General features: G+C 39.4%; 47 protein-coding genes and 2 pseudogenes (2 of these 49 running past the window's edge). 15 read left to right on the top strand and 34 right to left on the bottom strand.

The window, feature by feature from the left end:
- Positions 1 to 423: the 5' portion of a xanthine phosphoribosyltransferase gene (gene gpt / locus ELZ61_RS01725; RefSeq protein ID WP_115248727.1), read on the bottom strand. Its footprint begins 42 nt before the window's first position; only the first 423 of its 465 coding nucleotides appear in the window; its start codon is at positions 421 to 423; its stop codon lies beyond the left edge, outside the window.
- A gap of 122 nt (positions 424 to 545) precedes the next feature.
- On the opposite strand from gpt, the gene ELZ61_RS01730 reads away from it, so the two are divergent.
- Positions 546 to 2,000, top strand: a complete 1,455-nt coding sequence (locus ELZ61_RS01730; RefSeq protein WP_126371010.1) for an aminoacyl-histidine dipeptidase — start codon at positions 546 to 548, stop codon at positions 1,998 to 2,000.
- 63 nt (positions 2,001 to 2,063) lie between these two features.
- Here the strand turns inward: ELZ61_RS01730 and ELZ61_RS01735 are convergent, their stop codons facing one another.
- The 15 genes from ELZ61_RS01735 to ELZ61_RS01805 all read right to left on the bottom strand — a co-directional run bounded on the left by ELZ61_RS01735 (position 2,064) and on the right by ELZ61_RS01805 (position 15,175).
- The gene (locus ELZ61_RS01735; protein ID WP_126371012.1) at positions 2,064 to 3,413 is read right to left on the bottom strand and encodes an MFS transporter; all 1,350 of its coding nucleotides are present in this window, start codon (positions 3,411 to 3,413) and stop codon (positions 2,064 to 2,066) included.
- A 12-nt stretch (positions 3,414 to 3,425) separates the two neighbouring features.
- On the bottom strand, positions 3,426 to 4,220 hold the full coding sequence (locus ELZ61_RS01740) for an inositol monophosphatase family protein (RefSeq protein WP_126371014.1): 795 nt from the start codon (positions 4,218 to 4,220) through the stop codon (positions 3,426 to 3,428).
- 176 nt (positions 4,221 to 4,396) lie between these two features.
- Positions 4,397 to 4,825 (bottom strand): F0F1 ATP synthase subunit epsilon, encoded by a 429-nt coding sequence (locus tag ELZ61_RS01745; RefSeq protein ID WP_126371017.1) that lies wholly within the window; start codon positions 4,823 to 4,825, stop codon positions 4,397 to 4,399.
- A gap of 39 nt (positions 4,826 to 4,864) precedes the next feature.
- Entirely contained in the window at positions 4,865 to 6,238 is a 1,374-nt protein-coding gene (gene atpD, locus ELZ61_RS01750) for a F0F1 ATP synthase subunit beta (RefSeq protein WP_103855669.1), read from the bottom strand.
- A gap of 16 nt (positions 6,239 to 6,254) precedes the next feature.
- Complete coding sequence (gene atpG, locus ELZ61_RS01755; protein WP_035688897.1) at positions 6,255 to 7,124, bottom strand: F0F1 ATP synthase subunit gamma; 870 nt, start codon at positions 7,122 to 7,124, stop codon at positions 6,255 to 6,257.
- 22 nt (positions 7,125 to 7,146) lie between these two features.
- On the bottom strand, positions 7,147 to 8,688 hold the full coding sequence (gene atpA / locus ELZ61_RS01760) for a F0F1 ATP synthase subunit alpha (RefSeq protein WP_035688894.1): 1,542 nt from the start codon (positions 8,686 to 8,688) through the stop codon (positions 7,147 to 7,149).
- A 12-nt stretch (positions 8,689 to 8,700) separates the two neighbouring features.
- A complete protein-coding gene (gene atpH, locus ELZ61_RS01765) occupies positions 8,701 to 9,249 on the bottom strand; it encodes a F0F1 ATP synthase subunit delta (RefSeq protein ID WP_126371019.1) in 549 nt (182 codons plus the stop codon).
- Between the two features lie 13 nt (positions 9,250 to 9,262).
- Positions 9,263 to 9,733, bottom strand: coding sequence for a F0F1 ATP synthase subunit B (gene atpF, locus ELZ61_RS01770; protein ID WP_017806727.1), 471 nt, complete (start codon positions 9,731 to 9,733; stop codon positions 9,263 to 9,265).
- A gap of 73 nt (positions 9,734 to 9,806) precedes the next feature.
- Positions 9,807 to 10,061: a F0F1 ATP synthase subunit C gene (atpE, locus tag ELZ61_RS01775; RefSeq protein ID WP_005539567.1), complete on the bottom strand. Its 255-nt coding sequence runs from the start codon at positions 10,059 to 10,061 to the stop codon at positions 9,807 to 9,809.
- Between the two features lie 76 nt (positions 10,062 to 10,137).
- Positions 10,138 to 10,926: a F0F1 ATP synthase subunit A gene (gene atpB, locus ELZ61_RS01780; RefSeq protein ID WP_103855672.1), complete on the bottom strand. Its 789-nt coding sequence runs from the start codon at positions 10,924 to 10,926 to the stop codon at positions 10,138 to 10,140.
- A 22-nt stretch (positions 10,927 to 10,948) separates the two neighbouring features.
- Positions 10,949 to 11,332 (bottom strand): ATP synthase subunit I, encoded by a 384-nt coding sequence (locus ELZ61_RS01785; protein ID WP_126371021.1) that lies wholly within the window; start codon positions 11,330 to 11,332, stop codon positions 10,949 to 10,951.
- Between the two features lie 128 nt (positions 11,333 to 11,460).
- Positions 11,461 to 12,096, bottom strand: coding sequence for a 16S rRNA (guanine(527)-N(7))-methyltransferase RsmG (gene rsmG / locus ELZ61_RS01790; protein ID WP_126371023.1), 636 nt, complete (start codon positions 12,094 to 12,096; stop codon positions 11,461 to 11,463).
- Positions 12,096 to 13,985, bottom strand: coding sequence for a tRNA uridine-5-carboxymethylaminomethyl(34) synthesis enzyme MnmG (mnmG, locus tag ELZ61_RS01795; protein WP_126371025.1), 1,890 nt, complete (start codon positions 13,983 to 13,985; stop codon positions 12,096 to 12,098). The genes rsmG and mnmG overlap by 1 nt, the downstream gene beginning before the upstream one ends.
- Positions 13,986 to 14,452: 467 nt before the next feature.
- Positions 14,453 to 14,896 carry an FMN-binding protein MioC gene (gene mioC, locus ELZ61_RS01800; RefSeq protein ID WP_103855676.1) on the bottom strand — a complete coding sequence of 148 codons (444 nt, stop codon included), beginning with the start codon at positions 14,894 to 14,896 and terminating at the stop codon, positions 14,453 to 14,455.
- 60 nt (positions 14,897 to 14,956) lie between these two features.
- Positions 14,957 to 15,175: a cell division protein ZapB gene (locus ELZ61_RS01805; protein ID WP_103854316.1), complete on the bottom strand. Its 219-nt coding sequence runs from the start codon at positions 15,173 to 15,175 to the stop codon at positions 14,957 to 14,959.
- A 155-nt stretch (positions 15,176 to 15,330) separates the two neighbouring features.
- Between ELZ61_RS01805 and glpX the strand changes: the two genes are divergently transcribed.
- The 3 genes and pseudogenes from glpX to ELZ61_RS01820 all read left to right on the top strand — a co-directional run bounded on the left by glpX (position 15,331) and on the right by ELZ61_RS01820 (position 19,692).
- Complete coding sequence (glpX, locus tag ELZ61_RS01810) at positions 15,331 to 16,344, top strand: class II fructose-bisphosphatase (protein ID WP_103855677.1); 1,014 nt, start codon at positions 15,331 to 15,333, stop codon at positions 16,342 to 16,344.
- Between the two features lie 221 nt (positions 16,345 to 16,565).
- Positions 16,566 to 18,998, top strand: coding sequence for a DNA topoisomerase (ATP-hydrolyzing) subunit B (gyrB, locus tag ELZ61_RS01815; RefSeq protein ID WP_126371027.1), 2,433 nt, complete (start codon positions 16,566 to 16,568; stop codon positions 18,996 to 18,998).
- 42 nt (positions 18,999 to 19,040) lie between these two features.
- Positions 19,041 to 19,692 (top strand): annotated as a pseudogene (locus ELZ61_RS01820) (IS1595 family transposase).
- A 126-nt stretch (positions 19,693 to 19,818) separates the two neighbouring features.
- On the opposite strand, the gene ELZ61_RS01825 reads toward ELZ61_RS01820, so the two are convergent.
- From ELZ61_RS01825 to lsrA, 9 genes are all read right to left on the bottom strand, one after another.
- Complete coding sequence (locus tag ELZ61_RS01825) at positions 19,819 to 21,252, bottom strand: cytochrome-c peroxidase (protein ID WP_126371029.1); 1,434 nt, start codon at positions 21,250 to 21,252, stop codon at positions 19,819 to 19,821.
- 313 nt (positions 21,253 to 21,565) lie between these two features.
- The gene (locus tag ELZ61_RS01830) at positions 21,566 to 21,661 is read right to left on the bottom strand and encodes a methionine/alanine import family NSS transporter small subunit (protein WP_126371031.1); all 96 of its coding nucleotides are present in this window, start codon (positions 21,659 to 21,661) and stop codon (positions 21,566 to 21,568) included.
- Position 21,662: 1 nt separating this feature from the next.
- On the bottom strand, positions 21,663 to 23,183 hold the full coding sequence (locus ELZ61_RS01835; protein WP_126371033.1) for a sodium-dependent transporter: 1,521 nt from the start codon (positions 23,181 to 23,183) through the stop codon (positions 21,663 to 21,665).
- A 419-nt stretch (positions 23,184 to 23,602) separates the two neighbouring features.
- Complete coding sequence (gene lsrG, locus ELZ61_RS01840) at positions 23,603 to 23,902, bottom strand: (4S)-4-hydroxy-5-phosphonooxypentane-2,3-dione isomerase (RefSeq protein WP_039090075.1); 300 nt, start codon at positions 23,900 to 23,902, stop codon at positions 23,603 to 23,605.
- A 24-nt stretch (positions 23,903 to 23,926) separates the two neighbouring features.
- Positions 23,927 to 24,805 (bottom strand): 3-hydroxy-5-phosphonooxypentane-2,4-dione thiolase, encoded by an 879-nt coding sequence (gene lsrF / locus ELZ61_RS01845; protein ID WP_126371035.1) that lies wholly within the window; start codon positions 24,803 to 24,805, stop codon positions 23,927 to 23,929.
- A 19-nt stretch (positions 24,806 to 24,824) separates the two neighbouring features.
- A complete protein-coding gene (gene lsrB / locus ELZ61_RS01850) occupies positions 24,825 to 25,838 on the bottom strand; it encodes an autoinducer 2 ABC transporter substrate-binding protein LsrB (RefSeq protein WP_039090072.1) in 1,014 nt (337 codons plus the stop codon).
- Between the two features lie 93 nt (positions 25,839 to 25,931).
- Positions 25,932 to 26,921, bottom strand: a complete 990-nt coding sequence (gene lsrD, locus ELZ61_RS01855; RefSeq protein ID WP_126371037.1) for an autoinducer 2 ABC transporter permease LsrD — start codon at positions 26,919 to 26,921, stop codon at positions 25,932 to 25,934.
- Positions 26,922 to 26,935: 14 nt separating this feature from the next.
- Positions 26,936 to 27,916: an autoinducer 2 ABC transporter permease LsrC gene (gene lsrC / locus ELZ61_RS01860; protein WP_065230569.1), complete on the bottom strand. Its 981-nt coding sequence runs from the start codon at positions 27,914 to 27,916 to the stop codon at positions 26,936 to 26,938.
- A 22-nt stretch (positions 27,917 to 27,938) separates the two neighbouring features.
- The gene (lsrA, locus tag ELZ61_RS01865; protein ID WP_126371039.1) at positions 27,939 to 29,447 is read right to left on the bottom strand and encodes an autoinducer 2 ABC transporter ATP-binding protein LsrA; all 1,509 of its coding nucleotides are present in this window, start codon (positions 29,445 to 29,447) and stop codon (positions 27,939 to 27,941) included.
- Positions 29,448 to 29,676: 229 nt separating this feature from the next.
- Between lsrA and lsrR the strand changes: the two genes are divergently transcribed.
- Both lsrR and lsrK read left to right on the top strand, forming a co-directional pair.
- Positions 29,677 to 30,642 (top strand): transcriptional regulator LsrR, encoded by a 966-nt coding sequence (gene lsrR, locus ELZ61_RS01870; protein WP_039172847.1) that lies wholly within the window; start codon positions 29,677 to 29,679, stop codon positions 30,640 to 30,642.
- An 81-nt stretch (positions 30,643 to 30,723) separates the two neighbouring features.
- A complete protein-coding gene (gene lsrK / locus ELZ61_RS01875) occupies positions 30,724 to 32,277 on the top strand; it encodes an autoinducer-2 kinase (protein ID WP_422386264.1) in 1,554 nt (517 codons plus the stop codon).
- Positions 32,278 to 32,338: 61 nt separating this feature from the next.
- On the opposite strand, the gene aroE is transcribed toward lsrK, so the two are convergent.
- From aroE to ELZ61_RS01895, 4 genes are read right to left on the bottom strand one after another with little or no spacing between them, the layout of a single operon-like run.
- A complete protein-coding gene (gene aroE / locus ELZ61_RS01880) occupies positions 32,339 to 33,142 on the bottom strand; it encodes a shikimate dehydrogenase (RefSeq protein WP_126371043.1) in 804 nt (267 codons plus the stop codon).
- Between the two features lie 12 nt (positions 33,143 to 33,154).
- Entirely contained in the window at positions 33,155 to 33,718 is a 564-nt protein-coding gene (tsaC, locus tag ELZ61_RS01885) for an L-threonylcarbamoyladenylate synthase type 1 TsaC (RefSeq protein ID WP_126371045.1), read from the bottom strand.
- On the bottom strand, positions 33,711 to 34,274 hold the full coding sequence (locus tag ELZ61_RS01890; protein WP_103854324.1) for a DNA topoisomerase family protein: 564 nt from the start codon (positions 34,272 to 34,274) through the stop codon (positions 33,711 to 33,713). The genes tsaC and ELZ61_RS01890 overlap by 8 nt, the downstream gene beginning before the upstream one ends.
- The gene (locus tag ELZ61_RS01895) at positions 34,267 to 34,890 is read right to left on the bottom strand and encodes a Maf family protein (protein ID WP_126371047.1); all 624 of its coding nucleotides are present in this window, start codon (positions 34,888 to 34,890) and stop codon (positions 34,267 to 34,269) included. Before ELZ61_RS01895 ends, ELZ61_RS01890 begins: the two co-directional genes overlap by 8 nt.
- Positions 34,891 to 35,045: 155 nt before the next feature.
- On the opposite strand from ELZ61_RS01895, the gene ELZ61_RS01900 reads away from it, so the two are divergent.
- The gene (locus ELZ61_RS01900; protein WP_126371049.1) at positions 35,046 to 36,665 is read left to right on the top strand and encodes a DNA recombination protein RmuC; all 1,620 of its coding nucleotides are present in this window, start codon (positions 35,046 to 35,048) and stop codon (positions 36,663 to 36,665) included.
- Positions 36,666 to 36,744: 79 nt separating this feature from the next.
- On the top strand, positions 36,745 to 37,281 hold the full coding sequence (locus tag ELZ61_RS01905; protein WP_126371051.1) for a TIGR00645 family protein: 537 nt from the start codon (positions 36,745 to 36,747) through the stop codon (positions 37,279 to 37,281).
- Positions 37,282 to 37,315: 34 nt separating this feature from the next.
- Here ELZ61_RS01905 and mutS read toward each other — a convergent pair whose 3' ends face one another.
- The 5 genes and pseudogenes from mutS to ELZ61_RS01930 all read right to left on the bottom strand — a co-directional run bounded on the left by mutS (position 37,316) and on the right by ELZ61_RS01930 (position 48,407).
- On the bottom strand, positions 37,316 to 39,907 hold the full coding sequence (mutS, locus tag ELZ61_RS01910) for a DNA mismatch repair protein MutS (protein WP_126371053.1): 2,592 nt from the start codon (positions 39,905 to 39,907) through the stop codon (positions 37,316 to 37,318).
- Positions 39,908 to 39,993: 86 nt separating this feature from the next.
- Positions 39,994 to 40,648 (bottom strand): annotated as a pseudogene (locus ELZ61_RS01915) (IS1595 family transposase).
- A 205-nt stretch (positions 40,649 to 40,853) separates the two neighbouring features.
- Positions 40,854 to 43,937, bottom strand: a complete 3,084-nt coding sequence (locus ELZ61_RS01920) for a chondroitinase family polysaccharide lyase (protein WP_126371055.1) — start codon at positions 43,935 to 43,937, stop codon at positions 40,854 to 40,856.
- Between the two features lie 11 nt (positions 43,938 to 43,948).
- Positions 43,949 to 47,341 (bottom strand): autotransporter outer membrane beta-barrel domain-containing protein, encoded by a 3,393-nt coding sequence (locus ELZ61_RS01925; RefSeq protein ID WP_126371057.1) that lies wholly within the window; start codon positions 47,339 to 47,341, stop codon positions 43,949 to 43,951.
- Positions 47,342 to 47,363: 22 nt separating this feature from the next.
- Positions 47,364 to 48,407: an outer membrane beta-barrel protein gene (locus ELZ61_RS01930; RefSeq protein ID WP_126371059.1), complete on the bottom strand. Its 1,044-nt coding sequence runs from the start codon at positions 48,405 to 48,407 to the stop codon at positions 47,364 to 47,366.
- A gap of 374 nt (positions 48,408 to 48,781) precedes the next feature.
- Here ELZ61_RS01930 and recA point away from each other — a divergent pair, with 374 nt between their 5' ends.
- The 7 genes from recA to ELZ61_RS01965 all read left to right on the top strand — a co-directional run.
- A complete protein-coding gene (gene recA / locus ELZ61_RS01935) occupies positions 48,782 to 49,849 on the top strand; it encodes a recombinase RecA (RefSeq protein WP_126373540.1) in 1,068 nt (355 codons plus the stop codon).
- Between the two features lie 86 nt (positions 49,850 to 49,935).
- The gene (gene recX, locus ELZ61_RS01940) at positions 49,936 to 50,394 is read left to right on the top strand and encodes a recombination regulator RecX (RefSeq protein ID WP_126371061.1); all 459 of its coding nucleotides are present in this window, start codon (positions 49,936 to 49,938) and stop codon (positions 50,392 to 50,394) included.
- A gap of 141 nt (positions 50,395 to 50,535) precedes the next feature.
- Positions 50,536 to 52,251 carry a proline--tRNA ligase gene (gene proS / locus ELZ61_RS01945; protein ID WP_126371063.1) on the top strand — a complete coding sequence of 572 codons (1,716 nt, stop codon included), beginning with the start codon at positions 50,536 to 50,538 and terminating at the stop codon, positions 52,249 to 52,251.
- A 307-nt stretch (positions 52,252 to 52,558) separates the two neighbouring features.
- Positions 52,559 to 53,185, top strand: coding sequence for a carbonic anhydrase (locus ELZ61_RS01950; RefSeq protein ID WP_197717465.1), 627 nt, complete (start codon positions 52,559 to 52,561; stop codon positions 53,183 to 53,185).
- 167 nt (positions 53,186 to 53,352) lie between these two features.
- On the top strand, positions 53,353 to 54,105 hold the full coding sequence (trmB, locus tag ELZ61_RS01955; RefSeq protein WP_103855687.1) for a tRNA (guanosine(46)-N7)-methyltransferase TrmB: 753 nt from the start codon (positions 53,353 to 53,355) through the stop codon (positions 54,103 to 54,105).
- A gap of 30 nt (positions 54,106 to 54,135) precedes the next feature.
- Positions 54,136 to 54,474: a YggL family protein gene (locus tag ELZ61_RS01960; RefSeq protein ID WP_103855688.1), complete on the top strand. Its 339-nt coding sequence runs from the start codon at positions 54,136 to 54,138 to the stop codon at positions 54,472 to 54,474.
- Between the two features lie 542 nt (positions 54,475 to 55,016).
- On the top strand, positions 55,017 to 55,540 hold the 5' portion of the coding sequence (locus ELZ61_RS01965) for a TfoX/Sxy family DNA transformation protein (RefSeq protein WP_126371065.1). 127 nt of this gene lie beyond the right edge of the window; the window shows 524 of its 651 coding nt (coding positions 1-524); its start codon is at positions 55,017 to 55,019; its stop codon lies beyond the right edge, outside the window.

A 55,540-nucleotide genomic window follows, 5' to 3' on the forward strand; every position in this document is an offset into this window, starting at 1 on the left:
CCAAGGCTGTTCAATCCAAGTGTTTTGTGGAATATCGATCACATAATCGTCCACTAAATCCGCCCCAGCTGGTTTTGCGAAAACCGTTACAAAACGGGCATTTGGATAAAGTTCACGAATGGCTCGCGCCGTGTTGCCAGTATCTACTAAATCATCAACCACGATAAAGCCTTCGCCGCCGTTAGGCACTTGCGCAGCGTGTAAAACATTTAATTCGCCTTGCTGATTATGATCGTAGCTTGCGATACACACGGTTTCAACGTGGCGAATGCTCAATTCACGCGCCAATACCGCAGCAGGAAACAATCCCCCACGGCTCACTGCAATAATGCCTTTCCATTGTGATGCTGGCAATAAACGTTCAGATAATTTGCGTGCGTGCATATGGAACATATCCCAAGTCACAACATATTTTTCACTCATAACTCACCTTAACTTAAGAAAGAGAGCGGAAACCGCCCAATAAATAAAATTGTGTTAGGATAACTTGAAACCAATTTTTATGCTATTATTTTGATGAATTTTTTTCATTTGAGGAAAAAACGATGTCTGAAATCCAACAACTTCAACCTACCTTGTTGTGGAAATGGTTCGATCAAATCTGCGCCATTCCTCACCCTTCTTATCACGAAGAAGCACTGGCTAACTTCATCGTAAACTGGGCAAAAGAAAAACAATTTTTTGTCGAGCGCGATGAAGTCGGCAATATTTTAATTCGCAAGCCTGCAAGCGCAGGTATGGAAAATCGTCCTACCGTGGTGCTGCAAGCTCATCTTGATATGGTGCCACAAGCCAATGAAGACACCCAACACGATTTCCAAAAAGACCCTATTCAACCTTATATCGAAGGCGAATGGGTCACCGCCAAAGGCACAACCCTAGGGGCGGATAACGGGATTGGCCTTGCTTCTGCCCTTGCCGCATTAGAAGAGGAAACCCTTGCTCACCCAGAGTTAGAAGTCTTGCTCACAATGACCGAAGAGCAAGGAATGGAAGGGGCGATTGGTTTGTGTCCAAACTGGTTGAAAAGCCAAATTATGATCAACACGGATACCGAAGAAAACGGCGAAATTTATATTGGCTGTGCGGGTGGTGTGAATGCTGATCTCAGTGTTCCTGTGCAAAAAATTGCCAACCCTTATGCGCATAGTTACGAGCTAGTATTAAAAGGCTTGCGTGGCGGGCATTCTGGCGTAGATATTCACACAGGACGCGTCAATGCTGTGAAAGCGCTAGTTCGTTTTCTTGCTCATCTCAAACAAGATCACCCACAAATTGATTTCGCCATTAGCCAAATTAAGGGCGGCTCAGTACGCAATGCCATTCCGCGTGAAGCCTTTGTAACCCTATGCTTTGATGGCGATCTCGCTCCATTACAAAGTGCGGTGGAAAATTTTGAAGTTTTATTAAAAACCGAATTAGCCATTGCCGAACCCAATCTGAGCTTGTTCTTACAACCTGTTGAAAAACCAGCACATATTTTTGATAGCCATTCACAAAATAACATCATTAACCTATTTAATGTCTTACCAAACGGCGTAATTCGTTACAGTGATGCGGTAGAAAATGTAGTGGAAACCTCACTCAGTTTAGGTGTGCTAAAAACCTCAGACAATCAAGTGAACGCCACAATTTTAATTCGTTCACTGATTGAAAGCGGCAAATATTATGTGCAAGAAATGTTGAAATCTTTGACCGCACTTTGTGGCGCAAGCGTCAATTTCGCTGGCAATTACCCAGGTTGGGAACCGCACCCAGACAGCAAAATCTTAGCCTTAACCAGCCAAATTTACGCGGAGATTTTAGGCCATCAACCTGAAATAAAAGTGATTCACGCAGGGTTAGAATGTGGCTTGCTGAAAAAAATCTACCCTAATTTAGACGTAGTTTCTATCGGCCCAACTATTATCAATGCTCATTCCCCTGATGAAAAAGTGCATATCCCCGCCGTACAAACCTACTGGCAATTACTCACCAGAATTTTGGCTGAAGTGAAGTAATTCATTAAAATATAAGTGCGGTGGAAAATTTCGAGATTTTTTACCGCACTTTTTATTTAAAAGCTAAGCTACATCTTTTGATTTTCTAGTTTGATATACAACTAAAATTGAGAAAATAATTGCGGCAACAACGGAGAGTAAATCAGCACCTACCCAGAAATAAGCAAGGGAATCAAAATCATAAATTTTATTACCTGCAGTATCAATCACGGTGGTTTTATCAATCATAAAGCCAGTTAAGAATTCCCCCGCTGCTGCACCGGCATAACCAAATACGCCCATCATTCCTAATGCAATGCCTGAAGCAGATTTATGAGAAATATCGGTGGCTAATAAACCGCCCAAGAAACAAAGTTGAATACCTAAGGTGATACCGAATACAGAAAGTGCAATAATCGCAAACCAAGTATTCCCTGCTGGAGCAAATAAAAATGCGGCGAGAGAAAGGGCATTTAGTAGGCTTACCACAACCGTCATAATATTACGTTTTCCTTGTAAGAAACGATCTGACAACCAACCTGAAATAATTGTCCCTAAAATCCCAACAATACTGTTTACGCTAATGATAGAGGCAGCTTCCAGTGTAGTATAGCCTTTTCCATTTTCAAGGAAAAATACGCCCCAACTATTTACGCCATAACGTCCAATGTACATACAACAAGAAGCTACTGCAAGCACCCAAATAGCTGGGTTTTTAATCACATCCCATTGATGTTTTAAAACCTCTTTGTTGTCGAGTTCCTCTGTTTGTTTATTCATTGTAATAATCGGCTTAAATCCACAAGCGGCAGGGGAGTCCTTCATAAACATCATCGCAACAAGAACACCGAGTAATCCCATTATTCCCGCAAAGCTAAAACCAAATCGCCAGCCAAATGTGGTAATAATCGCTGCGGTAACAATAAAGGTTATCCCTTCACCTACATTATGAGCAACTGACCAAAATCCATAGTAAGAACCTCGTTCTTTATCATCATACCAACGTGAAAGTGCTACTACACAAGGACCTACACCCATTGATTGTACCCAACCGTTAAATCCCCAAATGATAGTAAGAAAAATAGCACTAGTCGTCATTCCCATGGCAAAATTACATAATGCGGAGAAAAATAATCCTACCGAAAGGTAACGTACAATATTTGAGTGATCTGCCACTGCACTATTAACAAATTTACCAACCGCATAGGTAATAAAAATAGCGGAGCCTATCACCCCAAGTTCTGTTGGCGTCAAAATATTATTATTGACTAAGGCAGGCTTAGCGACATTAAAAGATAAACGACAAACATAATAAATAGCGTAAGCAAAAGAGAATGCCCAAAAACTTTTCATTCTTGTGCTTTTAAACATTGCCTCGGTGTAATCTTTAAGTGGAATAGCTGGGCTTGCTTTGAAAAAATTTAAAATAGACATTGTATTTTCCTCCTATAAAGTTAAGGATCGAATAGCTTCAAGCTGATTAAATATGCCTTGACTGCTAGCAAGAATATAATTTCCTTTTAATAATCCATCATTTGCTAAAAAGTCATTGGTTTGTCCACCAGCCTCTTGAACTAATAAAATACCGGCAAGGCAATCCCACGCATTGATATGCGGTTCAAAATATCCAATTAATCTGCCTGCCGCGACATAAGCCAAGGTTAATGCCCCTGAACCATTACGGACAAACATTCCCCCTTCTTTTAATACTTGATCAATAACTGGCACAAATGTACTTGGTGGAACACGATGAGACATTCCCAATCCAACTAATCCCTCTTGCAAAGAAGTCGCTTTTGATGCAGATAAAGGAGCTTTATTAACAAACGCACCTTCACCTTTAATCGTATGAAAAAGCTCTTTATGCAATGGATCGTAAATCAGCCCAATAACAATTTCCTGTTTGTAAAGCACGGCAATAGAAATACACCAAGCCTGTAGGCCATATAAAAAAGGACTTGTGCCATCAATGGGATCAACCACCCAGCAAAAGTCCTTATCAAGCCCATCGGCACCTGATTCTTCACCTAAGAAGCCATCATCAGGAAAGTGGGCTTTTAATGCAGTTTTAATCTCTTTTTCAACATTTTGATCAGCGATGCTTACTAAATCTTGTGCTTCTCCCTTTTTATGCTGAATATTAAGTTTGTCTCTATTTAAGTAAAATGAGAGTGCTATTTCCCCCACATTCTTAATGAGATCTTTTGCAAAAACATAACGTTGCTGTATATGGCTATTCATACGTCCCCCTTTTGTTTCAAATCCAACAAAATTAGAACATATATTCCAATATATACAAACATCAAAATTTTTGTTTTGAGAGATGTTTCACAAAATATTTTTAGGTGAATTTTGACCAGGAAAAGAAAAACCACCCGAAGGGTGGTTTTTAAATGCAGTAAAAAAGTGCGGTAAAATTAGCGTTTGTTTTTGACTAATTTTTCTGTCAGTTCGTAAGCGCGTAGTTTAGCAAGCTCTTTAGAGAGTTTCGCGGCGAGCATTTCGTAGTTGGCGTCTTTGACGTTGGCTACGATATTTTGTTCTGCCTGGCGTTTCGCTTCTAAAATGCGATCACCATCAAGCTCTTTACCACGGATTGCGACATCCGCTAGGACGGTAACGACATTGGGTTGAACTTCTAAAAAGCCACCTGAAACGTAGATAACTTCTTCATTGCCATTTTCTAAGGTCAATTTGACGATACCCGGTTTGATTGCCGTTAATAAGGGGGTGTGGCCCGGTAAGATACCAAGCTCCCCTTCAATCCCTGTGGCTTGAATGCTTTTTACTTGACCAGTAAAAATGCTTTCTTCTGCACTTACAACCGTTAAATTTAATGTTGCCATTGTGATTCTCCTTCAAGTGTTTAATCAGGCTTGAAGTGATTACATATTTTTGGCTTTTTCTAGCACTTCATCAATAGAACCAACCATATAGAACGCTTGTTCTGGGATATGGTCATATTCACCTTCTAAAATACCTTTGAAACCGCGAATAGTTTCTTTTAATGAAACATATTTACCCGGTGAGCCAGTGAACACTTCTGCAACGAAGAACGGTTGTGATAAGAAACGTTCGATTTTACGCGCACGCGCTACCACAAGTTTATCTTCTTCAGAAAGCTCATCCATACCAAGAATCGCGATGATGTCTTTCAATTCTTTGTAGCGTTGTAAGATACCTTGTACGCCACGCGCTACATCATAATGCTCTTGGCCAACCACTAATGGGTCTAATTGGCGAGAAGTTGAATCAAGGGGATCTACCGCTGGATAAATACCTAATGATGCAATTTGACGGCTTAATACAACCGTTGAGTCTAAGTGCGCAAAGGTGGTTGCTGGCGATGGGTCAGTTAAGTCATCAGCTGGTACATAAACCGCTTGTACGGAGGTGATAGAACCTGTTTTGGTGGAGGTGATACGCTCTTGTAATGCCCCCATTTCTTCTGCAAGGGTTGGTTGGTAACCTACCGCAGATGGCATACGACCTAATAATGCAGATACTTCTGTCCCTGCTAGGGTGTAACGATAAATATTATCTACGAAGAATAATACATCACGGCCTTCATCACGGAATTTTTCTGCCATAGTTAAACCGGTTAATGCAACACGCAGACGGTTACCTGGTGGCTCGTTCATTTGTCCGTAAACGAGGGATACTTTATCTAATACGTTAGATTCGGTCATTTCGTGGTAGAAGTCGTTACCTTCACGGGTACGTTCACCTACCCCTGCAAATACGGAATAACCTGAGTGTTCGATCGCAATATTACGGATTAATTCCATCATATTTACGGTTTTACCTACACCCGCACCACCGAATAAACCAACTTTACCCCCTTTTGCAAATGGGCAGATTAAGTCGATAACTTTGATCCCTGTTTCAAGCAATTCTGTGCTGTTTGCTTGATCTTCATAGCTTGGTGCTGGTCGGTGAATTGACCAAGTTTCTTCTGCACCAATTGGGCCTTGTTCGTCAATTGGTTCACCCAGTACGTTCATAATACGTCCTAGGGTTTTTGTTCCCACTGGAACGGAAATTGGTTTGCCAGTGTTAGACACGGATAAACCACGTTTTAAACCATCTGATGAACCCATTGCGATACAACGTACGATTCCACCGCCTAATTGTTGTTGAACTTCTAGCACTAAGCCTGTTTCAACGTTTAAGGCATCATATACTTTTGGTACTGCATCTTGTGGAAATTCAACGTCAATAACCGCACCGATGATTTGTACAATTTTTCCAGTTGCCATTATCGATCCTCTTTACTTAAATTGCCGCTGCACCAGCAACAATTTCATTTAATTCATTTGTAATACTTGTTTGGCGAGCTTTGTTGTAAACTAATTGCAAGTCTTTAATTAAGTTTCCTGCATTATCAGTTGCCGCTTTCATCGCCACCATTCGTGCCGCTTGCTCAGAAGCCAAATTTTCAACTACCGCTTGATACACTTGAGATTCTAAATAACGAACCAATAAACTATCTAACAACACTTTTGGATCAGGTTCGTAGATATAGTCCCAAGATTGTGCGCTTTCACCTAAATCATCATTGTCTAATTCAGGTAAAGGAACAAGTTTTTCTAAAGTAGGTTTTTGCGACATTGTGTTGATGAACTTATTGTAAGCAATGTAGATCGCATCTAATTTGCCTTCTCTATAAGCATCAAACATTTCATTTGCCGTACCAATTAATTCTTCAACAGAAGGCGTATCGCCCATTCCTGAATTTTGTGTGGCAATATTCAAGCCAAGAGATTGGAAAAACCCGATACCTTTTGCACCGATTAAACCCAGTGAAACTTCCACTTGTTTTTCTTTCCAACCTTTGATTTCTTGAAGTGCGGTCTTAAATAAGTTGATATTTAAACCGCCACATAATCCACGATCTGTTGAAACAAGTAGGATACCTACTTTTTTCACTTCTCGTTCCACTAAAAACGGATGTTTATAACCAATACTGGCTTTTGACACGTGGCTAATCACGCGGCGTATGGCTTGAGCATACGGGCGTGAAGATGACATACGATCCTGCGTTTTACGCATTTTCGATGCTGCAACCATTTCCATTGCCTTAGTAATTTTTTGTGTACTTTGAACACTGGAAATTTTGGTTCTTATCTCTTTTGCACCTGCCATTGATGTTCTCCGTTAATGTGAATTACCAAGCACTGTTTGCTTTGAAATTGTCTAAAATCGCTTGCAATGTTGCTTTGATTTCATCATTGTAATCGCCAGTTTTGGTTAATCCGTCCATAAAATCAGCATAGTTATGTGCTGCATATTCTAAAAGGGCAGATTCAAAAGAAGCGATACGATCTAATTCAACATCTTCTAAATAACCAAACTCAACCGCAAATAATACTAAGGCTTGCTGTGCAACGCTTAACGGAGAATATTGTTTTTGTTTCAATAATTCTGTTACTTTCTGACCGTGAGAAAGTTGTTTGCGTGTTGCATCATCAAGATCTGAAGCAAATTGTGCGAATGCTGCTAATTCACGATATTGCGCAAGTGCGGTACGAATACCACCCGCTAATTTTTTGATGACTTTAGTTTGTGCTGCACCACCCACACGAGATACCGAAATACCTGGGTTTACCGCAGGACGAATACCTGAGTTAAATAGGTTAGATTCTAAGAAAATCTGACCATCGGTAATGGAAATTACGTTGGTTGGTACGAAAGCCGATACGTCACCTGCTTGGGTTTCAATAATTGGTAATGCAGTTAAAGAACCTGTTTTACCTGTTACTTTGCCTTGTGTGAAACGTTCAACATATTCTGCATTAACACGAGAAGCACGCTCAAGTAAGCGAGAGTGTAAATAGAATACATCACCAGGGAAAGCTTCACGACCTGGTGGACGGCGTAATAACAATGAAATTTGACGATAAGCAACCGCTTGTTTAGATAAATCATCATAAACGATGAGTGCATCTTCACCGCGATCACGGAAATATTCACCCATTGTACAACCTGCATAAGGCGCTAAATATTGTAACGCAGCAGATTCTGATGCAGATGCCACAACCACGATAGTATTTTGTAATGCGCCGTGTTCTTCTAATTTACGCACTACGTTAGCAATAGTTGATGCTTTTTGACCGATCGCTACATAGATACATTTAATGCCAGAATCTTTTTGGTTGATGATGGCATCGATAGCTAATGCGGTTTTACCTGTTTGACGGTCACCGATAATTAACTCACGTTGACCACGACCGATTGGCACCATTGAGTCCACCGCTTTATAACCAGTTTGAACAGGCTGATCAACAGATTTACGATCGATAACCCCTGGTGCGATAACTTCAACAGGCGCATAACCATCGTTTTCAATTTCGCCTTTACCATCAATTGGCTGACCAAGGGTATTCACCACACGACCTAATAAACCACGGCCTACTGGCACTTCAAGAATACGTCCTGTACATTGAACTTCCATACCTTCAGAAAGATCAGTATAAGGCCCCATTACAACCGCACCTACCGAATCACGCTCTAGGTTCAGTGCCATTGCATAACGATTGTCGGGTAATGCAATCATTTCCCCTTGCATTACATCACTTAAACCGTGGATACGAATAACCCCATCGCTCACAGAAACAATGGTTCCTGTGTTGCGTGGTTCGCTCACCACGTTAAATTCGGCAATGCGTTTTTTAATTAATTCACTAATTTCAGTCGAATTTAGTTGCATCTTTTATTCCTCTTATAATTGCAACTCATTTGCAAGACGAGCCAGTTGCCCACGGCTACTTCCGTCAATGACAAAATCATCTGTACGAATAATAACACCAGCAATCAGTGCATTATCTACGCTGCAATTTAATTTAACTTTACGAGCAAGTTTCTTTTCCATTGCGGCTGCAATTTTAGCTTGTTGCTCTGCACTTAATGGTTGAGCTGAGATGACTTCCACATCTGCAATCGCTTGGTGTTCACTCACATAATGTTGGAACAATGCAAATACCGCTGGAAGTACAGTTAAACGCTTATTTTCAGCCATTAACCGAATCAAATTTTGCCCATATTGATCAAGTTGGTCGCCACAAATTGAAATCACCGTATCAGCAACTTTGCTGGCAGATAAATCACCTGTTAGGAAACCTTGCATCTCTTTATTTTCAACAACTTGAGAAGCAAAATTTAGCATTTCTGCCCATTTTTCCACCGCACTTTTGTTTTGTGCTTGTTGCTCGATAGAAAAATCAAATGCTGCTTTTGCATAAGGGCGAGCTATGGTAGTTAATTCTGACATAAGCCCAACCTTCTTATAGTTCTGCAACTAATTTTTCAATAATGTCATTGTTTGCCGCTTCATCAACCGTGCGACCCACAATTTTCTCAGCACCTGCAACCGCTAAAGAGGCTACTTTCGCTCGTAATTCTTCTTGAACACGTTTACGCTCTGTTTCAATCTCAGCGTGGCCTTGTTCAATAATTCTTGCTTTTAATGCTTCCGCTTCAGCTTTCACTTCTTCTAGGATTTCGTTGCGACGTTTATTCGCTAAATCCACAATTTCTTGTGCTTGAAGTTTCGCTTGATTAATTTCTTGCTCCACCAATGTTTTGGTTTCTGCTTGCTCTTTTCGTGCGACTTCTGCTGCAGCTAAAGCATTAGCAATTGAGCTTTGACGCTCTTCAATTGCTTTAATAATTGGTGGCCAAACATATTTCATACAAAACCACACAAATAGTGCGAATGCAATAAGCTGACCAATTAATGTTGCATTTAAGTTCACAACGCCCTCCTCAATAATGTCATCAATGTTACCCGTTTAGGGTAAAGCTTGGTTGTACAAACAACGCTGACAATTATTGTAATAATCCGATGAATGGGTTTGCGAAAATGAAAAGTAACGAAATACCTACTGCAATCATTGCGATAGCATCTAAAAGACCAGCAACGATAAACATTTTAGTTTGCAAGCTACTTGCTAATTCAGGCTGACGCGCAGAAGATTCTAAGAATTTGCCGCCTAAAATCGCAAAGCCAATTGCTGTACCTAATGCTGCGAAAGCAAGTAGGATTGATGCACCAATAATCGTAGCTGTAATTACAGTTTCCATAGTTTTCTCCGTTAGATTTAAGAAAGTCAGCCTAATTGGCTGGGTTAGTTAATAAAAATCGTTAAATAATCTGTGTTTAATGTTCCGCTTTGTTGTAAGCGATACTTAAATAAACAATCGTTAGCATCATAAAGATAAACGCTTGCAAGGTGATAACCAAAATATGGAAAATCGCCCACGCAAGATGTAATGGAATGCCGAGTGAAGCAATCGCCATATTGGCACTATACATTACGGCAATCAAAATAAAGATAAGCTCACCTGCGTACATATTCCCGAACAAACGGAAACCTAATGAAATAGGTTTAGCAAGCAAGGTTACAGATTCAAGAATTAAGTTTACTGGAATGAAAGCCCAGTGATTGAAAGGGTGGAGCGTATATTCTTTAACAAAACCACTCAATCCTTTAGATTTGATGGTATAGAAAATAATGAGGAAGAATACACAAATAGCCATACCAAGGGTTGCGCTAATATCTGCCGTTGGAACCGCTCTTAAATAATGAACGCCGAATAGATTTGCCACTTGTGGTAAGAAATCCACAGGGATTAAATCGATGGCATTCATAATGAACACCCAGCAGAAAATGGTTAGCCCTAATGGTGCAATAACATTGCGTGGCCCGTGGAAATTTTCTTTTACCACACCATCAACCCATTCTACGATCATTTCTACAAAGCATTGCAATTTGCCTGGTACGCCAGAAGTGGCTTTTTTACCCACTTTATAGAACACGAAAAGGAAAATAATGGCAGATACCGCTGAAAAGAAAAGCGTATCTAAGTGAACGTGCCAGAAAGAATCCCCTGTTTTAAGAAATTCTAAATGGTGTTGAATATACCCTGCGGTTGTAAGGTCAGACATAGTTAATCCCTTGAAATTTAAACTAAATTCTAAACATTTTAGTTACCATTACAGGTAACAGGTTATTTAACAGCAATGCTAAAAAATAACCTATAAAAAAGACGACATAATTAATTGTGGGAAAAAATTTAAACGCTACCACAATAAGAATGATCGTACATATAAACTTTATCGCACCACCACGATAAAAGGTCGTTAGCTGATGTGTGTTTTTCGCTGTTTTAAAAAACATCAAAAAAACGAACACACAATAGGGAACAAAAATGGCGAATGTTCCAAGCAAAAACGACACCGCATTTGAAGGCTGTACAGCCAATAAAACCAAGAAAATAGCAATAAAAATGAGTAACTCGATACTCAATGCAAGCTGATATTTCTTTTTTGTTTTCTTAATAACTGCTGACATTTGCCACTTTTAAAATACTAACTCGAAAGAGTGAAATTTATTATACGCCAGTTTTGTCAGTATTCAACTTATAAAACCTGCTAGAAAGCATTCATTTTATTATATTTTTGTTAAATTCTCAAAAAATTTTAACCTTTATTTAACAAAACAAGGTTTCTTTCGCCAATTAATTCTGGAACTGTTAAGTTAATCACATTTTTTATCACAAAATCGGCTGATAATTGTTCCACTTCGTCTTGATGATATTGTCCTTTTAGGGCATAAAAGATGCCATTTTCATCAACCAAGTGCTGGCACCAGTCGGTCATATCTTTTAATGACGCAAAAGCGCGACTTAATACACCATCAAATAACACTTCAGGCTGATAATCTTCAACTCGACTTAATACTGGAATCACGTTGGTAATGCCAAGCTCACGCAAGGCATTACGGATAAAGCTAATGCGTTTACCTAAACTATCTAACAACACAAAGGTTTTATCTGGATTAATAATGGCTAAAGGCAAGCCAGGTAAGCCTGGCCCTGTTCCCACATCAATGAAACGATCACCTTGTAAGTAAGGGCTGACAACAAGGCTATCCATAATATGTTTCACTAGCATTTCTTGCGGATCACGCACAGAAGTGAGGTTGTAAGCCTTGTTCCATTTATCCAACAACACCACAAGCTTAACGAGCTGATCTTTTTGCTGATCGCTCACAGAAAGTGCGGTGCTTTTTAATAGAAAATTTAATTTTTCTTTGAGTTGTTCGATGTTAGCCATTATTCACCACGCTTTAACATACCTTGTTTTTTCAGATTCACCAATAAAATGGAAATGGCCGCAGGTGTTACGCCAGAAATACGGCTCGCTTGCCCAATTGAGGTTGGGCGATGTTGCATTAATTTCGACCGCACTTCATTAGATAACCCAGATACTGCATCATAATCAAAATTATCGGGAATTTCTGTATTCTCATAACGTTTTTGGCGTGCGATTTCTTCTTGTTGATGCTCAATATAACCTTGATATTTAATCGCAATTTCCACTTGTTCTGCTGCTTCTTTATCTTCAATTGCAGGCGCAAATGGGGTTAATTGAGTAAGAGATTGATAATTCACTTCTGGACGGCGTAATAAATCTTCGCCACTTGCCTCACGAGTTAATGGGCTATTTAGCAATTCATTAGCTTCAGCCAAATATTCAGAACGTGGATGCAACCAAATGCTACGCAAACGCTGGCGCTCTAATTCAATATTTTCCATTTTTTGATTAAAACGCGCCCAGCGTTTTTCATCAATTAAGCCAAGTTTATGTGCTGTTGGGGTTAAACGAATATCCGCATTATCTTCACGCAGCAATAAACGGTATTCCGCTCGAGAGGTAAACACACGATAAGGTTCTTTGGTGCCTAAGGTACAAAGATCGTCCACCAACACGCCAATATAAGCTTGATCACGATGCGGATACCAACTGTCTTTGTCTTGCACATAAAGCCCGGCATTAATTCCTGCCAATAATCCTTGCGCTGCGGCTTCTTCATAACCTGTCGTACCGTTAATTTGGCCTGCAAAGAATAAACCTTTAATCGCTTTGGTTTCTAAGGTAGGTTTTAAATCACGGGGATCAAAATAATCATACTCAATGGCATAACCTGGTTTGATAATGCGTGCATTTTCCAATCCTTTCATTGAATTAACAATGCCCATTTGCACATCAAATGGCAAACTCGTAGAAATACCGTTTGGATAAACTTCATTGGACGTTAAACCTTCAGGCTCAAGATAAATTTGGTGCGAATTACGTTCAGCAAAACGCATTACTTTATCTTCAATGGAAGGACAATAACGCGGCCCAATTCCTTCAATCACACCGGCATACATCGGGCTACGATCCAAATTATTACGGATCAATTCGTGGGTTTGCTCGTTGGTATGGGTGATATAGCAAGGAATTTGGCGTGGGTGTTGATCCACCGATCCCATAAAAGAAAAAACCGGTAATTTTGCATCGCCGTGTTGTTTTGCTAGCACATCAAAATTAATGGTTCTTGCATCAATACGCGGTGGGGTGCCTGTTTTTAAACGATCCACGCGCAAATTCAGATCGCGCAGACGATGAGCTAGACTCACTGAGGCAGGATCACCAGCACGCCCACCTGCATAATTTTCCATACCAATATGGATCTTACCCGATAAAAATGTCCCAGTGGTTAAGATCACCGATTTAGATCTAAACTTTAATCCCATTTTGGTTTCTACACCCGCAACGCGATCTTGTTCGATCAAAATATCTGTTACTTCTTGTTGGAAAATATCTAAATCCGGTTGATTTTCTAACGCGATCCTTACCGCTTGGCGGTATAACACGCGATCTGCTTGCGCACGCGTAGCGCGTACAGCAGGGCCTTTACTGCTATTTAAAGTACGAAACTGAATACCTGCTTGATCCGCTGCAGTAGCCATTAAACCACCCATAGCATCAATTTCTTTAACTAAATGCCCTTTACCAATGCCACCAATGGCTGGGTTGCAAGACATTTGCCCTAATGTATCCACATTGTGCGTTAATAATAATGTTTTTAATCCCATTCGTGCTGGCGCAAGAGCCGCTTCTGTGCCCGCGTGTCCACCACCAATCACAATCACATCATAACTTTCTGTATAAAACATAATAACCTTAATTGCGTGATAAATTTGATCTTCATAAAAGTAACAGCGTATTCTACATCAAATTGATCGTTGCTTAAATCGAAGATTGAAGATCCGGTGAATTTTGTTCGCTCGATCAAAGGATCAAAAAGAAGATCCTTGCCTTATTAATATAAGATCTCTTTTTATATATAAAGATCTTATTATGATAATTATTAGGATCGCTGATCCTTGTGTATAAGGCAAATTTTCGTTTAAAAATAAAGGAGTTAGATCCTTTTTTAGGTTGTTTAGATCACCCATTGATCTAGCTGTATATGTTGTGAGTAAAAGTGAAAGTTATCCACAATAAAGTTTTTTTTTATTTTTATTTACAGAATAAATACAATATTTAGACAGGTTTTGACTAAGTTATCCACAGGGTAGTTTGTAAGGGATCATAAAAAGCGAGAATGGCGATCTGATGAGATGATCATCAGATCTGAAGATTAAAGATGAGATAAAAAAGTTGGGATCCAATTTTCGGCATACTGTTCTTGATCGTCCACTGCAAGGACATCAATTTTTAAAGGATCGCAAATTTGCACCGCACTTTGTTGGGTTAAACATTCTTGTACAATGTTCACCGCATTGCAGAAGGTATCATAATCGGAATTTCCTAACCCGATCACCGCAAATCGCAAATGGGATAAATCTGGTTTTTGTGCGCTAATTTCATCAAACAACGGTTTAAGATTATCAGGTAATTCGCCAGCACCGTGGGTGGAAGTGACAATCAACCAAAGATTTTCATCAGCCACTTCAGCAAAATCAGGCCCGTGCAACAGTGCGGTGGAAATTTGCTGAGTTTCTAGCACTTGCTGTAAATGTTCAGCCACATATTCTGCACCGCCGAGAGTACTGCCAGTTATTAAACATACTTTTTTAGTCATTTTTACTCCTAAAAAATAAGGCTTAGATAATCACCTAAGCCTTTATTTTTATTCTGAAAATTAAACGTTATCAATACGACCTAACAAAGAGCGTAAACGTTCTTGCCAGTTTTGATGTTCGCTCTTAAGCTGTTCATTCTCATTGCGTAATGATTCATTTTGTTGTTGCGCTTGGCTATTTTTTTCTTTTAATTCTTCAACTTCTAATTGAAGTAATTCAATGGTTTCAACCGCTTGTTTAATTTTTGCTTCAAGTTGGTCTAAAATTTCTAACGACATAGTGGATTCCTTTTAAAAAATGGTTAATGAACATAGATGTGTGCTTATTCTACCTGAGTTTATTGATTTCGCAAAAAATTTTATCTTTTTATAACGCAATCGTTTGCGAAAGTGATAGAATACGCCGATTTTTAAACAACCAAAGGATCAAAAAAATGAATAGAGCATTAGCCATTGAATTTTCTCGAGTTACTGAAGCCGCGGCACTTGCTGGTTTTGCTTGGTTGGGGCGTGGAGATAAAAATGCTGCCGATGATGCGGCGGTGCAAGCGATGCGATTGATGTTAAATCAAATTGAAATGCGTGGCGAAGTGGTGATTGGTGAAGGCGAAATTGATGAAGCGCCAATGCTCTATATAGGTGAAAAAATTGGTACAGGGGCTGGCGAAGAAGTGTCTATTGCCGTTGATCCCATTGAAGGCACAAGAATGACCGCAATGGGGCAGCCGAATGCTCTTTCCGTGTTAGCTGCAGGGGGAAAAGACACCTTTTTACGCGCGCCTGATATGTATATGGAAAAATTGGTGGTTGGCCCTGAAGCCAAAGGAATGATTGACCTAAACTTACCCTTGGAACAAAACTTGCGCCGTGTGGCATCAAAAATGGGGAAATTGCTTTCTCAATTAACAGTGATCACCTTAGATAAACCACGCCACGCGGAAGTGATCAAAAAAATGCAGCAGCTAGGCGTGAAAGTCTTAGCCATTCCCGATGGCGATGTGGCCGCATCAATTTTATGTTGTTTGCCTGATGGCGGCGCAGATATGCTCTATGGCATTGGCGGTGCGCCTGAAGGAGTGGTGGCTGCCGCAGCGATTCGTGCTTTAGGAGGCGAAATGCAGGCGCGTTTAATTCCACGTCATCAAGTTAAAGGCAGCTCGCCAGAAAATCAATCTATTGCCGCTGATGAAATTCGCCGTTGCCAAGAAATGGGCATTGAAGTGAACCAAGTGCTGAAATTAGAAGATTTAGTGCGTGATGACAATCTTGTTTTCTCCGCCACAGGAATCACTAATGGCGATTTACTTAAAGGTATTCACCGCCGTGGCAATCTCGCTACCACAGAAACCTTGCTCATTCGCGGCCGTTCACGCACCATTCGCCGTATTCAATCGGTGCATTATTTAGACAGAAAAGACACCGCACTTTACCGTTTAATTGATGCCTAACGGAATTTTTAGTTGTTTTATGCCCATCTAGGCGGAAATTTCCGCCTAATGGGTTTTTAACGCCAATTACCGCAGATCAAAGTGCGGTGCTTTTTTTCATTATTTTTCAATTTGTTATTTCTCTTCCCATCGCCTATTTGAGATTTTTGCGAAATTAGCCAAAAGCGCAAAAATTTGCTATAATCCGCCCAATTTTTTATCAATAAAAACAGAGAATTGTTATGTCGAATAATGTCCCAGAAAATTATGGTGCAAGTAGTATCAAAGTATTAAAAGGCCTTGATGCAGTGCGTAAACGCCCCGGTATGTACATTGGTGATACCGATGACGGAACAGGGTTACATCATATGGTTTTTGAAGTGGTGGATAACGCCATTGACGAAGCGCTTGCAGGTTATTGCTCGGACATTAACGTGATTATTCATTCTGATAATTCCGTTTCAGTACAAGATGACGGACGCGGTATTCCTGTGGACATTCACCCTGAAGAAGGGGTTTCTGCGGCGGAAGTGATTATGACCGTATTGCACGCGGGTGGTAAATTTGATGATAACTCTTATAAAGTGTCTGGTGGTTTGCACGGCGTGGGTGTGTCGGTGGTGAATGCCTTATCCGATAAATTACAGCTCACCATTCGCCGTCAAGGCCACGTTCACGAACAATTTTATAATTTAGGTGATCCGCAAGCGCCATTAACCATTATTGGCGAAACCAGCCAAACGGGAACCACCGTGCGTTTTTGGCCAAGCCCAAGCATTTTCACCAATATTGAATTTGAATACGATATTTTAGCAAAACGTCTGCGTGAGCTTTCTTTCCTGAACTCTGGCGTATCCATTAATTTAATTGATGAACGCACAGACAAACGCGATCATTTCCATTATGAAGGCGGTATTCAAGCATTCGTGGAATATCTCAACAAAAACAAAAATCCAATTCACCAAAAACCGTTCTATTTTTCTACCGAACGTGATGGCATTGGTATTGAAGTGGCGTTGCAATGGAACGAAGGCTATCAATCTGAGAATATTCATTGCTTCACTAATAATATTCCACAACGTGATGGGGGAACGCACTTAGCGGGCTTCCGCGCTGCCTTAACGCGTACCTTAAATGCTTATATGGAAAAATCGGGGCTGAATAAAAAAGGCAAGAACGACAAAGTAGAAACTTCAGGTGATGATGCACGTGAAGGGTTGGTGGCGATTATTTCGGTGAAAGTGCCTGATCCAAAATTCTCATCACAAACTAAAGATAAATTGGTTTCTTCTGAAGTGAAAGGTGCGGTGGAGTCTGCAATGAATGAGCGTTTGCAAGAATATTTGGAAGAAAATCCAAATGACGCCAAAATGATTGCGAGCAAAATCATTGATGCCGCACGTGCTCGTGAAGCAGCGCGCAAAGCCCGTGAAATGACACGCCGTAAAGGGGCGTTAGATATTGCTGGGCTTCCAGGTAAATTAGCCGACTGCCAAGAGCGCGATCCTGCGTTATCTGAACTCTACCTTGTGGAGGGGGATTCTGCGGGCGGTTCAGCCAAACAAGGGCGTAACCGTAAAAACCAAGCGATTTTGCCATTAAAAGGGAAAATCCTAAACGTAGAAAAAGCCCGTTTTGATAAAATGCTTTCTTCGCAAGAAGTTGGCACATTAATCACCGCACTTGGCTGCGGCATTGGACGTGATGAATATAACCCAGATAAATTGCGTTATCACAGCATCATCATTATGACCGATGCGGATGTGGACGGCGCGCACATTAGCACCTTATTGCTTACTTTCTTCTATCGTCAAATGCCAGAACTGATTGAGCGTGGGCATATTTATATTGCGCAACCACCGCTTTATAAAGTGAAAAAAGGCAAACACGAAGAATACATCAAAGACGATGAGGCAATGGCTCAATATGAGCTTAACTTGGCTTTAGACGGCGCCGCGCTTTACACCACAAAAGACGCACCACCAATGAGTGGCGTGGCATTAGAAAAATTGGTTGCCGAATACAATAACGTGCAAAAAATGATCGGGCGTTTATCTCGCCATTATCCAGAAGCCTTGCTGAAAACCTTAATTTATCAGCCAGAATTAACGGTTGAATTAATGCAAAATGAAAGTGCGGTGCAATCTTGGGCTAAATTTTTAGTGGACACGCTAGTGGAAAAAGAAACCAGCGGTAACCATTACAGCTACAAATTAGTGTTCAATACAGAACGTCATCTGCACGAAGTGGTGCTAACCGTGCGTACTCACGGCGTGGATACGGACTATGTTTTAGGCTTCCAGTTCGTTAATGGCAATGAGTATGCGCGCATTGTAAAATTGGGTTCACAATTAAACGGCTTACTTGAACCTGATGCGCATGTCGCGCGTGGCGAACGCCAACACCCAGTGAGTTCTTTTGAACAAGCGGTAGAATGGCTAGTGAAAGAATCGCGCCGTGGTTTAATGGTTCAACGTTATAAAGGGTTAGGTGAAATGAATCCAGAACAACTTTGGGAAACCACAATGGATCCTGAAACGCGCACAATGTTGCAAGTTACCATTAAAGACGCCGTGGCAGCAGATCAACTCTTCACCACCTTAATGGGCGATGAAGTCGAACCACGCCGTGAATTTATTGAATCTAATGCGCTGCGTGCAAACCTAGATATTTAATTAGGGGCTGTAGTAGATTAGCAACAATGCTATACTACAAAAATGAAGATAACATATTGTAAATTAAAGAAATCTATACAGAAAAAACTGCTTGAGTTTTTTGTCGCAGAAGTTACTGCAAGAACGGCAGCAAATTTGCTAGATATTCAACCGAATACAGCCGCTTTGTTCTACCATAAAATCAGGCTTGTGATTGGCTATCATTTATCCCTTGAAGTTAACGAGATTTTTGAGGGGGAAATTGAACTAGACGAAAGCTATTTTGGTGGTCATCGAAAGGGAAAACGAGGACGAGGAGCGGCTGGAAAAGTTGCTGTTTTTGGGTGACTAAAACGACAAGGAAAGGTATTTACTGTTGTGGTTGAAAACACCAAGAGTGAAACATTACTCCCTGTTAAAAGAAAAATCAAGCCTGATAGCTGGGTTTATACGGACACTTATCGCAGTTATGATGCGCTTGATGTGAGTGAATTTCACCACGAACGAATCAATCATTCCGAGCTATTTGCGGTGAAACAAAATCATATTAATGGCATTGAAAATTTTTGGAATCAGGCGAAGCGGATACTGCGAAAATATAATGGAATTAACCGAAAAAAACTTTCCCTTATTCTTGAAGGAATGTGAATTTCGGTTTAACTTTGGGACACCAAAAGAGCAGTTAAAAATATTGCGAAAATGGTGTGAAATTTAGGGCTAATCTACTACAGCCCCTTTAATTATCTTCAATGAAGAAAAGCCACTTACAAAATGTCAGTGGCTTTTTTATTGGGGGAAAGGGATAAATGGGCAAAATATAATTGCCCATTTTTGTATTTTACTAGTTAGCTGAAGGTTGTTCTTTCATATTATCGTTTGTTAATGGTTTGCCTTGGTATTCTCCCGTTAGGCTATATAAGAAATCAACAATATCGCTAACTTGTTCTTTTGATAGACTTACGCCACTTTGATATTTCAACATCATTTCCACCGCTTGGGTTAAATCTTGTGCATTTGCATCGTGGAAATATGGGGCGGTAAGTGCAACATTACGCAATGTTGGCACTTTAAAACGATGTTTATCATAAGGATTTTTCGTTTGTGCAAAGCGACCATCATCAGCTTCGGTTAATGGCTTATTGCGATCAGCAAAATAATCTGCTTTCAAACCCATTAATTCATAAGATTGACCACCTAAATTAACACCAGTATGGCAAGTATCACATTTATATTGGTGGAATAACGCATAACCATTTTTCTGTGCTGCAGTTAAGGCATTTTCATCACCTTGCAAATAGCGATCGAAAGGACTATTTGGGGTAATTAAGGTTTTCTCAAATTCAGCAATGGCATCCGTAATAGTTTTTTCATTAAAACCTTCTGGATAGATTTTTTCAAAGGCTTGTTTAAGTGATTCATCTTTATTGAGATTATCAACAATTTGTTGCCAATTTTCTGCTCCCATTTCTACAGGATTCAACGGTGGCCCACCGGCTTGTTCTGCTAGGTTGGCAGCACGACCGTCCCAGAATTGAGCAAAGTTGAAAGCAGCGTTATAGACAGTCGGCGCATTAATGCCTCCTTTCAGCCCTTTAATTCCAGTAGAAGTGGCAAGATTATCCACACCACCTGTATTTAAACCGTGGCAGCTGGCACAAGAAATAGTACCATCGCCTGATAATGCAGTGCTGTGATAAAGCGTGTTACCTAAATCAACCTTGGCAGGATTAACGGGTAAACTTTGTGGCACAGGTTGTACAAAACGTTCAGCCGATGTGCCAGAGGTGTTTGCAGGAAGTTGGTATTCTTGGCGAACTTTATGAATCCAATCAAGCAAGGTTGCTTTCTCTTGATCGTTTAAACCTGATCCCCAATGCACCATTTTGAAAGAATGAATAGGCATTTCGTTATTTTGAATAACACTTTCAAGTTTCGCTAAATCTGCTGTGGAAATGCGTTGCGGTTGGTTGAGATAATCCGTGATATTATCCAGCAAAAAATGAGCTTGTCCTTGCTGAATATCTTTTTCCATTAAACTGCTAGCGATAGGCAATTTGGCATAAAATGGCATATTCGCATTGTTACTATGGCAATATTGACAGCCATTATTATATAGCACGGTTTCAACGGCACGTTGCTGCGGATCAGTAATTTGGCTTTCTTGCAAACGGCGTTGTGTTTCTTGTTTATCAAAGTGGTGGATATATGCCACCGTCCCTAGGTAAGCGGCGACACTTGCGCCAATAAATGTAAATAACCACGATTGAGGTTTCATAAGATTCTCCTTTATAGAATAGTAAGTTAGGAAACATCTCGCACAGTATTAACAATTATTAAGAAAGGAATGTTGATAGAAATCAAAAAATTTCATTGGCAAATTCTATAGATTTAATAGGTATAATTTTTGTATGGTTATTTATCCCTTTTTTATGTATGGATTTTAACCTTAAAAAGTCAAGAAAAAAGCACCGCACTTGGGTTAGGAATAGCAGCTCATTTAGCAGAAGATCAATAATATTAATAAAAAAAACAGCCACTCACAGGTGGCTGTTTGATTTTATAAAGTGCGGTGCTTTTTCCGCGAGTTTTTATTTATCTTTTGGCAGATTTTTGATGGAGAAAAGTAATCCGCCCCAAATAATAATCAAGGCAACGGCCATCATAATAATTGCACTAGTACTCATTTTATTGTTCCTCTTTTGCCTGTTCTTCTGGGTTAAATAACTCTTCGTGTTTCCATTTTAAGCGAGAGATTAGGAAGCTAATCACCACAAGGCTTGCCGCCATTCCCCACCCAAAGGTATTAACGAACCAAGATGGATAGCCCTCATAACCTTCAGTGAACACTTTCGCCCCTTCACTTAATAACATAAATGCAAGGATACCTGTGGTTAAAACGGTACATAAACGCCATAAAAAGCCAACTTTGAAAGAAGAGGTTTCGTTTAAATGTTTGCCAAGTAAGCCTAATTTTTCGTTGGTAACGATAGCCACCAAGGAAACAAACGCCACCGCCACAATACCAAAATAGTTGACGAATTTATCTAATACATCAAGCATTGGTAAGCCTGTAGTTGTACCGAATAATACGGTTGAAATTAACATCATTGGCACACCAACAAGGAATGTGGCTTTAGCACGGCGAACGCGTAATTTATCTTGAATTGCCGAAATAATTACTTCGATTACAGAGATAAATGAAGTCAAAGCAGCGAAAGTTAATGAAGCAAAGAACAACACACCAAGCACTTTACCAAATGGTGCAGCGTTAATAATCGTTGGGAACGCAAAGAATGCCAAGCCGATTCCGCCTTTTGCTACCTCGCCCACTTCTTGCCCTGACGCTGTCGCCATAAAGCCAAGAGCAGCAAACACCCCGATACCAGCTAATAATTCAAAACTACTATTGGCAAAGCCCACAACTAAGCCGTTACCAGTTAAATCAGATTCTTTTTTCAAGTAAGAGGCGTAAGTCACCATAATCCCGAAACCGATAGAAAGGGAGAAGAAAATCTGCCCATAAGCGGCAATCCACACACTCGGATCAGAGAGTTTTGACCAGTTTGGCGTAAATAAAGCATCTAACCCTTTCGCTGCCCCCGGTAAGAATAATGATGAGGCTACCAACACCACAAACATCACTAAAAGCACAGGCATTAACACAGTGGATAACTTCGCAATCCCTTTTTGCACGCCTAACGCCAACACACCAAGTGCCACAAGCCATACGGCAATTAACGGGCCAACCACCATACCAACAAATTCAAAACTTACACCCTGAGCAATATCACCCATTTGCAAGAAATCGTGTAAGAAGAAATCAATTGGCTTATCACCCCAAGCGGTATTAAGAGAGAAATAGGTATAGCTCGCCGCCCAACCTAGCACAACCGCATAGTAAATCCCGATGATCACATTCACCATTACTTGCCACCAACCGAAAGTTTCAAAATGGCGGCTGAAACGGCGATAAGACAACGGCGCACCCCCACGGTGACGATGCCCAATGGCATAATCTAAGAATAAAAATGGAATTCCTGCGGTTAAAAGCGCAATAAGATAAGGAATAATGAATGCACCACCACCGTTTTCATAAGTGGTATAAGGAAAACGCCAAATGTTTCCCAAACCCACAGCAGATCCGATGGCGGCAAAAATAAATGCACGACTGCCCGAGAAGGTTTCGCGTTTTGATGACTGTGTCATATTTTCACCTATTTAAACGTTAAAGAAATGTTAAGGTTAGGAAATATAACGGAATATAATTTTTAGTCAATAGTTAAAAATGCTATAAATGGTCCTATTTTATTATATTTTGGCAATTTTTATAGTTTTAAATTTTGCAAAGATTTTTATTTTTAGATTAATATTCTAAAAATGAGTTCCTCATAAGTAATCGTGCTAAAAAGCCTATCTTCTCCCCACATAAAAAACTAGCTTAAAAAAATGCAAAAAATTTTGTAAAAAATGGCCGCACTTTTGATTTTTACTTCAAAAGTGAGCCGATAAAAATGTAAATTAATGATGATTTGTTCATAAAAAATCTGCACCTTAATTGCTGGTTTTTACGTCCAAGTTTAGGGTGCAGATTAAAGCATAATATATTTTTTTACTATTAAATATATTTATGAAATTTCAGGGCTAACCCAGTCAAATAGTTTTTTGCTTCTAGGGCAAGTCATAAGATTTTCTAGTTCTTTCACACAATGCTGATAGTGTGGCGTTTTTCTATGCTCATTTAGAGCTTCTTCACTCGCGTAAACTTCATAAGCATAAAAACGTGTTTTGATTTCAGGATCGCGTAAAACATCGAAGCGAATATTCCCTTTTTCAGCACTTGTGCAAGCCTGATGATGTTTAAAAAGGGTTAAGAATTCCTCTTCTTTTCCTTCTTTCACATTAATTTCAACTAACATTGTAAGCATAATTGCTCCTTAATGAATTTGTGGTTAACTATTTTTTTCGTGAAGATAGAGTTGATAAGCTTTTTCCGAATTTTCACCGCCATGAACAACGGCATTCACGGCTTTTAACATCGCAATAGGTGAATCTGATTGGAAAATATTTCTTCCCATATCTACCCCTAAAGCGCCTTGATCTATAGCTTGATAGCACATTTCTAATGCATCGCGTTCTGGGAGCTTTTTCCCGCCAGCAATAACAATGGGAACAGGGCATCCAGCTGTAACACGCTCAAAGCCTTTATCAACATAATAGGTTTTGATTATATTTGCGCCCATTTCTGCAGCAATACGCGTAGAAAGTGAAAAATAGCGTTGATCTCTAGCCATATCTTTACCAACACCAGTTACAGCAATAATTGGCATTCCATAGCGATAACCTTGATCAACCAATTTGATAATATTTTTAATTGATTGATGTTCGTATTCTGAGCCAATGTAAACTTGCGCAGCCATAGCTGATACGTTTAGTCTTAATGCATCTTCAATATCAACTGCAACGGCTTCATTCGATAATTCAGTTAGAATTGAATTTGCTCCTGATGCACGTAATGCAATAGACTTATTAGTATCTGGAGGAACAACGCTACGTAAGATCCCTCTTGTACACATTAAAACATCAGTATATTCAAATAATGGTGCAATATTGAGATCTATGCGCTCTAATCCTGTTGTTGGGCCTTGAAAGTAACCGTGATCAAAAGCTAACATAATTGTTTTACCTGTTTTAGGATTAAATATGTTAGCCAGTCTAGATTGCATTCCCCAGTCTAAAGCCGCACATCCTTTTAAATAAAATGCCTTATGTGTTTGGGGCTTATCTAATCCGAAGTCTTTTCCATCTTTGATATCATCTAAATCTGCCATTTTATTCTCCTACCTGATTTTAAAAATTATAGTTGTCAATATTATCTTTGGTAAAAACAACACGTTCAGGAAGGAGTACAATTCCATTTCCTTTCGCTTCATATTGATAACCTTGAACACTATTTGGTGATACTTCAACTTCACCAATATCAGGAACTTTAACTTTATCTCCTACGTTTAGTGTTCGACCTTTTAAAAGTTCATTTGTTACAGCAATAGAAATTTCACCCTGTTTTACTACATCCCATAGACCAAATTGTTTTACTGTGCCGCGTTTTACATAAGGTCGCATGACATTTGGCGTACTAAAACCAACAATCGTAATTTTGTCATTTTTTAAGTTTTCTGCAGCTTGGGCGGCGGCAGGTAAGGCATTTGCATCAGGCGCAATAATAATATCTAAGTCTGGATAGGCCTTGATAATACCTTCTGCTGTTTGCAAAGATTTAATTGCATCATTGTAACCAAACTGAGTTGTTACAATTTCCCACTCTGGATGTTCTTTACTGATTTTGGCTTTAGCAGCGTTCACCCATTGGTTTTGATCTGTTACTGTTGGACTAGAATAGAAAAAGGCAACTTTAGCTTTAGGTTTAGTGACTTGATTAGCGGCCATTTCAACTAGCATTGAACCAAGTTGTTCAGGTGTGCCTTGGTTGATATAGTAGCTTCGACATTCAGGTTTTACATCAGAGTCCCACGTAAGAATTTTTACACCTCTTTTCATTGCACGTTGTAATGTAGAACAAAGTCCTTCAGGGGAAACCGCAGAAACGACAATTGCGTTATAGCCTTGATTCACAAAGTTATTAATTAATTGTACTTGGTTTGAAACGCTTGGTTCTGTTGGGCCATCGTAGGTAACATTTACACCCAGTTTTTTACCCATTTCAGTCGCACCTTGGCCGCCACTTGTAAAAAAGCCAACTCCAACGAGTTTAGGAATGAATGCGATTCTATCGGCAGCTTGTACAAAAGTTGCGGTTAAACCTAACATAATAGCAAGTGCGGTTGTTTTTAATTTCATTTTCATAGTGAGTCTCCTATTTTATAGTTGAACATTAATGAGATACTGCATAAATAAAAGTTAAAGATTAATTATAAAAGTCCTCCTTTATTTATTTTTTTAAATAAAAACATTCTTCTTAAGCCAATTCATAATAAAACTTCGATATATGCTGAATGATTTTCCAATTAGTACGATAATTAATAATGCTCCTGATAAAGCACTAGAAATTTCATTAGAGACACCAACCATTTGTAAGCCCTGCTGTAGATAACCAATTAATAGTGCCGCGATGGCTGTGCCAAGAACAGAACCCGCTCCACCATAGATATTTGCACCGCCTAATACAACAGCTGTAAGGACAGGCATTAATAATGAACTACCTAAGTCAGAACGAGCTGATCCAAAATAGGATACTAGTAATATTCCAACAAATGCTGCAACGGCACCTAATAAACCGTAAATAATAAATAAGGTTTGTTTGATAGGTACGGCATTATAAATAGAAGTGCGTTCATTTTGGCCAATTAAAAATATACTTCTGCCAATGACTGTTTTATGCATTAATAACCAGAATATTATAGCTATAATAATGAAGTAAATAATTGAAGTTGGAATGTTGAAAATACTTTGATTAGCGAAGTTTAATAAACTATCTGGAAAACCACCGATACCTTCATAACCAGTAGCGCCAGCAAATCCAGATAGTAATAAAGCTCCACCACCGTAAAGATACATTGTTCCTAGTGTAATGACGAGAGGATTAACTTTGGTGTACAAAATAAGACTTGCATTAAATAACCCACATAAAATTCCAATGATAAAAGTAAGAAAAATAGCAATGCTTAGAGGATAACCTAATTGAAATAAGACACCTAAAGATATAGCACAAAGACCGACAGTAGAACCAAAAGAAATATCCATACCACCACTAACAATAATCAGTGTCAGTGGTAATGCCAACATTCCAATATAAATAAAATCACTTGTGCTATATAACAAAATATTGATATCTAGCATTCTAGGGTTAAATAAACCAAATCCAATTATTTCTAAAATAACAAGAAAGAATAATGTTATTTCCCAGCTATATTTCTTTATCTGTAACATAATTTCTCCTTAATTTATTTAGTGTTAAGGAATCTGGAGTAACGTTGTAGTTTTAAGTTTTCACTAATCATTACTCTTATTCTTCCATCAAAAATTAATACACATAGTAAAACGAGTCCTGCAATAAAATTATTCCAATAAGCAGGAACTTTAAGTAAAACCAAGATCGTATCAATTTGTATCAGGAAGTAAGCGCCTAATACGGCACCGAGAATATTTCCTGCTCCACCAAGCAAACTAATTCCACCTAATACACAAGCAGCAATAGCTTTCATTTCTAAACCACTGCCAGTTGAGTTCGGAACAAAACCAATTTGTGAAGTGAATACTATTCCAGCGATGGCCGCCATTAATCCATTAATTGTAAATGCAAGGATTCGAATCTGATTTGTTTTCACACCAAGTTGTAATGCACCTTGTAGATTATCGCCTACGGCATAGAAATTGCGTCCATTTTGAGTACGAGTAAGAATGAAGTAAGAAATTAAAATAAGTATTAGTGTCATCCATCCAATGGGAGAGATAGATAACAAGTTAGGGGATGCAAGTAATTTTAAATCTTGTGGTAATCCTTCGATCCATTTACCACCAGTGATTAATAGCATTATTCCTTTGTACAAACCTAATGTACCTAGTGTGGCAACAATAGCAGGTATCTTTAATAAAGTAACAAGTATTCCATTAAATATTCCCGCTGCGATTCCACATAATAAAGTCATAAAAAATGCAGTAACCAGATTAAATTCAGCGTTAAGAAGACTACCCATAATTACAGCACATAGCCCCATTATTGAACCGATGGAAACATCAATGTTACGCGTTAAAATAACGAACGTTGTACCTAGTGCTAATAGGATAACAATGAGAGATGAATTAAAAATCATTGTTATTGTTTGCAAATGAAATCCATTACCTTCAAATCCAAGTAATAGAAAAAGAAATAAAATAGCAATTAGAATGGTTATTTCTCTATTGTTTTGAATGAATTTCCACATAATTTGGTGTCTCCTTTGAAATTTATCCGCCAAATGCAAATTGCATAATCTTATCGCTATTTATTTGATCACCTTGCAAACTACAGTTAATTTCTCCATCATGCATAACAAGAACACGATCAGACATTTTCTCGATTTCTTCTAAGTCAGAAGAAATGAAAAGCACGGCAACATTTTGTTTAGCGACTGATTTGATAAGTTGATAGATATCAGCTCTTGCACCGACATCAACACCGCGAGTAGGTTCATCAACGATCAGTAAACGTGGATTGGCTTCTAAACATTTAGCAATTAAGACTTTTTGCTGATTTCCACCAGATAGGGTGCGAATAGGTTGTTGTGGCATTGCATATTTTATACCCATCGCTCTTTTATAACGTTCTAAAGTAGCATTTTCTCTATTTTCATCTAGCCAGAATCCTTGATTGTAATAAGTGAGCGCACAGACATTCCAAGTAAGTGCCGCATCTAAATATAATCCTGAAGATTGCCGGTCTTCGGGAAGATAAACAATACCTTTTTGTAAACGCTGTTTTAATGAGAGAGAAGTAATATTTTCATTTTTAAATAAAATTTCACCGCACTTTGCTTTTCTTAAACCATATAAGGTTTCTGCAAGTTCTGTTCTACCAGCTCCTACAACACCAGCTAATCCAAGTATTTCACCAGGATAAAGATCAAAGGTGATATTTTTAAAACCTTCACCAGTTAAATGATTTACTTCAAGGATAGGAGAGTTAGTATCTTTAGTACGTAGATGACCAGGTAATTCTAACCAAAGTTTTTGTGTTTCATTAAGCTGAGCATTTTTCAAGCTAGGCTTAATTGCGTTGATAATTTTTTCTTGAGTTAGGTCATTGGTTTTCCCTGTTAAAGCGATATATCCATCTCGCATAATACTAATGCGATGAGAGATCTGACATACTTCATTTAATTTATGGGAAATAAAAATGATACCTACACCTTTATCTAATAATGAATTAATTTTATTAAATAGATTTTCAGTTTCAGCAGGTGTTAAAGAAGCTGTGGGCTCATCAAGAATAAGCAAACTTGCGTTACGCATTAGTCCGCGCATAATTTCCACAAGTTGTTGATCTGCAACTTCTAAAGATCCTGCTTGCATATCAAGAGACAAATGAGAGTTTAGCTCTTTCAGCAATTCATTTAGTTTTTCTTCATTTTCTTTATGACGGGGTAAACTAAAAAGGATATTTTCTTTTACGGTTAAATTTGGAAAGAGCAGAGGTTCTTGTGGAACAAGATAGATTCCAAGACGATGTGCTTTCTGTGGGGAAAGTCTAGTCTGAATTTCACCACCAATTTTTATTGTGCCACTATCAGCAGATTGGATACCAGCGATAATTTTCATTAATGTTGATTTTCCAGCGCCATTCCCACCTAATAGTGAGTGAATTTCACCAGCATATACAGAAAAATCTATATCTTTAAGAACTTCTACGCCTGAAAAGGATTTGCTGATATTATGTACATCTAATAAACATTTTTTCATTGAAGATTCATTATGCATAAGATGTTACCTTTAATGGTTGAACAAATGTGAAGTCTGAAATTCAATTTATCATAATGTTAGTTCCAAACATAAAATAAATCTGTGATCAAGATCTCATATTCAGATTATTTACCCTATAAATGGAAGTTTTTATCTGAAAAGTGATCTGTGTCACAGTATTTGAAAAAATTGAAGATGAACAATTGATATTTTTATGATTCATATGAATAATATTTGTGAGTAGAAAATGAATGAAAAAAGACAAGAAATGAACGCATTATCTCATTCAATGACAGAAGAAGAGCTTTTAGCTCGTATTGCTTGGTTTTATTACCACGATAATTTAACACAAGGTGAAATTGGAGAAAGACTAGGATTGCCTAGGCTAAAAGTTTCTCGGCTGTTAGAGAGAGGGCGTCAGCATGGAATTATTAAAGTTCAGATTAACTCTCGGTTTACGGGGTGCTTAGAATTAGAACAGGCCTTACAGCAACGTTTTGATTTGAAATATATTCGAATTTTACCAGAGCTAGAACAACATGATCTGAATGAGCGCTTAGGAATTGGGGCTGCGCAATTATTAATGTCCTTACTCAAGCCTAATCAACTTTTATCCATTGGGTTTGGGGAAACCATTATGCAGACTATTAAATATAGCAATGATTTTATTACTCAGAATCAAATTAAACTGATTACCTTATCTGGTGGGGTTGGTCCCTATATGAAAGGTATTGGCCAATTGGATGGCTCTTGTTCTGTGAGTATTATCCCAGCGCCGTTAAGGGCTTCATCAATAGAAGCAGCTAAATTATTTAAAAAAGAAGCTTGCGTTAGGGATATTATGCTTGCAGCTTGTAGTGCTGATGTCGCAATCGTTGGTATTGGAGCAACGCGGCAGCGAGGACAGGCAACATTATTGCGTTCAGGTTATATAACAGAAGAGAAGCAGCAAACAATTAGAGCAAAAGGTGCTGTAGGAGATATTCTTGGTTATTTTATGCAAAAAGATGGCACATTACAGCCTGATATGCCATTGCATGAAGAGTTAATCAGTGTTTCTTTAGATAACTTGCAAAAAATTCCTAATGTAATTGGTATTGCAGGTGGAGAAAATAAGGTCGAAGCTATCCTAAGTGCATTATATGGGAAGCATATCAATTCATTAGTAACAGAAGAAAAAACGGCTCGTATGATCCTTGCACACCTTGTCTAGATGTTATAAGTGCGGTTGGTTTTTTTAGCGTTTTTTCAAGATTATTCAGGAGGGAACATGGAAAAGAAATCAGCCTATTTAATGGCATTAGATGCAGGAACAGGGAGTATTAGAGCGGTTATTTTTGATTTAGAAGGAAATCAAATTGGTGCAGCACAATACGAATGGAGTCATTTAAGCGATCCAAATATCCCAGGAGCAATGGAGTTTGATTTAGAACATAATTGGGATTTAGCTTGTAAAAGTATTTCGACAGTATTAGATAAAACGAAAATAAGTCCCGATCAGATTTTAGCAATTTCGACCTGTTCAATGCGTGAAGGTATTGTCTTATACGATGAAAAACAGCAACCAATTTGGGCTTGTGGTAATGTTGATGCTAGAGCAACCCAAGAGGTGAATGAATTAAAAGAGCTTTATAATCATACATTTGAAGAAACACTTTATCATATTTCAGGCCAAACTTTGGCATTAAGTGCTGTACCAAGATTATTATGGCTCGCCCATCACCGTAGTGATATTTATCGAAAAACCAAAGCGATAACCATGATTAGCGATTGGCTCGGATTTATGCTAAGTGGGCAGCTTGCGGTAGAACCTTCTAATGCGGGAACTACGGGGATGTTGGATTTGCATACTCGCCAATGGTCTCCAATGCTGTTAGATATGGCGGGATTAAACTCTACTATTTTGCCTCCAGTTAAGGAAACAGGTGAAGTCTTAGGGCAGGTTACAAAGCAAGCAGCGGAAATAACAGGATTGAAAGAGGGAACACCAGTCATTGTAGGTGGCGGAGATGTTCAGCTGGGGTGTTTAGGGTTAGGTATTACAGAGCCTTCACAGGCGGCGATTATTGGGGGGACTTTTTGGCAACAAGTGGTAAATCTGCCAGCCCCACAGACAGATCCTGAAATGAATATTCGTATAAATCCTTATGTCATTTCTCCCTTAGTTCAAGCTGAATCTATTAGTTTTTTCACTGGATTAACGATGCGTTGGTTTAGAGATGTTTTTTGTGAAGAAGAAAAACATTTAGCTGAAAAACTTGGCGTTGATGCTTATAGCTTACTCGAACAAATGGCCGAAAAGGTACCAGCTGGAGCAAATGATGTTATACCTATTTTTTCTGATGCGATGCATTTTAAATCTTGGTATCACGCAGCACCATCATTTATTAATCTTTCGATTGATCCAGAAAAATGCAATAAACCTGTTTTATTTAGAGCATTAGAAGAAAACGCAGCAGTAGTCTCTTCTTATAATTTAGATCAGGTAGAAAAATTTTCTAAAGTTAAACTAAAAGAAATTGTTTTTGCTGGTGGCGGAGCTAAAGGAAAATTATGGAGTCAAATCCTTGCTGATGTTACAGGACTGATTGTAAATATTCCTGTAGTAAAAGAGGCAACTGCATTAGGTTGTGCGATTGCAGCAGGTGTTGGCGTTGGGGTTTATTCTTCTTTGGCCGAAGCAGGAAAAAAACTTGTCAGATTTGAACGAAAACATATACCAAACCCTAAAAATTATGAGCTTTATCAGCAGCACAAACAACAATGGGCTGAAGTTTATCAGAAACAATTACAACTTGTAGATGAAGGATTAACCACATCATTGTGGAAAGCACCAGGTGTAAAATAATCATTCAGCCCAATAAAAAACCTAGCCATCAAGCTAGGTTTTTTATTGAAATGAAATCAGATTAAAGTTCATCAAGCAAAGGTACTACATCAGGCATTACACCGCGCCATAAATAAAAGGCGTGGGCGGCTTGGCCGACTAGCATTCCGAAGCCATCGCTGTAATGTTGTGCGCCTTGTTGTTTGGCGAGGGCAATAAATGGCGTGTCTGCGCCTTTGCTGTATTGCATATCGTACACCGCTCCCGCCTGTTGCCAAATAGCGGGATCAATCGCCACGGTTTTGCCTTGTAAGCCTAATGAGGTGGCATTAATAATTAGGTCAAATTTTTGCACGGGAATGACATCAAGGGTACAAACTTGAATTTCACCATAAGGACGAAATTTTTCCGCTAATTCGGTGGCTTTGCTTAGGGTGCGATTGGCGACGGTGATCCGTTGCTGAGCCTGTAATAAAGGCAAAAGCACGCCTTTTGTTGCCCCGCCTGCCCCTAAAATCAAAATAGATTGATGAGGCTGAAGCCATCCGAGCCGTTGCAAATCACTCACCAGCCCCGCGCCGTCTGTGTTGTCTGCGTAAAGCGTGCCATCAGGCAATTTTTTCAGCGTATTGCACGCCTGAGCGAGCAAACAACGTTCGCTATGTTGATCCGCCAGTTGAAAGGCCCGCTCTTTAAATGGAGCGGTGATGTTACAGCCTTTCGCCCCTTCAGCAAAAAAGGCAAGCAGTTGCTGTTCAAAATGTTGCTCATCACCGAGTATTGCGACATAGTCTAAATTTTGCTGGGTTTGCTGAGCGAAAACACGATGAATTTGTGGGGATTTGCTTTGTGCAATGGGGTTGCCCCAAACCGCATATTTATCCATAAAAAATCCTTATTAACCTTGACGGAAAAGCTGTTGTGTAAAAAGATCCCGTATTTCAGAGGGATTATTCGCCGCACCCACCGCCATTTCTAACACGGGGAAGTCTTGCCCAAACTGGGCTTTCACCTCGCAAGCGGTACGACAAGGGGGCAAGCCGGTTAAATTCGCACTGGTTGAAGTGAGCGGAAAACCTGCTTGCTCACATAATATTTTTACCGCAGGGTGATCGGAAATCCGCACCGCAATGGTGGGAAATTGCCCCTTGAGAAAATCGGGGGTATGACGATGAGCTGGCACAACCCAAGTGGTGGGGCGATCATAACGTGCCGTGAGCCGCTGCCAATGGGTTTCGCTAAATTCCCGATCATCAATAAAAGGCAATAGAAAATCCAAGATCGGAGCGATTAAAATCAAGCCTTTGTGCATCGGGCGTTGTTTTAAATCGAGCAATTTCCGCACCGCACTTTCACTTTGCGGATTACAGCCCAAACCAAACACCGCTTCAGTGGGATAGGCGATGACCTCATTTTGTTTTAATTGCTCAACCAGTTGAGCCACATTCTGTTGGTTATTCATTGTCTGTTTCAAATTGATGACGGCACGCTTTGTTGGCACACAACCAAGTGCGATGCAAAGTGCGGTCGGTTTTTTCTTCTTTTTTTAGTGTGCTAATGGGGTAAGCACATTGAGGACAAGGTTCGGCATAGGGCTGGCTGGCAAGGGTAAATTTGCATTTCGGAAATTGATCGCAGCCGTAAAACACCTTGCCTTGTCGCCCACGACGCGGCACAAGATGACCTTTGCCACAAGCAGGGCAAGGCAAATGCGCTTGTTCGGGTTCAAGTTGTTCGTGAACGATATAATCACAGTGCGGATAATCGCTGCATCCGATGAACATACCAAATTGCCCTTGTTTTAATTGCAAAAAATGACCGCACTTTGGACAATGTTGATCTAAGTCTTTCAATATTTTGCTTTCGTGAGCGGGTTGTAATGGCTTGATAAAATCGCATTGCGGATAGGCACTGCAGCCTAAAAATAAGCCTTTTTTGCCCTTTTTAATTTGTAGCAACGCGCCACATTGTGGGCAATGTTCTTCGTGCTTGGAGGCTTGGAATAGGCTTTTACTCATTGCATTGCTCACTTGAACTGAATAAATCAACCCCAACTTGACGCAGCAACTCCGCCGTTTCAAACACAGGCAAGCCCATCACACCGCTGGAACTGCCTTCAATATGAGAAATAAAGATTCCGCCCATACCTTGAATGCCATAAGCGCCCGCTTTATCCATTGGTTCGCCGGTGCGGATATACGCGGAAATTTCTTGTTCTGTCAAAGGCTTAAAGGTAACTTGGCTGGTTTGCACAAGGCTATGTTTTTGATCGGGCAAGCTGACACACACGGCGGTTAGCACTTGGTGCGTTCTGCCGGAAAGCAAGCGTAGCATTTGCGCGGCTTGATCGTGATTTTGTGGTTTGCCTAAAATTTGCCCATCGCACACCACGCTAGTGTCTGCGGACAAAATGGGTAAGTGCGGTGCAAAATTGGCCAGTTTTTCAAGCTGTTGGCGGGCGGCGTGATTTTTCTCTTGCGCCATTCTGCGTACATAGTCCACAGGCTGCTCATCAGCTTTCGGGGTTTCATCAATATCCGCATTGAAGATTTCCACCTTCAACCCCAACTGTTGTAACAGCTGTAAACGGCGTGGGCTTTGCGAAGCAAGATAAAGTTGTGGTTGTGTTGTCATTTTTTCCGCTGATTAAACCAAAATTGCATTATACTTTATTATAGTTCCGCAAAGATTTCATCTGAAAAATCCACCGCACTTTGAGCCACTGCACTTTGGAACGAGAAAATTTAGCGGAAAGTGCGGGGTAAATTTTGTTAATTTTAAGGAAAACAATGATCGAACTTACTCAATCTCAATGGCTAGGCGTTGCCGTCTTGTTGCTTATTTTCTGCCTTGTGCTGTTTTTTATTAGCACCAAACATCAGCGTGATAAACAAGAATTAGCACAGGATTTGAATAAAAACATCAATGATTTCAATCAGCTACTCGAAAAATATGAAACCCTCTCACAGCTTAAAAATCAGCTTGAGCAAGATAAAGTGAAAGCGGAAACTAACGCGGAGGGGTTGCAGGTTCGGCTTGGGGAGCGTGATGAAAAAATCACCTATTTGCAACAAGAATTGGACGAAGAGCAGGCGCGCCATAATGATGCCGCCTCGCAAGTTTCCACAATGAAAGAGCGTTTTGGTATTGCCACCGCCCAAGTACATAGCTTGCAAACCCAGCTCAACCGCAACCGCGAAGAACTCAGCCAAAAACAGCAAGAATGTGTAAATTTAAGCGAAAAATCCACCGCACTTTTGCAGCAACTCACCGAGTTAAAAACGAGTCTTGGCGAGAAAGAAAAGCATTTTGCCCAGCAACAAGAAGATTTTGTTAGAACGAAACAACAGCTTAGCGTTGAATTTCAAAATTTGGCAAATCGCATTTTGGAAGAAAAGAGCCAGAAATTTGATCAAACCAATCAAGCCAGCCTTGATGCCTTGTTAAAGCCATTCCGCGAGCAAATCGAAGGCTTCCAAAAACGGGTGAATGAAATTCATTCGGAATCCTTAAAAGGCAACGCTAGCCTTGAAAGTGAAATCAAAAAAGTGCTAGATGTGGGGCTTGCGATGTCGCAAGAAGCGAATAATCTCACTTCTGCCTTAAAAGGGGAAAAGAAAACTCTCGGCAACTGGGGCGAAATTCAGCTTGAGCGTGCCTTGCAGTTAGCAGGCTTGGTGGAAAACGATCATTATAAAGCGCAAGATCATTTCCGTAATGCGGAGGGCAAATCCAATTATCCAGATTTTGTGGTGTATTTGCCTGATAATAAACATTTGATTATTGACAGCAAAATGTCTTTAGTCGCCTATGAAAATGCGGTGAGTGCCGACAATGAGCAAGCGCAGCAACAATTTTTGCGTGAGCATCACAAGGCGATTAAAAATCATATTGATGAGCTTTCGCGCAAGGATTACAGCAATTTAATTGGTGTGCATAGCCCAAATTTTGTACTGATGTTCATTGCCGTTGAACCTGCTTATATCGAGGCGATGAAGCAGGACAGCAATTTGTTTAATTATGCCTATGAAAAGAACGTCATTTTAGTGTCGCACACCACTTTAATGCCGATTTTACGCACTGTGGCGAACCTATGGCGCATTGAGCGAGGTAATGCAGAGGCGCGTGAAATTAGCGGTAAGGCAGGGGATATTTATAACCAAATGTGCTTGGTGGCGGAGCGGTTGGCGAAACTGGGTAACAGTTTGGCAACCGTGAGCGGGCATTATAATCACGCGGTTACCGCCTTTGCTGGGCAACAAGGCTTAGCAGGAAAAATTGAACGGTTTAAAGATTTTTCTGCCAAAGCTAACAAAGTGATGCCACAGGTGGAATTGCTGCATAATGACCTTGATTTAGCCAAATTAAGCGCCATTTCAGCAGAACAAATTGAACAGGAAAAGCATTGATATTTTGCCGAAAAACAGGTAACTTCAGCGCCCATTAATAAAAAGAGAACAACATTAGGAATAGAAAAATAGGATATTTATGCAACATTCGTCTTCAACTAAATACAAAACCCCCACATTATTTAGCCAGATTATTTTCGCCAGCCGTTGGCTGCAACTGCCGATTTATCTTGGCTTAATCGTGGTGCAAGGCATTTACGCCTACAAATTTATGAAATCCCTATGGGAACTTATCACCAACCTGCAAGAACTGGATTCCAACGCCATTATGCTTTCCGTGCTAAATTTGATTGATGTGGTGATGATCGCCAATTTGTTGGTTATGGTGATTGTGGGCGGTTACGAGATTTTCGTTTCCAAGCTGCATACCGAGGGCCACCCAGATGAACCTGAATGGTTAAGCCACGTTAATGCTTCCGTGTTGAAAGTGAAACTTTCTATGTCGATCATCAGTATTTCGTCTATCCATATGCTACAAACTTTCGTCAATGCAGCAAATATGCCAGAAAAAACGATGATGTGGCAATTATTGCTTCATTTAGGCTTTTTGGTTTCCGCCATCGCAATGGCTTATACGGATAAAATCTTGTATAGCACCAGCCATAAAAATCATTAATTTTTCCACCGCTCTTTATAAAAGAGCGGTTTTTCTATCCGCGTTGCATTTTCTTTAATTGATATAAATAAGAAAGCGCTTGTTTCGGGCTCATTTCATCAGGATCAAAGTTTTCAATCATCTGCCAAAGCGCATCTTTCTGCTCATTTTCTTCCATTAACAACAGCTCTCCTTGTCCTTGCTGTTGCATTGCATCTACATTTAACTGATTGTTTTGTTGGGAGAATTTTTCTAACTGCGCCAGTTTTTGTTTGGCGAGTTTAATCACCGATTGCGGAACGCCTGCCAATGCCGCCACCGCCAAACCGTAACTTTTACTTGCCGCGCCTTCTTGCACCGCGTGCATAAAGGCGATGGTGTCGTTATGCTCCACCGCATCTAAATGCACGTTGGCAATGCCTTTTAACTGCTCAGGCAAAACGGTCAGCTCAAAATAATGCGTAGCAAATAAGGTCAGCGATCGTACTTTTTGCGCAAGCCATTCTGCACAAGCCCAAGCAAGGGAAAGTCCGTCATAGGTGGACGTGCCGCGCCCAATTTCATCAATAAGCACTAAGCTGTTTGCGCTGGCTTGATGCAAAATATTCGCCATTTCCGTCATTTCGACCATAAAGGTTGAGCGCCCTGAAGCCAGATCATCTGATGCGCCAATACGCGTGAAAATGCGATCGATCGGGCCGAGCATAGCTCTTTCTGCTGGCACAAAAGATCCCATATAGGCCATTAGCGTGATCAATGCAGTTTGACGCATATAGGTGCTTTTTCCCCCCATATTCGGGCCAGTTATGATCAATAAATGACGATCTGCACTCAGTTTGACTGGGTTGGCAATAAACGGATTTTTGGACACTTGTTCCACCACAGGGTGGCGACCATTTTGAATATCCACGCCAATTTCATCGCTAAAGGTTGGCGCAACATAGTTCAGGGTTTCTGCCCGTTCCGCTAAGTTGGTTAGCACATCTAATTCTGCCAAAGCAAGGCTTGCCAGCTGTAATGCACCTAAGTGCGGTAATAATTCATCGAAAATTTCTTCATAAAGTTGCTTTTCCAGCGTAAGCGCCGCGCCTTTGGCTTTCAGCACTTTATCTTCATAGGTTTTTAATTCAGGAATAATGTAACGTTCCGCATTTTTGAGCGTTTGACGACGAACATAGTGAATAGGCGCTTTATGTACTTGCCCTTGGGGAATTTGAATATAATAGCCGTGTACCGCATTAAAACCAATTTTTAGGGTGTCAATGCCGGTGCTTTGTCGCTCCCGTTGTTCCAAATCCTCCAAATAACGGGTTGCGCCATCAGACAGCGAACGCCATTCATCAAGCTCGGCGTTAAAGCCTTCCGCAATCACGCCGCCATCACGAATCAATAAAGGCGGATTTTCAATAATCGCGCGTTCTAATAGATCTAATTGCGCTGAAAAATCGGCAATTTGTTGAGAAAATGCAGCAAATTGCGGACAATGTTGTTGATTAAGATAATCTTGAATCGCAGGAATTTGCGCGAGCGCGGTGCGTAAACGGGTGAGATCCCGTGGACGCGCTGAACGCAATGCCACGCGCGCTAAAATCCGTTCCATATCCCCCACTTGTTGCAAGTGCGGTTGAAATTCTGCCACTAAATCCTGTTGCAAAATTTGACTGATGGTTTGTTGGCGTAAGGTTAATTTTTCACGATCGCGAATCGGTTGGTGAATCCAACGTTTCAGCAAACGACTCCCCATTGGGGTAACACATTTGTCTAGCACGGAAGCAAGGGTATGCTCTGTGCCACCTGTTAAATTTTGGGTGAGTTCTAAATTCCGTCTTGTGGCGGCATCTAATTGAATATTCTCATTATTTTGTACCAAACTGATGCTTTGAATATGGGGCAACGCGGTGCGCTGAGTTTCCTTGGCATATTGTAACAAACATCCCGCAGCGCAAAGCCCAAGGGGGGATTTTTCTACCCCAAAGGCGCGTAAATCTTGCGTACCAAATTGACGATTAAGCTGCTCAATGGCAGTTTTTAATTCAAATTCCCAAATGGGACGGCGGCGTAATCCCTTTGCATTTTCAATTAAATAACGATCTTCAAAATCTTCACAATAAAGTAATTCCACAGGCTGAATGCGCTGTAATTCCGCTTGCAAACTCTCTTTGCTAGCAGGCTCACTCAACTGAAAACGCCCCGATGCCATATCCAAAGTTGCCAAGCCAAATTTGTCTTTTTCCTGATAAACCGCAGCAATCAAATTATCCTGACGTTCAGGCAACAAGGCTTCATCACTGATTGTTCCGGGGGTAACAATGCGCACAATTTGGCGTTCCACCGGCCCTTTTGCCGTGGCAGGATCGCCCACTTGCTCGCAAATCGCCACACTTTCGCCAAGCTGAACTAATTTCGCTAAATAGCCCTCCACCGCGTGATAGGGCACACCCGCCATAGGAATAGGCTGCCCTGCCGACTGCCCACGTTTGGTCAAGGAAATATCCAACAATGCCGCCGCTTTTTTTGCATCATCATAAAATAATTCATAAAAATCCCCCATTCGATAAAACAGCAAAATCTCAGGATTTTCTGCTTTCAATCGAAGGTACTGCTGCATCATTGGGGTGTGTTGGCTATTTTTATCGTCTAAGTTCATTGTACTACCTAAACAGTTTTTTTGATTTATAGTGTTTCATTAGGAAATAATTTTAGCTTAAAAATAGGGGCTGTAGTAGATTAGCCCTAAATTTCACACCATTTTCGCAATATTTTTAACTGCTCTTTTGGTGTCCCAAAGTTAAACCGAAATTCACATTCCTTCAAGAATAAGGGAAAGTTTTTTTCGGTTAATTCCATTATATTTTCGCAGTATCCGCTTCGCCTGATTCCAAAAATTTTCAATGCCATTAATATGATTTTGTTTCACCGCAAATAGCTCGGAATGATTGATTCGTTCGTGGTGAAATTCACTCACATCAAGCGCATCATAACTGCGATAAGTGTCCGTATAAACCCAGCTATCAGGCTTGATTTTTCTTTTAATAACAGGGAGTAATGTTTCACTCTTGGTGTTTTCAACCACAACAGTAAATACCTTTCCTTGTCGTTTTAGTCACCCAAAAACAGCAACTTTTCCAGCCGCTCCTCGTCCTCGTTTTCCCTTTCGATGACCACCAAAATAGCTTTCGTCTAGTTCAATTTCCCCCTCAAAAATCTCGTTAACTTCAAGGGATAAATGATAGCCAATCACAAGCCTGATTTTATGGTAGAACAAAGCGGCTGTATTCGGTTGAATATCTAGCAAATTTGCTGCCGTTCTTGCAGTAACTTCTGCGACAAAAAACTCAAGCAGTTTTTTCTGTATAGATTTCTTTAATTTACAATATGTTATCTTCATTTTTGTAGTATAGCATTGTTGCTAATCTACTACAGCCCCTAAAAATATGGTGTTATTTATATTTATTTTAGGTTGTATTTAATAAAAAAGCTATTGATGGTTGTAATGAAAGCGGTGGGAGATGTATAGAATATTCTTGATATAACTCAAGTTAGGCGAAAATAATGGGGTATTGAACAACCCCATTATTTATTTCTGGGTATTTTTATTTATATAATAAAATCTCTTCAGGAATACCAAAGAAACTGCTGAATACCAGTTCTGTCGTTGAACCTGAAGCTTTCACTTTTACTTTAGGATTAGCTTGTTTAACTTTCCAAACGCCATTAAGCGTTACTTTCACTGCCAATGGTTTTGGACGTTTTTCATTAACGATATTTAAGTTAGTGGTAACGCCACTTACCACGAGTGCATCACCATCTTGCTTAGTCATCACAATAGCTGGCATATTCGCTGATTTCACTAAATCATCTTCAATATTGCCTGATTTATAGAACGCATAACCATTTACCTGTGAGAGTCTATCTTTGACGATATGTGCATTACTTTGTGCAGAAAACTCATAAGGTTTATTACCGCTCTTAAGTTGCGATGCAAGATTTTGCATTTTGCTTGGTGTTGCATCAAGAATCACTAAGTATTCGTAGCCTGCATTATTTCCTTGTTGACTGTGATCTAACCACGCAGAACTAAATACACCTTGTGTTTCTTTACGCGCCATTCCAACATAACGCTTATCTGGCTCACCTTGAATGGATTTTTGTTTCTGTTTTACCACATAGCCTTGTGGTGCATTCGTGATTAAATAACCATTGCCATCACCATCAATGAGCCAATCTCCCGTTTTAAAGCTTAATGGGCTTGAACTACTTACTGTTTTGCCGTTAAGTAATGCATTGCCACTACTATCACTTGATAACTGGAATAACGTGGTTTCTACGTCTTTGTTATTATTACTGCTACGAATATCTGTACCGACCATAATTAAATGATCATCGGCAGCAAGAACGGTTTTCTTCGCAGTAAATTTTGAATCAAAGTTCGTCATTCCAGAAGGTGACAATAAAAGCGATGCCATCATTCCGTATTTCTGTTGTAAAGAAGATGTTCCATTATAAGGCGTTTCTCCTCGCAACATTAAGGTATGCGTAACTGGGCTATTAAGCTTATCAAAAGGTAGGTGGATCGCGGTTATCCCTGGTAAACGGTTCCAATCCCACCCTGCTTCCACAAAACCTTGTTCACTTGGTTTTTTATGCGAAAGAATTTGCGCAGAGCCATTACTTTGATAACGTCCATAACGGTTTTCTTCAAAATAAATTTCTGATGACCATACATTGCTGTTATAAGTCTTCAACGTAACCATTTTGTCATTAAAACGGTGAATACCAAATGCCCCACCATTAAATGCCCAGAAACCTTGTGGCAATTTCGCAGGTGCAATTTCTTGCTTAAATATTGCCGCACTTTGTTTCGCTGTTTTACCTGCAAGAGTCAAGTAAATACCTGCTAATTCTGTATCTACCTTACCTTTATTGGCTAATGCTAACCAGCGGTATGAGTCTGCAATAGAATTTAGAGATTCGGTGGCAAATGGGTGACGTCCACTAATGCTAATCCCTGTATTTGGGTTACTATAAATCCAAGCTGAAACGAGGGCTTTTTTCAGATTATGATAAGCCTCATCTTTTACAGCAAAAGCTGTACCACTGAATAAATAAGCTAATCCAGCCGTATTTGGAAATGCTGGGAAAGCATACCCTGGATAATGTCCATTATGACGCCAAGCCGTACCATCTGCACGCAAGCCATCTTTTGAACCTGGTACATTTTGAGAAAGTGAACCACTAATATAATTTGCAAAAGAGGCAACCAAACGACCACGTTCTTTTGCATCTGTTTCTAAAAATAGTAAGGCTAAATGTTGACGAGCAAGTGTATTATAATAGTCCAAGTTAGAGCTATCAGGCGTTAATACCATATCAAAACTGTCTTTAAACTCTCTTGCATACCATAATAAAGCATCATAGATGGTTTTCTGTAAATTTGCTTGTGCCAAAACATCACGCATTAAAAATGCGGATAAATACCACCAACGTGAGCTGTATCCCCAGTGGTGAGTGGTGATTAATCCACTTCCTTTATAGAATCCTTGATCAATCAAATGCTCAGTTAAGAGAATATACATATTCGCCAGCTGCTGACGTTCCGCATTATTGCGTGTTTTATTGTAAGCACGGCTAATGTTGTACATTAAGGTAGAATAATCTGCTAAATCAATATATTCATCGAAAAGCTTTTTATCCTCTGGCTTCATATGTCCCATTTGATAGCGATTTTTTTGCTTACCGGTAAGAACGTGTCGTCCAGTAATCACACCATCTGCACTCTTACGAATAGTAAAACTATCAAACTTTTGTTTTAAGTCTTTAAAGTTAATGTTTTCTTTAAAACGTGGATCGGCTTCATAAAGCAAGAAGTCTTTAAAACGCGTTTCAACCGTATTTAGATCTTGCTGTAATTGCGCGGCAGAAACTTTTGGTAAAGGGCTATATTTATAGCGTACTTCCGGTTCAGTAATGCGTGTTTTAACGTGATAATCTGACCATTGATAACGGAAATCATCGACCGACAACATAATGTGATCGATAAAAAATCGTCCTTTTTTCACCGCTCTTGGAGCCATAAAACGAATAGAATCAATCTTGCTACCAATTCCGCGAGAAATAGAAAGCGCAGGACCATCACCGCCTCCATCTTGCGTTCCACCAGAAACGCGAGAGCCTGCCATTTCACGGTATTCCATATCATTATTTAATGATACTCCCACTGCACGCCAACCTTTAAAATCTAATTTAACGCGCAAGCCTGCATCACCATTATTATAAGCTGTTACCCCTTGTCCCAAATCAACGATCAAATAATCATCAATTGGCGTTTCATTATAAATAAAAAAGGAAAATAATGGTGTAGAACCTCTTCCCCAAGCTTCTCTGGATTCTGCATCACTAGGAACATAATAATCACGATGAAAAACAATGCTACTGCCCGCAGTCCAATTCCATTCTAAAGAGGTTTTCCCTGTAATAGAACGAAGATCAGTTAAGGAAAGCTCGCTGCCTTTACTCACGGTAAAATCTTTAAGCACCGCGCTATTTACGAAAGGCTCAATCTTAGCCTGCATAATATTGTTGGGATCACGCGTTTCACTTGCCAAGCTACTACCTGCCATAAAAGTGGCAGATAGGGCAAGTAATGAAACGTTAAGTTTTTTCATTTTACCTGACATTGCCCGACTCCTTAGAATGTATTGCTTAAACCAAAACCAACCACAGTTTCTTTGTAATTGCCGAATTTGTTGTATGACAATGAACCAGATATGTTCAAGTTTTCAGTAATGTCTAAACGTGCATTTAACTTCGTTGAGAATTGGTTACCCGTGATATTGTTCACGTTGAAATCATAACCAGTTGTCGCACTATCACTTGCTAAGCGGTAACTCATTGTTGCATCAGAACCACCCATTTGTTTGTAATATTGCAAATCTAGGCTTGGTACAAATTTACCAATGGCAAGGTCAAAGCGTTTCCATAATGAAATACCACCACCAATATGTTGGGCGCTATATTTTTGCGTGTCTGCTGATAAAGCAAATGGCGAACCCGTTTCTTCCCAACCCTCATTATTAAACCATTGTTGTTTTAGGCTTAAGAACGGACGTAATCCCACGCCCTTAACTTCAGTATCAATACCACCAGTGAGCTGATAACCAAATTGGAAACCTGAGTAATCACCCGTTGCGGTAGTATTACCAATTTGACGAGTGCTATCTACAGAGTAAGTTCCTCCCAGTAAGTTTGCTTCAGCGAAATAAAGATCACCTTTCCACTCAACATAAGGCATAAAGATAAATTGGGTTACTTTTTTATCAATATCAGAACGTTCAGAAGCAAGTGAGCTACGATTCACGCCAGCAGAGAAACCGATTAATGCTTCATCATTAATCTGACGATCCATACCAAAATGAACCCCATAACGATTCAATTTATACTCACCGCTGTCTTTACCGCGTCCAAGTGAAGTGGTTGCCCATAAATTCCAGCCATCTTCACGTTCATAGCTTGGTAACTGATGGCGATAAGCTAAGGTGCGTTGCTCAATATGGCTACGCATTTGCTCACCCCACACCCAAGCGGCAGTAATGTCTGAGGCGCTAAGGTCAGGCATCATTTGGTTTGCTAAGCGTCTTGCTTGTTCATTAGTGCGAGCGGAACGAATAATTTGCTCTGCTTCGTTATCTGAACCATTAAATTTCTCATCCAAGATGTAACTTACAAAAGGTTGTTGATCTTCTGGCAATAATGAAACAAATGCATTACGGCTTGGGTCTCTTAAGAACTCAACAGCCCCCGCTTTATAACGAACAACGTATTGATTAGCCTGTGACTCTTTTTGCAACTCACCTGCTTTTTGGTTATAAACTTGCCAGCTATCTGGCTCAGTATAAACCTTATCTTCTTTTTGTAATAAAGAATTACCTTGATTGTCTACCAGATCAATTTCTGTTTTATCCCCAACAGTTACACCATTGCCAGTACTAAATAAAGTATAATCTTTATCTGTAATATCCTGAGTGGTTACTCCTTCGGCAAATTGCACTAATAATTTCTGATTTGCTACATTTACCGAGCCGGCTTTTAACAATGGATTTGACGTTGCTTGATCTTCCACTGCTAAAGTTAATGTACTATCAGGATTTGCTGAACTAAAGGTAGCATTGCCTAAATCCACGCCAGAATTTGCTACATCAATCACCGCATCCCCTTTATTGGTCACAGCAATATAGTTTTTGCCCTCTATTTGAGCTTGAATATCTTTTGTTAAACGTGGTACACCACCTGATGCCGTATTATCCAAGGTCAGCTCATAGATTTCGGCTTCATAATTTAATGAATAATCCTGTGCAGATAAGGTTAATGCCCCATTTTTATGGGTAGATACGATATTTTCTGCAAGAGTAGTCTCTTTAAGATCACTCAGTGATTGTCCATCTTTATCTAAAACTTTAATAGTAGCTAATCCTACTGTTGAATTTTCAGCATCTGCTAAATCAAGTAATTTCACTTTATCAAAGCCCTGTAAAACAGAACCTGAAGTGTTTTCATCATAGGTGTAATTACCTAATTTTAAAGTAAGTGCGGTATTTTCAATGTTTGCTTTTGCCACTGAAAGCAAAGACTCAGAGAAACTCGCTGAAGTGTTTTGATCAACACCCGCTACATTAAGCACTAAAGTATTATCCGCTCCACCTGAGTTAAAAGTCAGATTGCCCCAATCGATTTTTCCACTGTTGGCAAGGGAAATTTCTAAATCACCAGTATTGTTGATACTTTTCAAACCGTTCACTGCATTAATTTCAGAAAGTACGGTGGAATCAATTTTAGCCGTATTACCTACATCCGCAACAATATCCAGACGAGAAGCTCCATCATAAGTATAAGTTACTTTATAGGCATTACCCTCAACTTTAGATGTTATCGTACTACCATTTTTTACAAGGGTCATATATTGATGATTATTAAATGCTGTTGATATCTCATCAATCTCTAATGAATTACCATTTTTATCAAACAATTTCACTGCATTTTCAGCCAGTGAAACAATTTCACCAGCAAATAGCGTAAAGGTGAGTTTATCTCTACCACTTAATGCCACTGCATTGTTATGAACATCAGCATCAGCCAAATCGGTAAATTTCACTTTCACTTCTTTGTTACGCACATCTGCTTTAGCAACCGTAACCAATGGGGCGACATTGGCAGTTTCTAAATTGGTTTCAAATGAAAGTTTAGAATCTGCAAGAGAAAGGAATTCAGCGGTGTTCCAATTATCACCTTTTTGATCAGAAACGATCACTAAATTACCGTCTAAGTTACCAATTTCATTAATGCCTGTAATGCTATGCGAACGTAAACGGCTTTCTGCATTTGCATCTTTTATGCCTTTGTACACATAAAGTCGAACGCCAAGTTTTTCTGAATTTTGGGATCTATTTTCGATAGGACTTGTAATCGGTTGAGCGCCTGTCACACTTTTATAGGGGTTAACCTCAATATTTCCATCAATGCTCCCTCCCGAAACTTTAATAAATAATGGTCGGTTTCTACCTAGAGTTTTCTGTTCTTTTTTAATTTTAATAGCATTTTCACTACCAACTATCTTACTCCCCTCTAATAAATAAATACCGTGGTTATTCTTAATATCATAACCAGCATAACCATTAAATTCTCCATCAAACTCCAAGCCTATTTTACCGGATATCGTAACTGGCGTTAATGAAGCAGGTTTCAACCCACCATCTTTAGCACCAATAAATAAAGCTGAGCTGAGATTAGTTGTATCATCCAATAATAAAGCAACTCCAGAGGAAGCCGTTAAATCATTTTTTACAAAAATACTTCCCTGATTTTGTTTAGAATTATTTTTTGTGATTTCAACAGCATTACCTGATGAAACATTAATACAATCTCCCTGCGAAAGAATAACAATATTTGCTTTCTTTCCCTGATCAAATAACTTATTCTCATACGACTTTGTTGTATCCAAACACGCAGCCTGAGCCGCAAAGCTTGCGCTATATAACGCCATTCCAACAAAAACAGAGAGCGGTAATAATTTCAAATTTTTCATCATTATTCTCCTATGGTTTCCCTAATTAAAAGGTAAATCTCATTCCTAAACGTAGATAATTTTGTTTTGATGTTTCTTTATCTATGTTCAAGAATTTCACGTTTTCACGATAGTATTCCGCCATTAGTGTCACATTATTATTGATTTGATACTGAGCGCGTAACGCATAACGAGTTAGATCACGTTTTTCAGTGAAAAGACCTGTACATTTACCTTTATCTAAATTACATTCATCTTTCACTTTAATTTTGCCGAAAATAGATTTACGAATATAAGGTGAGAAGGTTAATCCAAAAGGCGTTTTATACGTCATATAGATACGCAACTGAGGATTGCTTTCTGTATTAGTCGTGTTATCCCAAACGGGTTTATCATCATCTTGACGTTTGCGTACATCGTTATACGCAATTTCAAAATTGAAGTTTGGCGAAACTAAATAACGTAAGCCTTGTTCAATCTCCCAACCAAATTGGGTTTTTCTGGTATGTTTTGCAACATCAGCAGAATTATTTGAACCAATGTATTGCCGATTATTTTCATATTTCACAACTTCAGGTTTAAAACGACCATTCCATACTAAGCGATCTGTAATATTATAGTTATAGTAAAGATCCATGTTGTAATAGTCGGTTGTATGATTTGCCCCTGCTGCACTTAGCGTTTTATCTTGACGAATATTAAAAGAAGGTTGCACCCAACCATTATTAAAACGATAACGATAACTTACCCCAAAATCTAAACGTTGATAATCACGTTTACCAGCAACTTGTTGCATTTGCGCACCGTTAGCTGCAGGATTTTTATCTTTAACTGACTGAGTATAGCCTTTGCTTCGATTTTGACGGAAGCCTAAGTTAAACGTCCAATTAGAATTATCTGGAGAAACGGACATACCTAAACGGTAACCGTGGTAATTTCGCCCTTTCCCAGTATTTATGCCATTATCATCATAAACATCGTTATATCTTACATCTTCCCAGCTAAGGAAAGCATTAACATTGGCTGCTTGAGCTTGAAAGGCAACAAAAGAAAGTGATGATGCTAATAAAACCGGTTTTACTATTTTCATAATAAGTATCTCCAATTGAAGTAAATTAATGAAACGCTATTTTAATATATTCGCAAAATAAAAAAGAAATTGAAACAAGATAAGATAGATTATTTGAAGTAGATCACAAAATAAAAATTAATGAAGAGAAACGACTTCAAACAAAATGATTCTTCAATTCTGCACTTTACAAAGGGCTATAAGGACAGAGACAGTTGCTAGCTTTTCGGTAGGATATTATTTGGAACACAGTTCACAAAATAGAAAAAAGATCAAAATTTTACTTGATACTGTATATCAATACAGCTATATTATGCAGCAGTTTTGATGATGAATTTATAAGGACAAGCAAAATGGCTAAAGAAGATAAAGCAAAAAAAAGTGAGAAACCACAAATTACCACTCAAGAAGAAAAACAAAAAGCTCTTGCTGCGGCGTTAGGTCAAATTGAAAAACAATTTGGTAAAGGTTCAATTATGAAATTGGGGGAAACCCAAGATTTGGACATTGAATCTATTTCCACAGGTTCACTGGGGTTAGACATTGCCTTGGGTATCGGTGGTTTGCCAATGGGACGTATCGTAGAAATTTACGGGCCAGAATCTTCAGGGAAAACCACATTAACCCTTTCTGTTATTGCACAAGCACAAAAATTAGGCAAAACCTGTGCCTTTATTGATGCAGAACACGCCTTAGATCCAATTTATGCGGCAAAACTTGGTGTTGATGTCAAAGAATTGCTTGTTTCTCAGCCTGACAACGGTGAAGAAGCATTAGAAATTTGTGATGCCTTAGTTCGTTCTGGCGCGATTGACGTGGTGATTGTGGACTCTGTAGCCGCCCTTACGCCAAAAGCAGAAATTGAAGGGGATATGGGTGATGCACACGTTGGTTTACAAGCGCGTTTAATGTCGCAAGCCTTGCGCAAGCTCACTGGACAAATCAAAAACTCAAACTGCTTGGTGATTTTCATCAACCAAATTCGTATGAAAATTGGTGTGATGTTTGGTAACCCAGAGACCACCACTGGCGGTAACGCATTGAAATTCTATTCTTCAGTGCGTTTAGATATTCGCCGTGTAGGTGCAGTGAAAAACGGCGACGAAATCATTGGTAATGAAACTCGTGTGAAAGTGGTGAAAAACAAAGTTGCCCCACCATTCCGTCAAGTTGATTTCCAAATTCTTTACGGTGAAGGCATTTCACGCAATGGTGAATTAATTGAATTGGGTGTAAAACATAAACTAGTTGATAAATCAGGCGCGTGGTTCTCTTATAACGGTGAAAAAATAGGTCAAGGCAAAGCCAATGCAATGAAATGGTTAGCTGAACACCCTGAACAAGCCGAAGAATTAGAAAATAAATTACGCGAAGAGCTTTTAGCAAATCCAGACAAATCTCTCATTGCCGATATTGAAGCGGATCAAAATGAAGACATTGCAGAAATGGATTCTGAATTTTAATCCCTTTGATTAAATCATCTTCAAAAAAGTGCGGTAATTTTTGACCGCACTTTTTCTAACAGCAATTTAGGAATCAGTGAGAAAAAATGGCATCATTGGCATTAAATTATGTGGTGAATTTGCTCTCCCGCCGCGAATATAGTGAATATGAATTGCGTTGCAAAATGCAAGAAAAAGCCTTCACAGAAGCAGAAATTGAACAGGCTTTAGCGATTTGTCAGGAAAAAAACTGGCAAAGTGATCGCCGTTTTGCAGAAAATTATTTACATTACCGATCACAAAAAGGCTATGGTCTTAATCGAATTAAACAAGAGCTTTTTCAACTTAAAGGCATTTCTTCAGAGATCGCGGAAGACGTATTAGCGGAAATGGACATTGATTGGTTTGAGATTGCGCATTCCGTGTTACGCAAGAAATTCCCCAATTATGCACAAGAGCAAGATTTCAAAATGAAACAAAAAATCTGGCGCTATATGCTTTCACACGGCTTTCAAAGTGAAGAATTTGCCGATTTAGTCGGTTCGGGTGAAAACGAGTTTTACTAAGGCACAGCATTTACTGCCCTTTCTTTATCTATGCTTTCCACAAAATATTGACACAAATAGCCCTTTCTTCTTTGAGTGAACCCTACTCAATGATAAACTAATGCCAATTTTTGTCTTAAATAATTAATATAGGAAACAACAATGCGAGCGAGTCGATATTTATTTGCTACTTTAAAAGAAACCCCGAATGATGCACAGGTGGTGAGCCATCAATTAATGTTGCGTGCTGGAATGGTGCGTCCTTTAGCGTCAGGACTTTATAACTGGTTGCCAACAGGCTTACGCGTACTTAAAAAAGTAGAAAATATTGTGCGTGAAGAAATGAATAAAAGCGGTGCGATCGAAGTAGAAATGCCCGTTGTTCAACCTGCTGAATTATGGCAAGAATCGCAACGCTGGGAGCAATATGGCCCAGAATTATTACGTTTCCAAGATCGTGGACAACGTGATTTTGTGCTTGGCCCAACACACGAAGAAGTGATCACCGATTTAGTTCGCCGTGAAGTGAGTTCTTATAAGCAACTTCCACTGAATTTATACCAAATTCAAACCAAATTCCGTGACGAAGTGCGTCCACGTTTTGGGGTAATGCGTGGTCGTGAATTTTTAATGAAAGATGCTTATTCTTTCCACACCACAAAAGAAAGCTTGCAAGAAACCTATGACATAATGTACCAAACCTACAGCAATATTTTCACCCGTCTAGGTTTAGATTTCCGTGCAGTGCAGGCGGATACCGGTTCTATCGGTGGCAGTGCTTCACACGAATTCCAAGTGTTAGCACAAAGTGGTGAAGATGATATTGTGTTTTCCACAGAATCTGATTTTGCAGCGAATATTGAACTTGCCGAAGCAGTGGCACAAGGCGAACGTGGCACGCCAACTCAGCCAATGGAATTAGTGGATACGCCAAATGCCAAAACCATTAACGAATTGGTGGAACAATTCAATGTGCCAGTAGAAAAAACTGTGAAAACCTTGATTGTAAAAGGCGCAAATGAAGAACAACCATTAATTGCATTAATTATTCGTGGTGATCATAATTTGAATGAAATCAAAGCGCAAAAATTAGCGCAAGTGGCTGAACCGCTTGAATTTGCTGATGAAGCGGAAATTAAAGCAAAAATTGGCGCAGGCGTTGGCTCTCTTGGCCCTGTTAATTTGCCGATCCCAGCCATTATTGATCGTAGCGTAGCATTAATGAGCGATTTTTCAGCGGGCGCAAACATTGATGGTAAACATTATTTCAATATCAACTGGGAACGTGATGTGCCAATGCCAGAAGTGGCAGATTTACGCAACGTAGTAGAAGGTGATCTAAGCCCTGATGGCAAAGGTTCATTGTTAATCAAACGTGGTATTGAAGTAGGACATATTTTCCAACTTGGCACAAAATATTCTGAAGCGATGAAAGCCACCGTACAAGGCGAAGATGGCCGCCCACAAACAATGATTATGGGCTGTTACGGTATTGGTGTGAGCCGTGTGGTTGCCGCAGCGATTGAACAAAGCCACGATGAACGTGGAATTATCTGGCCAACCGATGCCATTGCGCCATTTACTGTAGCAATCGTGCCGATGAATATGCACAAATCTGAAAGCGTGCAAGAATTTGCCGAAAATTTATACCGCACTTTAAGCGCTGAAGGGATTGAAGTGATTTTTGATGATCGTAAAGAGCGCCCAGGGGTAATGTTTGCGGATATGGAACTCATTGGTGTGCCGCATATGTTAGTCATCGGTGAGAAAAACCTACAAAATGGCGAAATTGAATATAAAAATCGCCGAACAGGTGAAAAACAGATGATCAACAAAGATCAGTTAGTGGAATTTGTGAAGCAACAAATTAAATACTAAATAAAGTTGTTGGGCGGCAAAAGCTGCCCAATTTTTTTATCTAAAATTTGTGAAAAAAGCACCGCACTTACTTCTTTTGATTGTTTTTATCCATTTTGACGAACTAAAAATGACATAGATCAGCGTTTAACAATCGATCAAGCGTATAATCGAAATGGTTTTATATTCATCAAAATTGAGGTAAAAAAATGAAAAAATTCATATTTCCAAGCTTTTTAACTGTGTTGTTAGCAGGTTGTGTTCACACTCCACACGAAGCAAGCCCCCATTCCTATTGGGGATATAGTGGAGAGGGAGCTCCGCAACATTGGGGCAATTAAGTGCAGACTACCAATTATGTGAACAGGGCAAAAATCAATCGCCGGTTAATTTGACCAAAGCCGTAACCTCGCATAACAGCGTAGAATATCAATATCAGCCGAGCAACGTTAGCTTAGTCAATAATGGACATACTTTACAAGCCTCTCTACAATCAGCAAATAATCAATTAAAGATTGATGACAAAACTTTTACGTTACAGCAATTTCATTTCCATACACTAAGTGAACATCAATTCCAAGGTAAGCATTTCCCAGTAGAAATCCATTTTGTACATAAATCTGAAACCGGTGAGCTTGCTGTGCTGGCGGTAATGGTGAAAGAAGGAAAAGCAAATTCTGTGCTAGAAGAATTACTGCATAACCCTTTGAATGTTAATGAAAAAATGGCACTGGCACAGCCATTAGACATCACAAAATTGCTGCCGCGAAGTAAAGGGCATTATCGTCTTAATGGTTCGCTCACCACGCCGCCTTGTAGCGAAGGGGTAAATTGGGTGGTTTTACAGCAACCTATCAGTGCAAGCAGTGAGCAGATTCGATCATTATCACATACATTAGGGAATAATAATCGCCCTGTACAACCAATTAACGCTCGAATTGTCGTAAGCGAATAAATGTAAAGAGGGCATTTTTAAGCCCTTATTTCTTATTATTTTTGATCGAAATTTTCCCATTTTTTTACCGCACTTTTTTCTTGCGCGATCTTGCCCTAAAACATAGAATAGCCCTTTAAAAAATGGCATAGCTCATTTTATAAACGATATTGAGTAGTAGATTTTCAATGACAGAACAACAAACTAGCTTTGCGGATCAAAAACGCAAAACCGTTGAAACCGCTGAATTTACCGCTGACGGACGCTACAAACGTAAAGTGCGTAGTTTCGTGTTGCGTACAGGGCGATTAAGCGATTTTCAACGTAATATGATGAATGAATATTGGCCGATTTATGGCTTATCACATCAAACAGAACCTTTTGATTTTAAAAAGATTTATGGCAACGACAAGCCCGTTATTTTAGAAATCGGTTTTGGAATGGGGAAATCCCTAGTGGAAATGGCGGAGCAAAATCCAGATAAAAATTATCTAGGAATTGAGGTGCATACCCCCGGTGTGGGTGCGTGCATTGCTTATGCTGTGGAAAAGAAAGTAAAAAATCTACGCGTTATTTGCCACGATGCCACAGAAATTTTACGCGATTGCATTGCCGATGGCAGCCTTGCTGGCTTACAACTTTTTTTCCCCGATCCTTGGCATAAAGCGAAGCATCATAAACGCCGCATTGTACAGCCGCATTTTGTGCAAACTGTCTGCCAAAAGCTCGCTAACCAAGGCTTTATTCATATGGCAACAGACTGGGAAAACTATGCGGAACAAATGTTAGACGTATTGCAAAATAATCCACAGTTACGCAATACTTCCGCCACAAAGGACTATATTCCACGCCCTGAAAGCCGCCCATTGACCAAGTTTGAACAGCGAGGTCATCGCTTGGGACACGGCGTATGGGATTTATATTTTATTAAAACTGAATAAATATCAGCCTAGAAATACGAGGAGAAAACGATGGCTATTCAACGTAACAGAAGACAACGCAAAAAAATGCACCTTGCAGAATTCCAAGAATTAGGCTTTTTAGTAAACTGGCAATTCGCAGAAAATACTCCGATTGATAAAATTGATGAAGTTGTAGATCGTTTTATCAACGAAGTCATTCGCCCAAATGGCTTAGCTTATGAAGGTAGCGGTTATTTACATTGGGAAGGTTTAGTCTGCTTAGAAGAAATCGGAAAATGTGATGAAAGCCACCGCGAGCTAGTAAAAAACTGGTTAGAAAGCAATGGATTACAACAAATTGAAATCAGCCAACTGTTTGATATTTGGTGGGAATATCCAGCGAAGTAATAAGATTGAACAGCAATCTTATGTTTATTGGTTAGAATCTAAATTATAGAGTAAAAACTGTATGCGATTTAATTTCGGATACAGTTTTTTTATTGGGTTTTATTAAGGTTGTCCTAGATTTCTTATCAATTCTGTTACATTTTCTAAGTTGCTCATTTTTCTTGATTAGCGAAATTCTTAACTTCATTAGTATAATTTTTCTTCTAATTATAGAGTGTAGCGTATCAGTATTGGTGCTCTTAGCTGCCACATAACAGAATATTTCATAATACAAAGCTTTATACTGCAATCGACTCAAATATGTAAACTTTCTATAAAACTTGAAATGTATACCTAAAATTAGGTAAAAAGGATTGTTTGGTTAAATAGTGAAAAAGAGAACTATTTTATCGTGTTTTAAGCCCTAATAGGGGAATGACATTGTAGATTTACGATCGCTGTCGCAAAAATTATAATTGCTTGAAAATATTAAGTAAAAAGAGTGATTTTATGTGATATAACTTTAAGCACTTCTAAATGAGTAAGCTAAATGGAGGAGAGCAATGATGAGTATTACTAACACTCTAACGTTTGAAATTAGAAAAGAACTAAGTGAACTTATTGGAGATGTCTCAGCAAAAGGCGTTTTTAATAGTTATGGAATTTTCCAAGAAAAATCAATGTTTGGTTTATTCCAAGATAACTATTTTTATCTAAGGGCTGTTGGGAAATTAGCACAATATTTGGAAAGCCAAGGGGCGATACCTTATATGGAACATTCTGAAAAGCCAGTTTCTTGTGGCATAAATTTTTATCTTCTTCCTGATAAGATTAGAGAGAATAAAGATTTATATAAATCCGTTGTTCTATGGTCAATTGAGCAAATAGAAGAAGATAGAAATCAGAAAGAAATGGCAAAAGTTGATTTAATTCGAGGTCGAGTAAACTTGTCTGTTAGGCACGAACGCCTTCTGAATAAAATTGGAATTCGTTCTTTTGATGATTTTTTAAAGGCAGGAGCAGAATACTGCTATATTGCACTTAAGAAAGCAGGAGTGAGTGTTAATTTAAGCTTTTTCTGGAACTT

The organism is Avibacterium volantium, from assembly GCF_900635775.1.
GTDB lineage: Bacteria > Pseudomonadota > Gammaproteobacteria > Enterobacterales > Pasteurellaceae > Avibacterium > Avibacterium volantium.

Bases quoted from the DNA above. Each gene is read 5' to 3' on its own strand.
- ELZ61_RS01730 (WP_126371010.1), top strand. From the start codon at position 546: ATGTCTGAAATCCAACAACTTCAACCTACCTTGTTGTGGAAATGGTTC.
- ELZ61_RS01735 (WP_126371012.1), bottom strand. From the start codon at position 3,413: ATGTCTATTTTAAATTTTTTCAAAGCAAGCCCAGCTATTCCACTTAAA.
- ELZ61_RS01740 (WP_126371014.1), bottom strand. From the start codon at position 4,220: ATGAATAGCCATATACAGCAACGTTATGTTTTTGCAAAAGATCTCATT.
- ELZ61_RS01745 (WP_126371017.1), bottom strand. From the start codon at position 4,825: ATGGCAACATTAAATTTAACGGTTGTAAGTGCAGAAGAAAGCATTTTT.
- atpD (WP_103855669.1), bottom strand. From the start codon at position 6,238: ATGGCAACTGGAAAAATTGTACAAATCATCGGTGCGGTTATTGACGTT.
- atpG (WP_035688897.1), bottom strand. From the start codon at position 7,124: ATGGCAGGTGCAAAAGAGATAAGAACCAAAATTTCCAGTGTTCAAAGT.
- atpA (WP_035688894.1), bottom strand. From the start codon at position 8,688: ATGCAACTAAATTCGACTGAAATTAGTGAATTAATTAAAAAACGCATT.
- atpH (WP_126371019.1), bottom strand. From the start codon at position 9,249: ATGTCAGAATTAACTACCATAGCTCGCCCTTATGCAAAAGCAGCATTT.
- atpE (WP_005539567.1), bottom strand. From the start codon at position 10,061: ATGGAAACTGTAATTACAGCTACGATTATTGGTGCATCAATCCTACTT.
- atpB (WP_103855672.1), bottom strand. From the start codon at position 10,926: ATGTCTGACCTTACAACCGCAGGGTATATTCAACACCATTTAGAATTT.
- ELZ61_RS01785 (WP_126371021.1), bottom strand. From the start codon at position 11,332: ATGTCAGCAGTTATTAAGAAAACAAAAAAGAAATATCAGCTTGCATTG.
- rsmG (WP_126371023.1), bottom strand. From the start codon at position 12,096: ATGGCTAACATCGAACAACTCAAAGAAAAATTAAATTTTCTATTAAAA.
- mnmG (WP_126371025.1), bottom strand. From the start codon at position 13,985: ATGTTTTATACAGAAAGTTATGATGTGATTGTGATTGGTGGTGGACAC.
- mioC (WP_103855676.1), bottom strand. From the start codon at position 14,896: ATGACTAAAAAAGTATGTTTAATAACTGGCAGTACTCTCGGCGGTGCA.
- ELZ61_RS01805 (WP_103854316.1), bottom strand. From the start codon at position 15,175: ATGTCGTTAGAAATTTTAGACCAACTTGAAGCAAAAATTAAACAAGCG.
- glpX (WP_103855677.1), top strand. From the start codon at position 15,331: ATGAATAGAGCATTAGCCATTGAATTTTCTCGAGTTACTGAAGCCGCG.
- gyrB (WP_126371027.1), top strand. From the start codon at position 16,566: ATGTCGAATAATGTCCCAGAAAATTATGGTGCAAGTAGTATCAAAGTA.
- ELZ61_RS01825 (WP_126371029.1), bottom strand. From the start codon at position 21,252: ATGAAACCTCAATCGTGGTTATTTACATTTATTGGCGCAAGTGTCGCC.
- ELZ61_RS01830 (WP_126371031.1), bottom strand. From the start codon at position 21,661: ATGAGTACTAGTGCAATTATTATGATGGCCGTTGCCTTGATTATTATT.
- ELZ61_RS01835 (WP_126371033.1), bottom strand. From the start codon at position 23,183: ATGACACAGTCATCAAAACGCGAAACCTTCTCGGGCAGTCGTGCATTT.
- lsrG (WP_039090075.1), bottom strand. From the start codon at position 23,902: ATGCTTACAATGTTAGTTGAAATTAATGTGAAAGAAGGAAAAGAAGAG.
- lsrF (WP_126371035.1), bottom strand. From the start codon at position 24,805: ATGGCAGATTTAGATGATATCAAAGATGGAAAAGACTTCGGATTAGAT.
- lsrB (WP_039090072.1), bottom strand. From the start codon at position 25,838: ATGAAAATGAAATTAAAAACAACCGCACTTGCTATTATGTTAGGTTTA.
- lsrD (WP_126371037.1), bottom strand. From the start codon at position 26,921: ATGTTACAGATAAAGAAATATAGCTGGGAAATAACATTATTCTTTCTT.
- lsrC (WP_065230569.1), bottom strand. From the start codon at position 27,916: ATGTGGAAATTCATTCAAAACAATAGAGAAATAACCATTCTAATTGCT.
- lsrA (WP_126371039.1), bottom strand. From the start codon at position 29,447: ATGCATAATGAATCTTCAATGAAAAAATGTTTATTAGATGTACATAAT.
- lsrR (WP_039172847.1), top strand. From the start codon at position 29,677: ATGAATGAAAAAAGACAAGAAATGAACGCATTATCTCATTCAATGACA.
- lsrK (WP_422386264.1), top strand. From the start codon at position 30,724: ATGGCATTAGATGCAGGAACAGGGAGTATTAGAGCGGTTATTTTTGAT.
- aroE (WP_126371043.1), bottom strand. From the start codon at position 33,142: ATGGATAAATATGCGGTTTGGGGCAACCCCATTGCACAAAGCAAATCC.
- tsaC (WP_126371045.1), bottom strand. From the start codon at position 33,718: ATGAATAACCAACAGAATGTGGCTCAACTGGTTGAGCAATTAAAACAA.
- ELZ61_RS01890 (WP_103854324.1), bottom strand. From the start codon at position 34,274: ATGAGTAAAAGCCTATTCCAAGCCTCCAAGCACGAAGAACATTGCCCA.
- ELZ61_RS01895 (WP_126371047.1), bottom strand. From the start codon at position 34,890: ATGACAACACAACCACAACTTTATCTTGCTTCGCAAAGCCCACGCCGT.
- ELZ61_RS01900 (WP_126371049.1), top strand. From the start codon at position 35,046: ATGATCGAACTTACTCAATCTCAATGGCTAGGCGTTGCCGTCTTGTTG.
- ELZ61_RS01905 (WP_126371051.1), top strand. From the start codon at position 36,745: ATGCAACATTCGTCTTCAACTAAATACAAAACCCCCACATTATTTAGC.
- mutS (WP_126371053.1), bottom strand. From the start codon at position 39,907: ATGAACTTAGACGATAAAAATAGCCAACACACCCCAATGATGCAGCAG.
- ELZ61_RS01920 (WP_126371055.1), bottom strand. From the start codon at position 43,937: ATGTCAGGTAAAATGAAAAAACTTAACGTTTCATTACTTGCCCTATCT.
- ELZ61_RS01925 (WP_126371057.1), bottom strand. From the start codon at position 47,341: ATGATGAAAAATTTGAAATTATTACCGCTCTCTGTTTTTGTTGGAATG.
- ELZ61_RS01930 (WP_126371059.1), bottom strand. From the start codon at position 48,407: ATGAAAATAGTAAAACCGGTTTTATTAGCATCATCACTTTCTTTTGTT.
- recX (WP_126371061.1), top strand. From the start codon at position 49,936: ATGGCATCATTGGCATTAAATTATGTGGTGAATTTGCTCTCCCGCCGC.
- proS (WP_126371063.1), top strand. From the start codon at position 50,536: ATGCGAGCGAGTCGATATTTATTTGCTACTTTAAAAGAAACCCCGAAT.
- trmB (WP_103855687.1), top strand. From the start codon at position 53,353: ATGACAGAACAACAAACTAGCTTTGCGGATCAAAAACGCAAAACCGTT.
- ELZ61_RS01960 (WP_103855688.1), top strand. From the start codon at position 54,136: ATGGCTATTCAACGTAACAGAAGACAACGCAAAAAAATGCACCTTGCA.